Origin of the sequence: Ruania albidiflava DSM 18029 (assembly GCF_000421225.1) — a bacterium.
Classification (GTDB): domain Bacteria; phylum Actinomycetota; class Actinomycetes; order Actinomycetales; family Beutenbergiaceae; genus Ruania; species Ruania albidiflava.
This window is the reverse complement of record NZ_ATWL01000004.1, coordinates 56,133-113,217: the sequence shown is the minus strand read 5'-3', so window position 1 is coordinate 113,217 and position 57,085 is coordinate 56,133. Positions and strand designations below refer to the sequence as shown.

Sequence of the window (57,085 nt, the reverse complement as noted above, 5' to 3'; positions counted from 1 at the left end):
TCAGCAGTGACCTCTGGGGGCTCTTCCTTGAGGACATCAACTACTCGCTGGACGGCGGGCTCAATGCCGATCTGGTCCGCAATGGTGACTTTGAAGCCACGCCAGCCGATGGCGCAGGGCAAGAGCCGCTCACCGGCTGGAGCCTGGCCGATCCCGACCGGGTCCAGGTGCGATCCGATATGCCCCTGTCCGTGGCCAATCGGACCTACCTACGGTTGGACGGGACCGGAGGGCCGACGTCGATACGGAACGCCGGCTACGACGAGGCAGGCATGCTGGTGCACCCCGGCGTCTACCGAGCACGGTTGGCGGCGCGACCTGCTCAGGACGGCACCCGACTACGGGTGAGGCTCATCGGGGAGGCGACTTCGGCCGCCGAGGCCACAGTGCAGCTCGATGAGGAACCGGACACCTGGCGCTGGTACGAGTGTGACCTCAATGTTTCTGAGCCCGGGCGAACAGAGCTGGAGATCAGCCTCGAGTCGGGGACGGCCGACGTCGACCTGATCGAGCTGCGCCCGGTCGATCCGGAGACCGGAAAGCCGCTGCTGTTCCGCACCGATCTTGTCGATACCCTCGCACAACTACGCCCGGCGTTCGTGCGCTTCCCTGGCGGCTGTGTCGCCCATGGCTACGGACTGGACAACATCTACCACTGGAAACAGACCATCGGGCCACGTGAGGAACGCCGGGGGATGCCCAACACCTGGGGCTACCGGCAGTCGATGCGCATCGGCTACCACGAATACTTCCTGCTGTGCGAACGACTCGGCGCCAGTCCCATGCCGGTGGTCGCCGCCGGCGTCTGCTGCCAGAACGTTCCCGGCGGTCCGCAGGCCATCCCGCAGCAGCGCATGCCGCAGTACATCCAAGACGTCCTAGATCTGATCGAGTACGCGAATGGGCCTGCCGACAGCCGATGGGGAGCGGTTCGGGCTGCGGCTGGGCATCCGGAACCCTTCGGTCTGCGGTACCTCGGCCTGGGTAACGAAGACGTGATCAACGACCAGTTCGAAGACCGGTTCACGCAGATCTTCGAGACCGTTCAGAAGGCTCACCCGGAGGTCACCGTCATCGGAACCCTGGGGCCTAAGCCCTATGGCCCGGACTACGATAATGGCTGGCGACTCGCCCGTCAGCATGGGGTGCGGATGGTCGACGAGCACAGCTACCGCACACCTCGATGGCTGCTGCAGAATGTCGATCGGTTCGAGGCCTACGACCGCGCCGGACCGTCGGTGTACCTCGGTGAATGGGCCGGGCGGACCTCGACAGTGCGGTCTGCTGTTGCGGAGGCCGCGTACATGGTCGCTATCGAGCGCAACTCCGACATTGTCCCCTTGGCCTCCTATGCACCGCTGCTGGCTCGGGTGGGACATACGCAATGGGTTCCCGATCTCATCTACTTCTCCGACGAGGCGGTGTTGCCGAGCGCGAGCTACCACGTGGCGCGCATGCTGGCGGAGCATCGTGGGGAACAGGTGCTTGAGTGCCACATCAGCTCGGCACCCACGAGCGACCAGCCGCCGCCATCGCTGCATACGATCGAGTTACGCAGCCCCGGAGCCACCACCCACTTCAGCAACATCAGGATCAACGGCACGACTCGGGACGCTGTCACGGTCACCGACGACGGCTCCAGAGTGCGCATCAGCGGACAGTCGGGCTCCGGCCGGGACGGAGTCGCTGAGCTGACCCTCACTGCTCGGCGAAGCGCTGGTGAGGACGGTTTCGTCGTCGGTTTTGGCGACCCGGCAACTGGCACTATGCACGAGTGTCGGATCGGCGAGTGGCGCAACCGGGGCCTGACGCTGTGGCGACGCGATGACGACATCAGCGATGAGGTCGACGGACCGCACCCCTTCAGCGGCGTGCGCACCGATATGGAGACCACGCTCCGCGTGCGCCTGGAGGGGCCGCGAATTCAGGTCTGGCTCGATGATGAGCAGATCCACGACCATCGCGACGATCTGCGCCCCGCCCCCGCACTCGTCGCAGGTGCCACCCAGCGGGGGGAGCAGACGCTGGTCACACTAGTCTGCGCAGCTGACACCGCTCAGCAGGTCACCGTCGCGGGGCTGTCGGTGAGGCCGGGCGCCCTCATCCCTACAGTCACCTTCGCGGGCGTCGATCCGGCAGCCGGAAGGCCGGGTGAAGCATCGCCTGTCAAGCCCAGATCCGGTGAGATCGTCGCAGGGGAGGGCGCGCTGGACCTTGAGCTTCCGCCCTGGTCGGTCATGACCCTCACTGCCGATCCGCGCCGCTGACTGTCAATCGCTCCGGGGAGCGGAGGATGCCCGGACCACCAGGTGCGCCCCGGTGCGCATGGTGCGCGGTTCGTGTGCTTGACCGGCGAGGCGCTCCAGCAGCATCTGCACGGCCTCGCCGACCATCTCTTCCTGGTTCGGGTTCACCGAGGTCAACGAGGGGGAGGTGAACCTGCCCTCTTCGGTGTCATCGAATCCGGTGAGCGCGACATCCTCAGGCACCCTGCGCCCGGCGGTGCGCAGGGCGCGTAATGCTCCCACTGCGGTCGCGTCGTTGACACATACGACTCCGTCAAACGCGAGTCCAGTGCGCAGGAGCCCCACCATTGCCTCATAGCCCGAAGCCCGTCGATCCCAGTCAGAACCGGCGCCGAACAATGCCTCGTCCGGCCGCAGCTGTCGCTCCTCATGTGCGGCGAGGAAGCCCGCGAACCGGCCGCCCGAGGGCGCGCCTTCGCTGTTCTGGTTCCAGACCAGCGCGAGTCGTTCGCGGCCCGAGTCCAGCAGGTGTGCAGTCACCGCACGGAACCCCTCCCGCTCTCCCATCAGGACAGTGTCCATCAGCGGGTTAGGACTCCCACCCAGCTGCACCGTCGGACGGGTCGGACGCACGCCAGCAAGCATGTCGCCGATGAAGAAGTGCGGGCAGATGATCACCCCGTCCGCATCGGCCGTGGTCGCACCGGTAACAGCGTCCAGCTCCGCCTGGGCATCCCACGCTAGCCGCAGGGTGCTAGTCAACCCATGCTCCGCGAGCGCGAGGATCAGCCGTTCAGCTACCTCTGCGAAGTAGGGCTGGTACAACATCGGGACCACCACGGCGATGCGCCCGCTGCGGCCTGAGGCAAGGCTCCGCCCGGCGGGGTTCACCTGGTAGCCCACCGCTTCGATGGCAGCACGCACCCTGTCCTCGGTGGTCGCAGAAACGTAGCGACGACTAAGCAGCACATTAGAGACGGTCTTGGCTGAGACGCCGGCGACTGCAGCGACGTCGGCAAGGGTGGGTCGGCGCTCAGGGGCACTCATTGCTGATTCCCCCCGAGCGTGGACTCCCGGCGGACCAAGGCGACCGGACAGGTGACCGGCGGCTGTGGCGGGCCGCCAGCGAGCCGCGCGACGAGCAGGTCTGCGGCGGTGCGCGCCATCCGTTCCACGCCCAGGTCCACCGTGGTCAGGCTCGGCGTGGAGAACTGGCCATCGTCCAGGTTGCCGCATCCGATCACCGCGACTCGGTCCGGTACGGAGATCCCGGCGTGGGCCAGACCGGAGAGGGCCCCCATGGCGATCTCGTCATCAGCACACACCAGCGCATCGGTTGCGCCGCACTCGGCCAGCACGCGTTGTGCGGCCTGGTACCCGCCGCTGCGGGCATTAGCCGGATTGATGGGCACCATGGGTGCGTCTGGGTCGAGGCCGGCACCTCGCAGCCGCTGGCGCAGCACGTGCTCGGCTGCCCGCGGGTGTCCGATCAGCACGGGACGGTGCCGAGACATCACCGCGAGGTGCCTGGTAATCAGTGCGGCGATCTCCTCCAGGTCGCAAGAAACGCGATCGAACGCAGCCATCTCGTCGGTACCGCTTCCTTCCACCGAGACCCCCTCCCCCAGCGCCGCACCAGGCGAGCCGTCGACGACCACGAGAGCTACGTCGTCCGGCAATGGCACCGCCAGCTCAGGCGGACGCACCATTAGCACACCGTCGAAAGTGCGTCCGATCCGCGCGAGGATATCCTCGATCCGGGCGGGGTCGTCATGGGTGGGCTCGACCGCTGCATGCAGGCCGTGCCCATCGACCTCACGGACCAAGGCCTCGGTGATGAGTGCGAGCGCTGGCCGCCGCAGTTCGGTGACGGCAATCGCCACCACACCAGTGCGTCCGGTACGCAGCGTCCGTGCGGCTGCGTTCGGGACCCACGCCAACTCGGTGATGGCAGCATGCACGAGCTGCCTGGTTTCCGGGCGGATGTGGGGTTCGCCGTTCACCACGCGCGAGACCGTCTTCACCGACACGCCAGCTCGCCCGGCGACATCCCGCATAGTCACTCGCATGCAAAGAACCTTAGGCCGCGAACACTGCGGGGAGCGCCGTACGGATCAACAGATCCTCGTGCGACACCCGCCCGCGCGACATTCCCGGAAACTGGCGTGGCCACTCCCGAGCTTCAGCGGTGCGGCCCGATCAGCTCTCGAAGGCCCGCCGCACGTCCTCGACCTCACCCTGCACGAGGTTGCTCGCCACCAGGGTGGCGCTCTGGCCGCGGAAGCGCTCGGCGAGCCGGTCAAGGTCGCTGTCGGAGGAGACCACGAACAGCGCGGACGTTCCTGCCACCACCTGCTGGTCGATGGCATCCAGCTGATCCTGGGTGATGCCCACGTCCTGAACCCGCTTGCGCAGGATGCTCACCAGCGCACCGGCGGCCGCACCTAGCGTGGGCAGAAGCATCAGCGACCCGATGACCGCCCCGATCAGCGCGCCCCAGCCGGCCGCCCGCCACTCATCGCGGTTCTCGTACTTCACCTTCGGCTGGTCGGCACCGGTCGGCCACTCCACCACGGCGTAGTCCTCGACCTTCACCAGCCCCTCCCGCCAGGCCTGCTTGAGGGTATGGGAAGCACTCTCAGCGGCGTCGGCAGCGTCGAACTTCCAAGCGGTGAACGTGGTCATGATGGGTGTCCTCTCCGTGGTCAACAGATAGAGCCCATTCTGGTGCGCCACCTCTGCGAGCGTCTAGGGATTCGCGACCGCGCCCTCGAGGCGCGAGTCGGCGCCAGTGGCTACTCTTCGCCGAGCAGCATCAGGGCATCGAACGTGTTCACCAGTACCCGATGACCGGGAAGGGCCCGCACGTCAGAGACGCCCTCCGGCACCAGAGTGGTCGAGATGATCTCCCCGCTGTCCGCGTCCACCACAGTGACGTAGGCGGGGTGCTGGAGGAAGTCCCGCTCGCTCTCGTCCGCAAGCGGCGCCACCATGGGGTTGTGCTCTGCTGCCCGAGCCGCACTGATAATCACGGCCGTCTCGCTGTCACCGGTCACGGAACGCACCCGCACACCAGGCGACTCGAGCTGCCAGCGCCGCTGGAGAGTCAGGGCCTCGGACGCCGTCACATCGACGGTGCTGGACCGGAACACCAAGCCGCCGGCGGAGAAGTCCCAGACGTCAAGCGGGCGCTCGGACGCGCTCGCGCCGAAGTCCCGTGACGGCACCTCCTGAACGGTACCGTCGGCCACATCCATCGCAAGCAGCGCCTGCGGCTCGGTGCTCGCCTCCACCACCGCATACGCCAGTGCGTCGGTACCCGCCCGATGCGGCGGCAGCGGATAGACGTACTCCTCGCTCGAGCACAGCTCGTCGGCGCGCCACAGATGCTCGCCGTCAGTGATCCGGTAGCCGTCCAGCCGGCACTCGCTACCGCTGCCGCCCCCGGTGACCAGGACATCGCCGTAGACGTGCTGCTCACGAACGTGCTCCATCGGAAAACCACCGAGGACCTCACCGGACTCGGGATCGATCAGCAGGCCCCGCTCAGCCTGCGGCACGGTCACCACCGTGGGCAGCACCTCCCCTTCGGAGGCGAGGAAGTCCCAACGTTCCAGATGAGCAGTGTCGAGCTCTCGTTGCCATGCCTCCTGGCCGGAGGGATCGATGCCGACGAGGTGGCAGTCGGGCCTCTCCTCGGAGTCGCAGCTCGCGTAGACGACGTAACCGTCCCGTGCCGCAAACACACCGTCGAACTCGTCCTGACCACCTGGAAGGTCGAGCTGCCACTTCAGGTCGCCCTCGGCGGTGTAGCGGCTGAGCTCGTCCGAATCGACGGCGATCACACCCCCGTCCTGAGGGAGCCACGTTCCGCCCGAGAGCTCCCACGCGAGCGAACCATCGTCGACATCGACCGAACCCAAAGTCTCGTCTATCGCCTCGGCGGCATAGACGGTGCCGTCCACGACCATCAGCTGGCCGCGTATCCGGTCCGCTGTCCAGATCACTGCGCTGTCAGTCTCTGCTCGATGAGCCAGGTGCGGCGCCCCGATCAGCACTACGGCGAGCAGCACCGCCACCGCGCCACCCAGACCACCGGCGCGTAACCGAAGGCGCCACCCGGTCCGGCGAACACCCTGGGCACGTTCCGCTCGCCGGCACTGCGCTCGGTAGAGCTGTATCGCCAGACCAGCCGCTACCAGGACCACGCCCACGATATATTTCGCCGGCTGCGGTTCGACAACCGCCCAAGCCGCCATTCCCAGCCCTGTCACCAGGGCGACCAAGGACACGACAAACACAGGACCCCTCTTTCCCGGTTCAGCGAGCACCCGCGACCCCCCGCAGGCACTCCCATCGATCCTCCGCACAGTAGCAGCACGGAGTGGGCCAGCCGCCTCCCGGCGTGGTTGATGCCAAGATGGGCACATGCTGCGCCGTACACCCGTGCTGGTCACCGCTGCCGCTGTCGCCGTCGCGGGGACGCTGGCCTCGTGCGACGGCGACAGCGACGGCGACTCGCTCACCGACCTCGAGAGCGCCTTGGCGGCCGTGCCTGCGACGGACGAGAACCTCACCCTGATCGCCTGGACCAACATCTCTGCCGCCGTTGTGCTGGGTGCCTACGAGGAGTACCCGAACCCCTTCGCTACCGCGGGTCTCATCGGGTACGGAGGGCTTGCCACCGCCGTGCGACAGTTCGACCCCGCTCTCCTACCAGCCACCGACACGGACGGGTCCGCCGTAGTGTCGATGGGCCGGCCGCCCGATACCGCGTTCCGGATCGACGGTGTCGATGCGGCCGCGGTCGACGAGTTCTTCGCCGGCGCCGACGGCAACGAGAGCGAGCTGGCCGACGGGACCCTGCTGGTCCGGCGGGAGGACTACGCGATGGACCCGTCGGATGACCGCCTGCCCTCGACCGTGCTGGCACAGATGAACACGGTCTGGTTCGGCGATTCCACACTGATCGGCTCGTCGACGCAGCCCCACGCGACCAGCCTGGTGCAGGGCGAGGGGGAGAGCGCAGCGGACGCGGCTGTCTACGCTGGCATCACTGACTGCCTCGGCGAGGTTCTGGCCGCCGAGCTGCACTCCGGCGAGGCCTCGTCCATCGGAGTGGCCTACGGTCTCGGCTACGACGGCACAGCCGAGGACCCTGAGGTCCGTCTGTGCCTCCACGCCGACGACCCGGAGGACATGGCCGAGACGATCCGCGACTCCCTCTCCTCCGGCCTCGAGCCAAGCGTGCAACGCCCCTGGAGCGATGTGCTCGGACCTGCCGAGGTGGAGGTCAGCGGCGACTGGGTCCAGCTCCGCCTGACCGATCCTGAACCGGCGGACGCGCTGTACCAGGTCGTGCAGTCGCAGACGCTGTCCGCATTGCTCGGGGAGGACATCCCCACCCGCGGCTGATCCCACCGCCCCGCGGGTCCGCACCACTGAGGCACCATCCAGTGTCCGCGGCAGCTGACAGTGAGCTCCTGCGCCGGATCGCACCTCAGTTGGGGCGTGGGGGTGGTGGTCAGTGCGAGCCGAGCGCCTCCGCCTTTGCCTGCAGGGTGCGTGCCACCTGGGTGTTCGTGGCGGCCTCAGCGGCGGCGAGCAGCTCGCCACGAGCCTCGGCCCGGCGACCGAGGCGGCTGAGCAGCTCCCCACGCACGCTGGGCAGCAGGTGTGAGGTCGGCAGCGCTCCGGAGGCCGCGACCGCCTCCACCAGTGCCAGCGCATCGGCCGGGCGGCCGGCCATCGCCACCGCCACAGCCCGGTTCAGCTCCACCACCGGATTCGGCGCCAGACGGCTCAGGGCCTCATAGAGCACCACGACCTGCTCCCAGTCGGTCTCCGCCACACTCGGTGCCACCGCATGGCACTGAGCGATCGCGGCCTGCAGGGCATATCGGCCGCGTCCCTTGCCGAACCGGTCTGCCTGGGCCAACGCGGCCTGCCCGCGGCGGATCTGGCCGTGGTCCCAGCGGCGGCGGTCCTGGTCCTCCAGCAGCACTGCGGCTCCGGTCGCGTCGGTGCGCGCGGGGAAGCGCGCAGACTGCAGCTCCATCAGCGCCACCAACGCGTGCACCTCCGGCTCGTTGGGCACCAGACCGGCAAGCACTCGACCGAGCCGGAGCGCCTCTCGCGCGAGGTCAGGTCGGACGACCTGCTGCCCGGCAGTGGCCGCATACCCCTCGGTGAAGATCAGGTAGACGACTCCGAGCACACCGGCGAGCCGCTCGTTCCACTGTGCCGGTTCGGGCGTCTCGAACGGCACCCGTGCTGCTGTCAGCGTGCGCTTGGCGCGGGTGATCCGTGCTTGCACCGTGGGCACTGATGTCAGCAGCATCCGGGCGATCTCAGTGGTGCCGAGACCACCGACCACCCGGAGGGTCAACGCCACCTGCGCCGGCCGGGAGAGCACCGGGTGGCAGGCGATGAAGACCAACCGGAGCACGTCGTCGGGAATGGGTTCCCAGTCCGGTTCGGTCTCCGCGGGCAGCACAGCGGCAAGCTGGGCGTACCGCTCGCGACGGCGGTCCTCCCGTCTCCAGGTGTCGATCGCCCGCCGTTTCGCCACAGCGGTCAGCCACGCCCCAGGGTTGCGGGGCACACCCTCACCTGGCCACTGCTCGAGCGCGGCGAGCACCGCTGCGCTGGCGAGGTCCTCGGCGAGCGCCACGTCCCCGGTGACCCGGGTGAGCGTGGCGACCACCGAGGCGCCCTCGATCCGCCAGACGGCAGCGATCCGTTCAGTGACCTCCTCGCTCACTACGGTGCGGTCTGCGCGCGCCGCTGGGCCTGCTCGGCGCGCCAGCCCTTCTCCTTCTGCACGTACTCGTGGTCGGCGTAGTCCGCGAAGTCGGACTCCTCATGGATGCGCCGCACCTCGATGCGCGCGCCGCGACCAAGTGGCGCCCGCCGCGCCCACTCCACAGCCTCGGCCTTGCTCGGCACCTCGAGGATCCAGAATCCGTTGAACAGCTCGTGCACCTCACCGTAGGGGCCGTCGGTGACGACCGGGTCCTCGGTGTCGAAGTTCACCACCGCACCCTCGTCAGCATCGGAGAGGCCCTCGCCGCCCAGCATCACCCCGGCATTCATCATCTGCTCGTTGTACTTGCCCATCGCGGTGAGCACCTCGGCGAAGTCGGTGTTCTCGTGCTCGGCGACTGCGGCCGGGGTGCTGCGCATGATCAGCATGTACTTCATCTCATCCACTCCTGTGGTCCAGGAGGGCACCGGATGTGCCCTCTCACCATGACGTCGCCCGGGACAACCGCAGATCGACATCCGCACCGAAACTTCTCTCGCGACCCGCAGGTCAAGGCCGCGGCACCACCAGCACCGGATAGCCTGCCGTGCGCACCACCCGGGCTGACACCGAACCGAGGAACACCCGCCGCACGCGGCCGCGGCCCCGTGATCCGCAGACCAGCATGCTCGGCCGTTCCCCCGGCAGGTCGGCCAGCACCGCAGCCACGCTGCCCCGCAGCGGCAGCACCTCGCCAGTGGCGGGCACCGGCAGGTGGTCGGCCACGTCGCCCACGGCGAGCGCCTGCGTGGAGGGCAACGACCCGTCGGCGACCGAGACCACCCGCACCGTCCGGCCAAGCTGCTCGGCCAGCCGCGCCGCGTGCTGCACCGCCCCGTCCGACTCGGCGGAGCCGTCGTAGGCCACGGCGACCGGTCCGGCCAGCGACCCGTGTGCGGCGTAGCCCTTCGGGGTGACCACCACCGGGCAGGCCGCACCGTCCAGCACGCGTTCCACCGTGCTGCCCAGGGACACCCGTCCCAGCGTTGCGCTCGCACTGGCGCCGAGCACGACCACCCGCGGCGTCTGCGCCTCCAGGTGCTCGAGCAGCACCCGGGAGGCCCGCCCGGGCCCGAGGGCCAGCATGGTGGTCTCCACCCGGCCGCTGACCAGCTCACGCGCCACCTCCAGCTTCCGGTCCGCCTCCGCCCGGGCACTGTCGAGCCAGCCCACGTCCTGCGCAGCGGGCAGCATGCCCTCGGCGGCACCGGGGTAGGCCACCACGACCTGCACCGACTCGTGCAGGGCAGTCGCCAGCTCCAGGCCGAGGGCCAGGGCGTCCCGGCCCTGCTCGGTGTCGTCGAAACCCACAGTGAGCGTCATCAGTCAGACCATCCGATCGATTCAGGGCCGCGGTACCACGACCACGGGGTAGGCGGCCGAGCGGACCACCAGCACAGAGACCGAGCCGAGGAACACCTGCCGCACCGGCCCGTACCCGCGGGAGCCGCAGACCAGCATGCTGGGCCGTTCTCCTGGCAGGTCGGCCAGCACCGCGGCCACACTGCGCCGCACGGGCAGCACCTCACCGGTCGCGGGGACGTCCAGCTGGTCCGCCACGTCCACCACCTGGTCCTCCAGACCGGAGCGCATCCCGCCGTCAGCCACTGCCACCACCCGCACCGTCCGACCGGACCGGGCGGCCAGCCCGGCGGCGAACTGCACGGCATGCTCCGACTCCGGGGAGCCGTCGTAGGCGACCACGACCGGGCCGATCAGCTCGGTGCGACCGGCATACCCCTTCGGGGCGACCACCACCGGGCAGGCGACCCCGTGCAGCAGCCGCTCCACAGTGCTGCCTGGGGAGACCCGCCCGAAGGAGGCACGCGAGCTAGAGCCCAGCACGATCGCGCGCGGCTTCTCGGACTCGGCGTACTCGTACAGCATCCGCGCCGCCGACCCGGGGCCGAGGGTGATCGTGTCCATGTCGATGCGGCCGCCCACCAGGTCGCGTGCCACGTCCAGCTTCTGCTCGGCGACCGCCCGCACCTGGGCCACCCACTGGCTGTCCTGTGCGGCGTACAGCATGCCGCGGTCGTCCCCGGGGAAGACCGAGGCGACCGTCAGGGTGCGGTCGAACGCCTGCGCCAGCACCACGCCCAGGTCCAGCGCGTCCCGGCTCTGCGCGGTGTCGTCGAAACCGACTGTGAGTTCCATCAGCTGCACCATCCGATCGGTCGTCGCCAGGCCGGCACCGGCCCCTGCCTCAGGCACGATTCTCCCGGCCGGAGGGCCCGGTGTCCTGCCGATGACCGGCAAGCGTAGGCTCTGCGGGTGCACTGTGGGTACTACGACAGCCACCGCTGCCGTTCGTGCACCCTCATCGAGACCCGATATGCCGTCCAGCTGGCGGACAAGGACTCCCGCGCCCGAGCAGTGGTGGCGGCCGCAGCGGGTGCGGACCTGGACTGGGCTGCCCCGGTCGCCTCCGCCGAGTCCGGTTTCCGGAACAAGGCGAAGATGGTGGTCGGCGGTACTGTGGCGCACCCCACCCTCGGCATCCTTGGCCCCGGTCGGGCCGGAGTGGACCTGCGTGGGTGCAGCCTGCACGAGGAGCCGATCGTCGCGGCGCTCACGCGCCTCTCGGAGTTCATCACGACGGCGCAGCTCACCCCGTACCAGGTCTCCTCCCGCCGCGGAGAGCTCAAGTACGTGCTGGTGACGGCGTCCCCCACCGGGGAGCTGATGGTCCGGTTCGTGCTCCGCTCCACAGAGGCGCTGCCCCGGATCCGCAAGCACCTGCGGGCACTGCGTGCCGCACTGCCGCAGCTGGTGGTCGCCTCGGTGAACCTGCAGCCAGCGCCCGCGGCGGTGATCGAGGGGGAGCAGGAGATCCTGCTCACCGGGTCCTCCGCGCTACCGCTGGAGCTGAACGGGCTGTGCCTGCACCTGCGGCCGCAGAGCTTCTTCCAGACGAACACTGCTGTGGCGGCAGCGTTGTACCGGCAGGCGGTCTCCTGGACCCGCGCCCTCCCGGTGCGCACTGTGTGGGACCTGTACTGCGGTGTCGGTGGCTTTGCGCTGCACCTGGCCGGACCTGGCCGGCAGGTGACCGGGTTCGAGATCAGTGCACAGGCGGTCGCCAGCGCCCGGTGCAGCGCTGCCCAGGCGGGACTGGAGGGCCAGGTGAGCTTCGCCGTCGGCGATGCCACGCACCTGGCCACCCGATCGGGTGACGTGGCAGACCTGGTGGTGGTGAACCCGCCCCGCCGAGGGATCGGCGAGAAGCTCGCCAGCCACCTGGAGCAGTCCGGGGTGCAGCACGTGCTGTACTCCAGCTGCAACGTGGACTCCCTCGGCCGCGACCTGGCGCGGATGCGGTCCCTGCGCCCGGTGCGCGGACAGGTGCTGGACATGTTCCCGCAGACCGGGCACTTCGAGACTCTCGTGCTGCTGGAACGTCGCTGACCCTCGCTCCCCCGGTGGGCTGCCGGGCACAGGGCCACCGGGCAGTGGTCACCGGTGCCCTAGTTCTCCTGACCGCGCCCGCGAGAAGTCCTACAGTGGGAACGCACCGTGAGGGAGAGCGCGAAGGGGAGCAATGGGGGAGTCAGCGGCCACTGTCGACGTCACGATCTGGGACTGGCTCCCGCAGGCGGCACAAGAGGTGGAGCACTACCTCGAACGACTGCTCGCGGAGGCGGCGATCAGCGCGCACGCAGTCGATGCGCGCGCCAAGAAGATCGAGTCCTTCCAGGAGAAGTGCCGCCGCAAGCAGTACACCGACCCGCTCCAGGACGTCACGGACACTGTGGCGGTGCGGATCATCACCTACTCGCTGACCGATCGGGACCGCGCCGAGAGACTGCTGGTCGACCGGTTCCAGATCGCGGAGAACCACAATCCCGGTGCTGCCAAGCCCCAGAGCCGCCGGGGCTACGACTGCAGCCACCTGGTGGTGACCGGGGAGCGGGCAGGGGTCGAACCCGGATGGCTGATCGCCGGCGGCAGGCTCGCGCAGTACTTCGACACGTTCGGAGGGCTGGAGATCCAGCTCCGGACAGTAGCGGCGCACTCCTGGGCGGAGTTCGAGCACGCACGGCGGTACAAGGGCCAGCCATACCAGGCGATCAGCGACCACGACCGCGCGACCGTCGACCAGCTGTTCGGTGCGGCGTCTGACGCCCGTCGAGCGTTGGACGAGCTGTTCGTGGCGATCGACCGCGTGCTGGCCAACCCGACCGCGCCGTCCTCTCCTCCGGCGGCCCTCGAGGAGGCTGCGCCGCCCAGCGGCGATCCGGCCGGCCCGCCCACCGGGCGCCAGACCCCCGTGCAGCCGGCACCGCTGCGTACCTACCTCGCCGAGCGGTTCCCTGATGACGGCGAGGCCAGCGCGAAGGGCATGCAGTTCGCCTGCGAGCTCATCGACGCGTGCGGACTGTCCTCGATCGAGGCACTGGCTCGTGCGCTGGAGGGCGTCGACAGCGACCAGGTACGCCGCCTGATGGACACGGCCACAGCGGTGACCCGGGTGCGCCGGCTGGATGACACGTTGCTCGCCCGGTTCGGCGAGGAGTACATCGCGGCCACCGGTGCGCTCGGGAACGTCCCGCGACGCAGCCAGCAGCTGGAGTGGCGTTATGACCGACTCCGGGGCAAGCTCCCGGTGTCGAATGCCGGCAGGAAGCGCTGACCACACCGGTCGGAGAAGGTCACTGAGGATCGGGCACCGGTGCCCGGGTTCTATTGACTTTCGAGGATGGGGTGGCGGCAGTGGGGTCAGCGCAGCAGCCGCCGATCGAACAGTGGCACCAGACCGGCCGAGGCGAGGCTGAGCACGCCAAGCACCCAGAACACCGGCACCACCGAGTCGCCCACCCACGCGCCGACACCCAGCACCAGCACCGCCCCGATGCCGTTGGCCAGTCCGATCGCGATCCCTGAACCCATCGACGGGTTCTCGGCGAAGATCTCCTGCCCAAGCAGCACCGTGGTGGAGGCGGTGAGGAACATCATCACCCCGAGCAGCCCGGAGACCACCCACACACCGGGACCCGTCAGGTAGGCGGTCGGCACGATGAGCAGCCCGGTGCCGACCGCGGAGATCAGCAGCGTGGCACGGGTGCCGATCCGGTCGGTGAGGTAACCGCCGGACAGGTTTCCTACCACGCCCACGGTCATCATCGTGGTGATCAGCGACGCTCCGGTGACCAGCGAGTAGCCGCGCTGGTCCCACAGCACCGGCACAAATGTGGCGAACGCGTAGATCCCCACCATCCGCAGGCTCTGGTAGGCGATCAGCAGGCTCATCGGCCGGGCGTGCACGCTGAGCCGGATCGCCGGGCCCTGCTGCGGCTTCGGCGGCAGCGCGGGCAGCCAGCGGAGCAGGAACGGCAACGTCACCAGCCCCGGCACCGCCACCACCCACAGGTAGGTCAGGCCCAGGTGAGCCACGATCACGCTCGCGATCGTCGGCCACAGGCCGCGGCCCAGTTCCCCGCCGACCAGGAAGGCGGAGGTGAGCAGGCCCTGCCGCCCGCTGAACAGCTGCCGCACGCTGGCGATTGCCTGTGGGTGGAAGAACGCGTTGCCCACGCCGATCAGTACCAGCAACACGATCAGCAGCGCGGTGGAGCGCACCACTCCGATCAGCCCGCCGCCCACCGAGGCCAGCGCCAGACCGAGCACCACCAGGGCCTTGCCACCGAGCCGGTCGGCGATCCGTCCGGCGACCGGTTGCAGGGCCTGCCCGATCGTCAGCGCCGTCACCAGTACCGCCGCCATCTGCACCGGCTGACCGATCGTGACCAGCACCGCCGGGAGCACGCCGGGCAGGTAGTTGGAGGCGCCGTCGTTGAGGAAGTGTGCCCAGGTGAGTCCGCCGAGCCGTCGGTACTGTGCGGGCCGCTGCCCAGTGCTCCCACCGCTGCTCATCCAGCGATTCTGTCAGCCTCGGGGAGGTGGTCGCCCCGCGGCGCCCTGATCGCCAGCATCCACGCCTGCGCCACGAGCAGCGCCCGCCGGCTGCACAGTCGTTTTCGTCCTGTCCGCGGGCGCTGGCATACTCCGGACCATGGCCCCCGCCTCCTCGGCGCGCCGGCATGCGCGCAGGCTGGGGCGGAGAGACCGCCGTTCCCGCAGGCTACCGACGCCCCGCCCACCATTGCTCCAACGCGGACCTGAGCTGTCCCGGCGGCAGCGGCTCCGGGTGATGCTGCTGCTGGGCATCATGACCGGTCTCGGCCCGGCCACGGTCGACATGTACCTGCCTGCACTGCCGGCGTTGGCGGTGGAGTTCGATGCCTCCACCGCCGGGGTCCAGGCCACGCTCACCGGGTCGCTGCTGGGCATGGCCACCGGACAGCTGGTGATCGGCCCCCTCTCGGACACCCTGGGACGCCGACGGCCGGTGCTGGTGGGGGTGAGCGTGCACGTGCTGTCCTCACTGGCGATGATCGCCTCGCCCTCCATCGAGGTGCTGCTGGCGCTGCGCGTGCTGCAAGGATTCGGGGCGGCGGCGGGTGCGATCACGGCGATGGCGATCGTCCGAGACCTGTTCACCGGTCGGGGCGCCTCCACGATGTTCTCCCGGCTCATGCTGATCACCGGGATCGCCCCGGTGCTGGCGCCCGCCGTCGGCGGGTTCCTGATGTCGGTCACCGGCTGGCGGGGCATCTTCCTGGTGCTGGCCGGCACGTCGCTGACCGTGGTGAGCGCCTGCGCGTGGGCGCTGCCGGAGACCCTCGCCGTCGAGGCTCGTATCCCCGCACGGCCCCGGGTGATGCTCGGGACCGTCGGCAGGCTGCTGCGGGACCGCATCTACATGGGTGCGCTGCTCACCCAGGCGCTGATGTTCTCCGCGTCGTTCTCCTACGTGTCCGGGATGAGCTTCATCCTGCAGGACGGGTTCGGGCTGGCGCCCGGTGAGTTCGGGTTCCTCTTCTCCGCCGGCACGATCGGGATGATCGGGATGAGCCAGGTGAACCCAGTCCTGCTGCGCCGGCTGAGCACCGGTGGGGTCCTGGTGCTCGGTCTGGCCGGGGTGATCACCTGCGGCACGGTGATGACCGTGCTCACTGCCACGGGCACCGGCGGCATGTGGGGACTGCTGCTCCCGATCTGGGGCGCACTCGCCTGCCAGCAGCTGATCACCCCGAACAGCCAGTCCATCGCGCTGTCGCAGCACGGTGCGCGGGCCGGCACCGCCGCGGCGTTCCTCACGGCCAGCATGAGCCTGGCGGGGGCGCTGGCCGCCCCCTTGCTCGGTGTGGTCGGTGCGACGGCGGTGAGCCTCTCGGTCGTGATGCTCACCTTCTACGTGCTCTCCGGCACCGCCACGGCCACCCTGATCCGGCGCAGCGGGCTGCGGGCGAGCGACGACCGCCCGGGCCGGTGAGCTGTCCCGGTCAGCCTGGGGTTTCGGGCGCGCTGCGGTCGGTCTGCCGCCGGCGCCGGTTCCGCCAGAGCCGGCTGGTGAGGATGGTCAGCATCACTGCCATCGCCAGGCTCAGGACCTGCAGCACCAGGTGCTGCACATCCGGGCCGAGCCGCCCGTCCAGGGTAGGCAGCACACTCAGCGTGTCCGCGTAGCCGCTCCAGTGCTCGGCCGAACCGCCGAACAGGTACGGGATCCACCACGTGACGATCTGAAGGGCCAGCCACACGAACGCATAACCCGTCCAGAACAGCACGAGCCAGACGTTCGGGACGAACACGATCGTCAGGGCTGCCAAGCCGAACGGGATGAGGCCGGACAACGTGCTCGCGAGCTGGTCACCCTGCTGCGACAGGGCGTTCAACGGCTCCAGGTGCACATGGTTGGTGATGCCGAACCAAGCCCCTGGTCATTGCTGCTCACCTACCAGCATGCTCTCCCGCCGGTCGCGCCGGAGGGAGCGGCAATATGACGTTGGCGTCCTGAGCCACGGCACGGCACACTCCCGCCATGAGCGCAGAGCAGACCCGGCAGGCCTGGGCCCGAGCGTCCCGCAAGTACCTCGAGGAGTACGCCGAGACCTTGGCGCAGGCTCGGGAGGCCCGGCTGGAGCCGGTCGAGGAGCAGCTGCTCGCCGGACCGGTAGCAGGAGCGGTGGTGGCGCACCCGATGAGCGGTCACGGTGTGGACGACGCAGCGCTGGCTCGCCTCGGTGCTGCCGAGGTGATCGGACTGGACTACAGCCCGGCCGCGGTGACCTCTGCCCGACGCCGCGCCGAGGAGCTCGGCCTGCCGTGCCGCTACCTGACCGCCGAGCTGCCGGACAGCGGACTGGACACGGCCAGCGTCGACGTGGTCTACACCGGCAAGGGCGCACTGATCTGGGTGCCGGACCTGGCGGCGTTCCTTGCCGAGATGCGTCGCATCCTGCGCCCCGGCGGGGTGCTGTTCGTCTACGAGGCGCACCCGCTGGTGCCGTTGTGGACCTGGGAACCCGGCCAGGTCCGGGTGCGGGAGGACCGCAGCTACTTCGCGCGCAGCCATGTGAACGACACCTTCCCCGCCGGAGGCGCCACCGAGCACCAGCACACCTTGGCCGAGCTCGTCACCGCCGTGCTGGCCGCCGGTTTCACGCTCGAGCACCTCGCCGAGCATCCGGAGCCGTTCTGGAAGCCCGAGCACCTGGATGCGGTCGCTGCCTGGGACGGCCGGGTGCCGAACAGCTTCAGCCTGCTGGCCCGGCGGTCCTAGCAGCGCGCACCGGCGAAGGGGAGCAGCCTCGTCAGCCTTTTCGTCGACGGGCGATGACCAGGCGCTGCAGCAGCACGAAGACAAGCAGCATCCCGCCGGTGATGATGGTCGTCGACTCCGGTGGGATGCTCCCGTCGCGGATGATCAGCAGGTTCATCAGGGCGATCACCAGTGCGCCGATCAGCGAGCCGAGCACGTAGCCGGCACCACCGGTGAGCAGGGTCCCGCCGATCACCACCGCGGCGATCGCGTTCAGCTCCCACCCGATGCCGGTGACGTTCTGCGCACTGCCCAGCCTGGCCGTGTACGTCACGGCGGCCAACCCGGCGAGCGATCCACTGATCACGTAGACCAGGACCCTGGTGCGTGCCACCGGCAGACCCATCAGTCGGGCGGACTGCTCGGAGGCGCCCAGGGCATAGGCGGTGCGGCCCGTGCGGGTGCGGTGCAGGACGACGTAGGCCACCACCACGGTGAGGATCGCGATTATCACCGACGGCGGCACGACCAGGTCGTTCACGCCGGGACCGTCGTAGATGGTCAGGCGGGTGGCGATCCCGAGAATGGCTGAGTCCGCCTCCAACCGTTCCGGCGTGGTGCTGAGCATGGAGGCAAGACCGCGCGCCAGGAACATGGTGGCCAGGGTGGCGATGAAGGGCTGCACGTCGAACCGGTCCACCAGGACGCCGGCGAGGAGTCCCATCACCGTCCCGATCGCGATCATCACCAGGACAGCGATCCACGGGTTCACCCCGGCATTGGCCAGCATCACCCCGGCAACGCTGGACAACGCAACCACCGACCCGACGGACAGGTCGATCCCGCCAGTGAGGATCACGAAAGTCATCCCCACAGCCAGGATGATCAGATAGGCGTTGTTGATGAACAGGCTGGAGATCGTGCCAAGCTCCACGATCCCGCCGTACTGGACCTGACCGAAGGTGACCAGCACCACGAAGATCAGCAAAGCCGCCGCCGTCGGCATGGCCGCCGCGTTCAGTCGGAGCAGCCGGCTGCCGGAGACGAACGAGCGGATGGTGTCGGCCAGCGAGGTCAGGAGCCGGCGCTGCGGCTGCTGGGTCGTGGTGCTCACGCCACACGCTCCTTCATCCGGACGGGTCCACGTCGGTCACGGAACAGCGCCCGCACCCGGGACGACTGGGCGAGACAGATCACGATGATCACCACAGCCTTGAACGCCGGCGTGGCAGCCGAGGGCACGCCGAGGAACACCACGGTCTTGTCCAGCGTGGTGATCAGCAGCGCGCCCACCACCGCCCCGCCCAGGGAGAACTTCCCGCCGCTGAGCGCCGTCCCGCCGATCACCACCGCCAGGATGGCGTCCAGCTCGAGCAGGTAGCCGGTGTTCGACACGTCCACGGTCATCACCGTGGCGGTGGAGAAGACGCCAGCCACACCGGCGAGCAAGCCGGACAGCAGGTAGACCGTGATCAGCAGGCCGTGGGGCTTGATACCGGCCATCCGGCTCGCGGTCTCGTTGATGCCGATCGCCTCGATCATCATCCCCAGGGCACTGCGGCGCACCAGGTAGCCGATCAGGAGTGCCAGCGCGATCGCGATGATGACCACGACCGGGAAGCCCAGCACCCGGCCGTTCGCGATCCACGCCAGGCCATCGCTGCTGGCGCTGGTGTTCTGCCCGCCGGTGATCACCTTGGCCAGACCACGGCCGGCGAGCATGGTGATCAGGGTGGTGATGAACGGTTGCAGCCGCACGTAGGCCACCAGCACGCCGTTGACCAGCCCGAGCAGGCTGCTCACCGTCAGCGCCAGCAGCAGTGCCATGGCCGCGCTCATCGTGGACTGGGGAGCGCTCGCGGCCTGCAGGAACTCCATCGCGACCGCACCGGAGACCGCCATCACCGACCCGACGGACAGGTCGATGCCGCTGGTGGCCACCACCAGGCACATTCCCACCGAGATCATCACGATCGGTGCGCTCTCCCGCAGGATGTCCAGCAGGTTGCCTGCCAGGTAGCCGTTCGCGGGGTTCACGCTGATCTGCAGGTACCCGGGGTCCCGGGTGACGTTCACGATCAGGAGCGCCACGATCCCCAGGACGCCCCAGATGTACGGTTTGTGCGCGAGCGCACCAAGACCCGCGCGCAGCCGGCTGTAGGTCTGCGTCATGCCACTACCTCCGCGTTCTGGTCGTGGCCGGCGATCGTGGCCACGATCGTCTCGGCAGTCACGTCGGCACCGTTCTCGATCTCCGCGATCTTCTCCCGGTCCTTGAGCACCAGGATGCGTTCGCTCAACCGGACGACCTCCTCCAGCTCGGAGGAGATGAACACCAGCGCCATCCCCTCCCCGGCCAGCTCCAGGACGTGCTCCTGGATCTCGGCTTTGGCACCCACGTCGATCCCGCGAGTGGGCTCATCCAGGATCAGCACGTCGGGATTGGTCGCAAGCCAGCGGCCCAGCAGCACCTTCTGCTGGTTGCCACCGGAGAGGTTCTTGATCGGCCGGTCCGCATCCGCCGGACGGATGTTGAGGGTGGTGATGTATCGCTCTGCGAGCCGGTCCTGCTCCTTGCGCGGCACCGGCCGCAACCAGCCTCGTTGCGCCTGGATCGCCAGAATGATGTTCTCCCGCACGGAGAGGTCAGCGATGATTCCCTCGTCCCGCCGGTTCTCGGTGGAGTACGCCAAGCCGTGCCGCAGGCCGACCGCAGGTGAGGTGAGCGTGACGGGGCGGCCGTCGATCTCGACCGTGCCCCGGTCAGCCCTGTCCGCACCGTAGAGGAGCCGGGCGAGCTCGGTGCGCCCAGAACCCAGCAGGCCAGCGACCCCGACCACCTCGCCGGGCTGCAGCTCCAGGTCGGTCGGCGTGATCCCACCTGCTCGACCCAGTCCTCGGGCGCGCACCACCGGGCGCGCACCCTCCTCGTGCTCACGCTGGGCACGCTGGGCGTCCAGAGAGCGCAGCGTGGCCAGGTCTTTACCGATCATCGTGGAGATGAGCGTCGACCGGTCCAGCTCGGCGGTCAGGTGCTCACCTTGGAACTGGCCGTTGCGCAGGATGGTGATCCGGTCGCTGATCTCATAGACCTGGTCCAGGAAGTGGGACACGAACAGGATCGCCACCCCGCGGTCGCGCAGACCGCGGATCACCCCGAACAGCTGCTCCACCTCGTTGGCGTCCAGGCTCGAGGTCGGTTCGTCCAGGACGAGCACGGTCGGTTCGAAGACGGTGCCCCGGGTGATCGCGACCAGCTGCTGCACCGCCAACGACAACGAACCCAGCGGCCGGGTCGGGTCGAGGTCGGCCAGGCCCAACCGGGCCAGCGCTGCGGCTGCGGCCCGGTGGGTTGCCTTCCAGCTGATTCCCACCCGCCCGCGCACCTCCCTGCCGAGCATGACGTTCTCGCCGATGGTCAGGTTTGGGCACAGGTTGACTTCTTGGTACACCGTGGCGACACCGGCTTCCTGAGCGTCCCCGGTGCCCTGGAACTGGCGGCGCTGGCCGCCCACGACGATGCTGCCGGAGTCGATCTGGTAGACGCCGGTGAGGGCCTTGATCAGGGTGGATTTCCCGGCACCGTTCTCACCCATCAACGTGTGCACCTCGCCCGGGAACATCCGGAAGTCGACGCCGTCGAGTGCTTTGACGCCAGGGAACGAGATCGAGATGTCGTGCATCTCGACGATCGGCTCAGCTGCAGTCATGTGTCTTCCTCACTGGTGGGCAACGGGTGCGAACACCCGCTCACCGTCGCTCGCCGGCCGTCGGCCGGGCGGACCGGGGGCACCCGGCGACGACCGGGTGCCCCGCGGGTCGGCCGGCCTCAGCCGGCTACCGCACTCAGAACTGACGGTCCGGCAACGCCTCTTCCGCGGCCTCCGGCGAGTCGAACGTCTCGCTGGGCACGATGATGTACGGATCCACGGTCCCGCCGTCGAGGACGGTGTTGACGGTCTCCAGCGCTGTCTCGCCGAACATCGGGTTGTATTCGGCCACGAAGGTGAGCTGCCCGTCCGCGAGTGCCTCCAGGGCAGCCCGGGTGCCGTCGATGGTAGCGATCTTCACGTCCTCACCGGGTACCAGACCGGCCTCTTCGACCGCCTGGGCGGCACCAAGTCCCATCTCGTCGTTCTGCGCGAAGAGCAGGTCGATGTCGTTGTTGTTCGCCCGGAGCACGGTCTCGAACACACTGCGTCCCTCTTCCCGGGACCAGTTCGCCGTCTGGGCGCCGATCTTCTCGAACTCGGGGTGCTCGGACATCACCGCGTCCCAACCCTCGTTGCGCTCGTTGACCACAGACACGCCTGCTGGCCCTTCGAGCACGAAGTAGTTCGCGCCGTCGGGGAACTCTTCGAGCGCCCACTCCGCGACCGAGCTGGACACCTCCAGGTTGTCCGGGGCGATCCGGGTCACGTACAGGTCAGTGTTGTCCGGCTCGATCCCCCGGTCGATGAGGATGACCGGGATCTCTGCCTCCTGGGCCCGCTGCAGCGAGGACTCCCAGCCGGCACCGGCCGTGGCGGACAGCAGGATCACATCCACACCCTCGTCGATGAAGGAGCTGAAGGCCTGGATCTGCGAGGCCTGGTCCAAGTTAGCTGCCGGTGCGAACTTCAGCTCGAACCCGGCATCCTCGCTGAACGTGTCCTGGATGTTCTGCTCGTTCGCCTCCCGCCAGGCGCCCTCCGGCCCCACAGCGACGAATCCGACGGTGACCAGCTCATCGTCACCACCGGCGCCGCCACCTGCCGAGCCGTCGCCGTCGCCCCCCGGGCCACAAGCCGTGATTCCGAGCGCCAACGCGCCCATCCCGACGATCCCGATGGCCCGACCGAGCCATGTGCGCTTCGTCATGCGCTCTCCTCCTTGAGGTCTTCCCGACTGACGTCGTGACTGATGAACATGCGGCACCACTCAGTGCCAGTGTTGGAATGTTACCGGGAACATTTTGTGCTGGCAAGGACCTGTCGACGACCTGCCACCATGCTGCGGCTCGGGTCAGAACTCGTCCCGGTCGGCGGCGATCATCTCCACGATGGTGTCGACGCTCAGGCCGGGTCCGTTGCTGATCTCCCCGATCACCTCGCGGTCCTTCAGCACGACGATCCGGTCGCTGAGCCGCACCACCTCATCGAGCTCGGAGGAGATGAACACGACCGAGACACCCTCGCGCGCAAGGGCGGCCACCTGCGCCTGCACGTGCACCTTTGCCGCGACGTCCATGCTGCGGGTGGGTTCGTCCAGCACCAGGAGCCGCGGGCGGATGGCGAGCCAGCGTGCCAGCAGCACCTTCTGCTGGTTGCCACCGGAGAGCTCACCGACGGTGGCGTCTGCGGCTCCGGCGTCCAGGTCCAGCCGCTCGAGCAGGTGCCCCAGCAATGCGTCCACCTCCCCTCGCGCCACGGGGGTGCGCCAGCCGCGCATCGCCTGCAGCGCCAGCAGGACGTTCTGCCGGACGGTGAGCTCTTCGATCAGTCCTGCGTGACGGCGCCTCTCGCCGGCGAAGGCCAGCCGGTGCGCGAGACCGTGCGCAGGACTGTGCAGGCGGATCGCCTGACCACCGATCTCCACCGTGCCGGAGTCACTACGGCTGGCTCCGGACAGCAGCCGGCCCAACGTCGAGCGCCCGGAGCCTCGCAGCCCTGCGAGTCCGACCACCTCACCGCCGTAGATCTCCAGGTCCACCTCCTCGAGTGCACCCTGCTGCGCCACGGCGATCGCCCGGTACCACGGCTGGTCGCTGGGTTCGACCCGGTGGTCCCGCCGCTGCGAACCGATCTCCTGCAACGCCTGGAGACTGCTGCCCATCATCGTGGAGATCAGCTCGGCCCGCTCCACCTGCCGGGTGAGGAACTCCCCGACCACCCGACCGTCGCGCAGCACGGTCATCCGGTCGCTGATCGTGTACACCTGCTCCAGGAAGTGGGAGACGAAGACGATCGCCACACCCTGGGAGCGGAGCCGGTCCAGCACCTGGAACAGCCGCGCCGTCTCACCGGCCTCCAGGCTCGAGGTCGGTTCGTCCAGCACCAGCACCCGCGGCGCACTGACCATCGCACGCGCGATGGACACCAGCTGCTGGCTCGCCGGGGAGAGGCCGGACAGCGGCAGTCTCGGATCGAGGTCGTCGATGCCGAGCTCGGCCAGGACCGAACCGGCACGTTGTCGGGTCCGGACCCAGTCGATGCCGAGCAGGCCACGGATCTCGTGGCCGAGCATCACGTTCTCTCCGATGCTGAGGTTCGTGCACAGGAAGGTCTCCTGGTAGGCGGCGGTGACGCCCGCCGACTCAGCGTCCGCCGGCCCGGAGAAGGTGCGGGAGCGGCCATCGACCACGATCTGCCCGTCCGCAGCGGCGTGCACCCCGGTGAGCACCTTGATCAGGGTGGACTTGCCCGCGCCGTTCCCGCCCATCAGGGCGTGCACCTCGCCGGCGTGCAGGGTCAGGGAGACCTCATCGAGGGCCCGCCCCCCGGGGAAGTCCATGCAGATGCCGGTCATCTGCACCACTGGGCCGCTGCCCGCCCTGCCGGTCCCGGACCGGGACGTGGGCGAGGCAGCCCCGGTGCGCTTCCCGCGCCGACCGGACCAGATCTCGCGCAGCGACATGCTTCATGCCTCCCGGGGTGCGGCGGTGGACGCCCGGACCTTGAGCTCGACGCTGAGCCGGGTGCGTTGCGGGATCTCCTGACCCTCGGCGGCGGCGCTGAGGGCGTCGACGACGGCCCCACCGAGCGCATCGAAGTCCTGCCGGACAGTGGTCAGCGGGGGCAGGAAGTGTGGCGCCCCGGGGACGTCGTCAAATCCCACGATGGAGATGTCCTCAGGAACGCGGATGCCCCGCTCATACAGTCCGTGCACCAGACCGAGCGCCATGTCGTCGTTGCCGGCGAAGATCGCGGTATACGGGGGCAACGCCTCCAGCCGGCGGGCATAGTCGTAGCCGAAGTCGGCGGTCCAGTCGCCGACCACGATCGGACGCTGGCGCATCCGCCACTCCTTGGCGCGGACATGGAAGGCACGTTCCCGCGCCCGGGCGTCCAACCAGTCCAGGGGCCCAGCCACGTGCAGCACATCCCGGTGCCCGAGCGCAGCCAGGTGGTCCACCACCAGCTCCGCGCCGGCGTGCTGGTCCACGGACACGGTGAGGAAGGTGGGATCGGGGTCCGCCTTGACCACCAGGACCGGCACGTCGATCCGGATCCGCCGCAGCGCGGAGACCGATGAGGACCGCGGCGCGATCGCGCACAGTGCTTCCACCCCCTGGGCGGTCAGGTGCGCGATGGCGTCCTCCGGCGTCATCGTCTCGCTGCCCAGCAGAGCGATGGACGTCACGGAGAAGTCAGCGGCACGCGCGGCCTCCTCCACCGAACGCAGCGTGCTGAGCGGACCGTAGGCGCTACCGTTCTCGATCATCACCCCGATCCGTCGGGTCCGGCGGCTCGCGAGCGCCCGAGCAGCGCTGTTCGGCTGGAAGTTGAGCTCGTTGACGACCTCGAGCACCCGTTGCCGGGTGGACTCCTTGACGGTCGGCTGACCGCGCAGCACCCGGGAGACAGTCATGTGGGAGACCCCGGCGATCTGGGCGACCTGCCGGATATTCAGGCGCTCAGGGCTCCCGGCCGTCATGTCGCCCTCCTTGTCCTGCCTGCGGCGTCCCGGCCACCTCGATCCGTGCTGCTCAGCATATGCGGACCGGTACCCGCACTGCGCCGGCGGTGGCAGACCCGGTCGAGATCGACGTTACCGGGAACATGGTTCGAGAGGCTCACCGATCAGGGGGTCCGAGGCACCATCCCGCATCAGTGGCGGTCCGCGCCGACCAGCACCGACTCCCCGTGCACTTGGACGTACGCGCGACCCGGTTCGGGAACCACGACGTCACGCACGTCATCGTCGAACCGGGTAGCGGAGATCACCTCACCGCTGCCGGCATCGATCACAGTCACGTAGGCGGGCCACTCGCCCAGAGCGGCATCATCCGGTGGTGGCGGCTGGAGCGGGTTGTGACCGGGGTCGCGGTCGTAGCTGACCACGGCCACGGTCGAGTCGCCGCCGACGACGTTGCGCACCGCGGTACCGGGCACCTCCGCCTGCCAGCGCGTATCCACCTCGCCCGGTTCGGCCGCGGTGATGGTCGGACCGTTCCAACGGAAGACCAGGTCACCGGCCACGGCGTCCTCGATCGACCAGCGCTCCCCCTGCACGTTCATCCCCAGTCCGGCCAGCTCCTGCGGCGCGACCTCCTGCACCTGCCCGTCGGCCAGCGTGACCGCCAGCACGCTGGCGATCGAGTCCGAGCCGGCCGGCGCTACCTGCACATAGGCCATGGACGGATCTGCCGGGGCCGGCCGGGGTGCCACCGGATAGATCAGCTCCTCGTCCGTGCACACCTGGTCCAGGTGCCACAGGCGCGTGCCGTCGCCGAGCCGGTAACCGTCGAGCGTGCAGGCTCCGTCCCGGTCGTTGGCGACCACCAGCACCTGCCCGTACACGTGCTGCCGCAGCAGGTCGTCACCGGGATAGCGCGCCAGCTCCGCACCGGAGGTGGGGTCGATCAGCGAGGTGCGGTCGGCATCCTGGAGCCGAAGGTTCAGGGCCTCAGGCAGCGGGGCGCGGGCGCCGATAGCCTCCCGGCTGAACTCGTCATCGATGAACCCGTCGCTGATCATCAGGTCGCGGTCCCACTCCTGCTGCCCACCCGGTCCGATCCCGACGAACTGACAGCCCAGGACGACGGCGTCGGAGGGGTCCCTGCTGCACCGTCCCACCACGACAGTCCCCTCCCGGGCCGCGTACACCCCCGCAGTCCCGTCGTCCCCCGGGACCTCGGCCGTCCACTGCTGCTGCCCGTTGTGGTCGTAGTAGTGGATCGTGTCGGCCACCCGCGCGACGATGTCGCCCTCGGACGTGAGGTAGGCGTGCCCTGGGATGGACAGGCTGAGCGAACCATCGTCGAGATCCAGCCGGTTGAGCGAGGTCCCACCCGGGCCCTCCTCCGGGTAGTAGGTGGCGTAGAGCGCCCCGGCGTGCACCACCGGTCCGCCGTAGGAGTCCGCAGAGCGCCAGAGCACGCCCTGGTTCGTCGGCAGCCAGCGGGCCAGCAGCGGCACAGCGACCAGGGCAGCGACCACGACCACCCCTAGCCCAGCAGCCAGTGCCCCTGCCCTCCACCGCGCCCGGCGGGAGGCGGGCGTCTGGCCTTCCCGCTGCTCAGCGCGGGTACGCCGCCAGCGGACGAACAGGTCACCGCACGAGACGACGGTGACCAGCACGCCGAGCAGATAGATCACCGGCTGCGGACGGATGATCGCCCAGGTGATCAGGCCCAGACCTACCCCTGCCCCGAGCACCGAGGTCACGCGCAAGTCTGACTCCCTCTGTGTCGACGTAGAAGGCCGGCCGAACACCGAGGATCCAACTCTAGGCCCACGGCCGGCAGAGCACGATCACCGACGCGGGCGGCGCCGCTTGAAGTCCTCGGCGATGGTGTGGAAGTTCGCCCACTGCACGCCGTCGTGGCCGCTGATGTGCTCGATCAGCCGTTCCAGCATGAGCAGCACCTGCGGCCGGCCGGAGACGTCCGGGTGCACGGTCATGGTGAACGTGGCGTAGTCCATCTCCCGGTAGACCCAGTCGAACTGGTCCTGCCACATCTGCCCGATGTCCCGGGGGTTGACGAAACCGTGGCTGTTCGGGCTGGTCTTGATGAACAGCATCGGGGGCAGGTCGTCCAGGTACCAGCTCGCCGGGATCTCCACCAGGTCGGTCTCCTGGCCACGAACCAGCGGTTTCATCCACTCCTTGGCGGGCTTGTCGTAGTCGATCTTCGTCCAGCTGTCCCCCACCCGGACGTAGTACGGCTCGAAGTCCCGGTGCATCAACGAGTGGTCATAGCTGATGCCGCGTTCCAGGAGCAGCTCGTTGGTCACCGGGGAGAACTCCCACCACGGCGCCACGTACCCGGTGGGCCGCTGCCCGCTGCGGGTCTCGATCAGGTCGATGCAGTAGTCCAGGATGTCCGACTCCTGCTGACGGCTCATCGCGATCGGGTTCTCGTGGCTGTACCCGTGCACGCCGATCTCGTGCCCGGCGCCGACCACCAGCTCGAACTGCTCCGGGAAGGTCTCGATGGAGTGCCCTGGCCAGAACCAGGTAGCGGGAAGGTCGTACCTGGCCAGCAGGGTGTTCAACCTGGGCACGCCCACCTCACCGGCGAACATCCCCCGGGAGATGTCGTCCGGGGAGTCCTCACCGCCGTAGGACCCCAACCATCCGCCGACCGCGTCGACGTCGATCCCGAGCGCTACGAAGATCTCCTTGGCCATGTGCGATCATCCTCTCTTGCTACCAGCCCGCCGAAGGGTGGGTCCGTGCGTCACAGGTACGGGGCGAGCAGTACGTCGTCGACCTCCGCGCCGCTGGACAGCAGCGCAGCGAGCAGCATCCGGGCGTGGAACAACGGCACCGCCCCGAGGTTCAGCGCACCAGCGGCGACCAGGTCCACCGCGCCGCCGTTGCCGTAGATGGGCACCACCGGACCGTCCGGCACCCGGGTGGACAGCCCCACGACCGTGCCGGTGCGCACCGCCTCTTTCACCCAGGCGAGCATCGCGTGGTTGCCGTTGCCCGCTCCGGAACCGGCGAGCACCACCGCCTGCGCCCCGGCGGCTACAGCCGCCTCGGCGAGCGCTGCATCTGCGTTCGGGTACACCGGTACGACATCCACCCGCACGGAGTCGAACCGTTCGTCCAGGGGCGGCAGCGGGTCGGGACGCACGGGGCGTGTGGTGATCCGCACGCCCTCGGCGGAAACCCGCCCGATCGGTCCACCACCGGCGGTGGCGAACGGTTCCGGGGTGAGGGTGTGGAACTTGCGGGTGCGGGCCGCGGCGAAGACCTTCCCGGCGAAGGAGATCAGCACCCCGCACCCACGGGCCTGCGGCGAGGCGGCCACGGTGATCGCCTCACGCAGGTTCCTCGGCCCGTCGGTGTCTGCTGCGTCGCTGGAGCGCTGTGCCCCGGTGAGCACCACCGGTTTCTCCGACTCGTGCACCAGGTCGAGCAGGTAGCCGGTCTCCTCCATGGTGTCGGTGCCGTGCGTGACCACCACCCCGTGCACGTCCTCGCGGGCAACCTCAGCGGCCACGGCCGCGGCGATGGTGCGCATGTCCCGGTGGGTCATCAGGTAGGAACCGACCTTCATCAGGTCGTTGGCCTGCACGTCCACACCGGCGGGTCCGGCGGCCTTGAGCAGCTCTGCCGCGGTGCGCTGCGCCACTGCTCCCCCGCCGTCGGTGGCCGCTGAGGCGATCGTCCCGCCGGTCGCCAGCACAATCACCCGCGCGGCCCGCTCTCCGGCGTCACGCGCTGCCATGCCCTCGCCTCCTTCGACTGACGGTGGCGGCCCTCACCCCGGTGGGTCGGCTCCCGTCGGCTCGGCGCCGCACCGGTTCCACCGTGGCATGTCTGCTGCCGGTCCGCCCGTCGGGGCCTGGAGGGCAGGGGCGCATGGACCCTCGCACATGATCAGGTGTTGCGACACACCGAGGCATCCGCTGCGCTGTGACTCACGTCACGATTACCGTGTTCCCCCATGTGGAGACGCTGGAATCGGTCCTGGACGCGGCGAGCGCCTTCGTGTGGGGTCCGTGGCTGCTCATCCCACTGCTGCTCGGTGCGGGCATCTACCTGACCATCCGGCTGCAAGGACTGCAGCTGCGCAAGCTCGGCCGGTCCCTGAGGCTCGCGCTCATCGGCCGCAAGGACGAGAGTGCGAGCTCGCACGGGGACATCTCGCACTACCAGGCACTCACCACCGCCCTCGCCGCGACCGTCGGCGTGGGCAACATCGCCGGAGTGGCCACCGCCATCTACCTCGGTGGCCCCGGAGCCCTGTTCTGGATGTGGGTCACCGGACTGCTGGGGATGGCCACGAAGTACTCCGAGGCGTTCATGGGCGTGCGGTTCCGCACCAAGGACGCGCGCGGCAACATGTCCGGCGGGCCGCAGTACTACCTGGCACGGGCCATCCCGAACAGGTTTGGGCTGGTGCTGTCCATCCTGTTCGCGGTCTTTGCCGTGCTGGCCAGCTTCGCCATCGGAAACATGACCCAGGCGAACACGGTGGCCTCCTCGGTGCAGGACAGCTTCGGCGTCCCGGGCTGGGTCTCCGGGGTGGTGATGGCCGTGTTCGCGGCGGTAGTGCTGATCGGAGGGATCAAGACCATCGGCCGGGTCACCGCAGGGTTCGTGCCGTTGATGATCGTGCTCTACGTGGTCGGCGGTCTGCTGGTGCTGGTGCTGGACGTCGCCGACCTGCCGGCAGCGTTGGCCCTGGTCTTCACCGATGCGTTCACCGGCACGGCCGCGACCGGCGGGTTCATCGGTGCCGGAGTGGCTGCTGCGATCCAGTTCGGTGTGGCCCGGGGGATGTTCTCCAACGAGTCCGGCCTGGGCTCGGCCGCGATCGCCGCGGCTGCCGCACAGACCCGGCACCCGGTGCGACAGGGTCTGGTCTCGATGACCCAGACGTTCATCGACACCATCATCGTGGTGACCATGACCGGGCTGGTGATCGTGGTCAGCGGGTCCTGGACCAGCGGGCTGGAGGGTGCGGCGATGACGGCCGAGGCCTTCGACCGGGGGTTGGGCGAGTGGGGTCACTACATCGTCACCGTCTCGGTGGTCTTCTTCGCCTTCTCCACCGTGCTGGGCTGGGCCTACTACGGCGAGCGCTGCATCGAGCGGTTGATCGGCATCCGGGCGGTGACTCCGTACCGGATCGTGTTCTCCATCGTGGTGTTCATCGGGGCCACCACCGAGCTGTCCGTGGTGTGGACGTTCTCGGACGTGATGAACGGGCTGATGGCGCTGCCGAACCTGATCGGGCTGGTGATCTGCGCCGGCCTGATCGCCCGGGAGACGAAGGCGTACCTGCAGCGCGACCCGACCCTGCTGCACGAACCCGCCCAGTCCACGCTCGACGGCGTCGGCGTGCTGGACTCCCGCTGACCCGGCCAGCGCACCGACCAGCTGCTCACCCCTGCCGCAACGTGCGTACCTCCGCGGCCCGCAGCGGACTGCCCGCATCCGTACCGGTGGGCACCCCGCGCAGGTCGGTGACCTGCCAGCCCGACCCGGCAGATCCCTCGGACGCACCGGGTCCAGGGGACCCACCGGGCGCCGTCAGGCGCACCGGCTGCTCGGCTGCGCTCATGCTCACCAGACGGGCCTCGAGAAGGTTCGCTCCGCCGTCGTCCACGGACCGCAGGCTGCTCAGCACCGCCGGGCCGGTCAGCTCCGGTCCTGCGACCGGCCCCGGAAGGTCTCCCCCGACCGGCGCCTGCCCGCGGACCACCAGCGCCTCGTGCCGGAAGTGCTCGGCCCACCGGGCCACCTCAGCCTGCTCCCAACCACCGGCCGCGGGCAGCACCGCCAGCTCGGTGGTCACCTCGGTGCCCAGGTACTGCGCACCGGGTACCGGGATCTCCGACCCGGCCGGCTCGTCCCGCAGCGGGTGCACGTTCACGCTCATCATCCCCACCGCGCGCAGCAGGGTGAGCGCCAGCTCGTCCTGGTCGCCACCGTCGACCACCTCGTACTCGGTGAGCTTGCGCAGCAGCACGTGCGCGTTGCCGGCGGAGACAAACGAGGTCGCCGGGAACGTGGGCAGCGGGTACTCGCCCCACCCGCCCTCGGACGTGCGGCCGCGGCGGGTCACGTCGAACTGCCCGGCGCCGAAGGAGTGGTCCGCGCGCCCACCCACCGGCACGTGCAGCCGCAGCCGATGGTCGGCGACCGTGTTCACCAGCGACAGCCGCAGGCGCACGAACGGTTCGCCGGCACGGACCTCGGCCACCATCCGCACGGCCAGCTCCTCGGTCTTCTCCAGCCGCCGGTCCCGGTCCTCGGGGTCCACGCCCAGGGGCAGGTCGTAGCGGCGGGTGACCTCGACGGCGGCACGCACCGGTCCGTCGGCGACCACCTCGGCGTGCACCGACGTGGGCGCATCCAGCAGCGGAGCGTGCGCGAGCGGTCCGTAGTTGTAGGCATCGCCGCGGTCGCCGGAGTCCACGAGCCGGCCCACCCCGGTCAGCGTGGTGCCGTCCGCACCGGTCACCGTCAGCGTGCCGTCCTCGGCCACGACGGCGGAGGCTCGGTCTCCTGTGACGGTCAGCGGCGTAGCGCTCACCCGGGCCGCACCGGCCGCTCCGTGGGCACCGGCGCCAGGGCGCACGCTCACGTGCCCGAGCGCCGGCACCTCGGCAGCCACGATCACCCGGCGGCGCGGTTCGGCGGTGGTGGTGACCCGCCACTGCCGCTCTCCCTGCGGATCGGCGGCAGCCGCGGCGTCGATCTCTGCGGTGAGGGCCGCCAGGTCGAACGGCCCGTGCGCCACCTCCCCGACCGTGAAGGCCAGCGACCCCTCGCCCCAGGTGTAGCCATTGACCTGCTGGCCGAACAGCTCCCGGCCGTGGATGCGGCGCAAGATCTTCACCAGCTCCGGTGAGGTCATCGTCTCCTCCCCCAGCACCTCGGGCAGGGCGGCGACCAGCTGCCCCGGTGCGGTTTCGCCGTCACCGGGAACAACTATCTCGGCCTGAACGGTGCGGGCCCACGGCAGGGTGTTCGCGAGCAGGTAGGCATCGGCGGGGACCTCGGCGGCCAGGCCGGTGAGCACCCGCTCAGTCACCGCCCGCCCGATCTGTGCGGCGTTGTCCAGCCTGGCGGCGACCTGGTCTGCGGTCGCATCCACCCCACAGCCCGTGATCGAGTCGTGCGCGGTGCACTCCACCACCCGGTACCAGGCCAGGTCGAAGAACGACCGGTGGTCCTCACTCGAGTGCAGCGCGGCCAGGCGTTCAGCCTGGGTGAGGGTCAGCTCAGCGCGGGCCATCGCCGCCTTGAGGTTGGTGCGGATGGAGAACACTCCCGGCAGCAGGTTGCCCCGGGCGTGCGAGCGCAGCTCCCCGGTGACCACCGGCCCCACCCCCTCGGGTCGTCCTGTCAGAGGTGCGCTATGGCGCACTCCTGGCATGACGACCCGAGAAGAGGTGAGGTAGGTGGGCAGAGTGGCGACCTGGATCGTGGGCGCCCCTGTGGTTGCCGCCGCCTGGTTGTGGGCGCGGATCGTGTCCATCAGCTCGGGCGGCGGAGCCATGTGGTCGGTGCCGAACATGCCGAGCACCGGGTCGTCGCCGTACCAGGAGCGGGTGGCTTCCCGGTAGGCGGTGGCCAGCTCGGCCAGCCGGCCCGGCGCGAACAGGTCCAGGGCGGAGCCGTAGCCGTCGAAGAGGTACTCGGTGCGCACGGCCGAGCCGTCCGGGGACCGCCAGGTGAAGGCGTGCTCGGTGACCGCCGCCGGCACCCCGCGCCACAGGGCGGCGTGCTCGATGCCGAAGCCGCGCAGGATCTGCGGCATCTGCGCGGTGTGCCCGAACATGTCCGGCAGGTAGCCCACCCCCATCGCCCCGCCGAGCCGCTCGGCCCGCTCGATGCCGAGCTCCAGGTTGCGCACGATCGTCTCCCCGTCGCAGCAGAACTCGTCCAGCAGGATGAGGAACGGGCCGATCGCGAGCCGTCCGGCACGCACCAGGGCGGACACGCGCCCGCGCATCTCCGGGCGGATCTGCAGGTAGTCCTCGATCGCGGCGGTCTGCCCGTCCAGGGTGAAGCGGAACTCCGGGTCGGCCTCCAGGCGGGTGACCACGTCGTCGAGCACGTGCACCAGCCGGAGCCGGAACACCTCGTGCGGTTCGTACCACTCCCGGTCCCAGTGGGTGTGCGGGACGAGGATGATGCCCGGTCCATGCGCGGCCGGGCCGGTGGCGGTCAGGTCGTCGGCGGTCATAGCTCCTCCGTTCAGGCGCGCTCAGGCGGGCTCAGGCGATGGCTAGCACGCGGCGGTCGGCATCCTGCAGGTGCCACCGGCCGGTCCCCCAGGTGGCTGGGATGCGTTCGTGGTCACCGGTGATCCGGCGGCGCCGGCCCTCGGCGTCCACCAGCACAGTGCCGGCCCCGGCCACGGCGATCACATCGTCCTCCACCCGCAGCAGCACCGGGGTGTGCAGCGGCCGGGGCACCGCGTCCTCGCTCACGCCCACGCTGATCGCGGTCCGGCCCGCCTGCACGCCGGCGAGGATCGCCTCGGCGGAGTCATCTTCGGCGGCCACCCAGGTGGTCGGGGTGCCCACGGTCCACGGGTCGGCTCGGTCGTGGAAGTCGCTGCCGCCGAGGATCACCGCACCGGGGTCCCAGCGCTGGTGGAACGCCCATGGTGCGGTCGAGGTCAGGTCCCGGAACCAGGAGATGTGCCACAGCTCGAGCGCGGCCGGCAGCTCGCCCAGCGGGTGCTGCCAAGCGCAGTCGCCGTCGATGGCGTGGTTGATGCTGAGCACGCCGCCGCGGCGGGCCACCTCGCTCACCCACGTCTGGGCCGGCTCGCGGAAGTCGATCCAGCCGATGTCGCCGAAGGCGTTCGCGTGCCCGCGGGCGGTGGTGACCTCCTGCCCGGGCAGCAGCGTGATGCCCTGCATGGCACCGACTCGGGGCAGGTGGGGGTGGTGGCTGGTGGTGTTGTGGTCGGTGACGGCGAGGAAGTCCAGCCCGGCGCGCACCCCAGTGGCGGCGAGCTCGCTGATGCTCAGCGAGCCGTCGGAGTGCACGGTGTGGGCGTGGAAGTCGCCGGCGTACCAGCGCAGGCCCGCCGGGGCGGGCAGGTTCCGGTCGCTGCCGCGCACCCGCCGGGTCTGCGCGGGTACTTCGCGTTCGGTCTCCGGTTGTTCGACGGCGGGGGTGGAGATCCGCACGGTCACGTCCAGTCCCGCTGCAGGTACTTTGTGCAGCCCGAGGACCACGTACCAGGTGCCGGGCTCCGGCTCACCGGGCAGGTAGCCGGGGGTGGCGGCCGAGCCGGTGATGGTGAAGCGGTCCCGCGCCCCGCCGGACCAACCGCGCCAACCGGTGGCGCCCTCACAGCCCAGGTCGATCACCCCGGCGGAGGTGTCGTAGTCCAGCTGCACGCTCACCGACGGCGTGCTCGGGGTGATCTCGAACGGCACCCGGTAGTAGCGGTCGGCGATCTGGTCATCGAGGGTCAGGTGCAGGCGCTCGGTGCTGGTGCTCATTCAGTCGATCCGCTCCGTGGTCTCGGGGTCGAAGAGCAGGCTACGTCGGGCGGAGGCGACCACCCAGCCGGCATCGCCGGGACCGGGAGCGTCCTCCTCCGGGACGACCAGCTGGAGCTTCTCCTGCCCGGAGACGGCGGTGACCAGGGCGGAGGCGCCCAGGTTCTCGGTCACGCTCACCTCCGCAGGTACCCCGACCGGCACCTCCTCGGCCGACCAGCGCAGGTACTCCGGGCGCGCACCCCAGATCACCTCGCGCCCGTCCGCCTGGGTGAGGCCCTCCGGCAACGGGACCGTGCCCTGCCCGACCGGCACTGCGCCGTCGGCGATCGTGGTGGTGACCAGATTCATCGGCGAGGAGCCGATGAACGAGGCGACGAACGTGTTCGCCGGCCGGCCGAACACCTCCTGCGGGGTGCCCACCTGCTGCAGCCGGCCGGCCTTCATCACCGCGAGCCGGTCGGCGAGCGCCAGCGCCTCGGCCTGGTCGTGCGTGACGAACACGGTGGTCACGCCCAGGTCGCGCTGCAGCTCCTTGAGGAAGGTGCGGGCCTCCAGCCGGAGCCGGGCGTCCAGGTTGGACAGCGGCTCATCCAGCAGCAGCACCTCCGGTTCGGTGGCCACAGCGCGGGCCAGGGCCACCCGCTGCTGCTGGCCGCCAGAGAGCTGGCCGGGGCGGCGCAGGCTGAGCCCGTCCAGGGCGAGCCCGTCGGCCACGTCCACCGCCTTGGCGCGGCGCTCGCTCTTCTTCACCTTCTTGATCTTCAGCGGGTAGGCGATGTTGTCCGCCACGTCCATGTGCGGGAACAAGGCGTAGTCCTGGAACACCATCGCCACCCCGCGTTCGCCGGGTTCGGCCTGGGTGACGTCCACCTCGCCGATGTGCAGCGTGCCCTCAGTGATCGCCTCCAGGCCGGCGATGGAGCGCAGCAGCGTGGTCTTGCCGCAGCCAGACGGGCCGAGCAGGGCGAAGAACTCGCCGTCGGCGATGGTCACGTCCACGCCGTCGACCCCGCGGACACCGCCGGGGTACTCCTTGACCAGGGTGGTGGTGGCAATAGTAGCCATCAGGACTTGATCCCTCCATGGAAGCGGAAGCCATACCGGCGGTTGACGAGGAAGTACAACAGGATCACCGGGATGGAGAACACCAGGGAGAAGGCGGAGATCAGGCTCAGGTCGGCCTGCCCGGACTCGGTGTAGAAGGTGTACATGATCACCGCGGCAGGCTGGGACTCCGGGGAGCGGAGCAGGATGAACGGCAGCAGGAAGTTGCCCCACACCTGCACCAGTGCCCAGACCGCCACGAACGCCAGCCCGGGTCGGGCGATCGGGACCACCACGTGCCGCAGGATCTGGTGCGGCTTGGCGCCGTAGAGCCGTGCGGACTCCTCATAGGACTTCGGGATGGAGTCCATGAAGTCCTTGAGGATGAAGATCACCGTGGGCAGCACCCCGCCGGAGAGCGCGAGCACCACCCCGGTCTGGGTGTTGATCAGGCCGGTGGCGACCATCAGCTGGAACAGCGGCACCATCGCCGCGGTGCCGGTCACCACCGAGGAGAGCAGCAGCAACCCGTAGAGCAGGCCGTCCCGGCCCGGGATGCGCACCCGGGAGAGCGCGTAGGCGGCCAGCGAGCCGGTGGTGACCACCACGGCGATCGTGCCGAAGCCGAGGATGAGGGAGTTGCCGATGGAGGTGAGCGCGTACGGGTTCTCGGTGAGCACACGGAAGTTCTCCAGCGTCCAGTCCGGCCAGGACACGGTGAGCGTGGGCACCTTGCTGAACGGGGCGGTCACCAACCAGGCCAGCGGGAGGGCGAAGAAGAAGCCGACCACGACCATCGCCAGGACGAACAGGATCCGGGTGAGGAACTTGCGCGCGGTGCGGGCCGCCGTCGTGCTGGAGGTGGTGCCACCGGAGCGGGCGGCGGACGTGGCGGTCATGTCTTCTTCTCCCGACCGATGCGCATGTACACCAGGGCGATCACCAGGTTGATGAGCAGCATCAGCAGCGAGATCGCCGCACCCACACCGAGCTGCCCGCCGGGGATCGCGGTGCGGTAGATGTACACCGGGAGGATCTCCGACGCCCCGTTCGGTCCGCCGGCGGTGAGCAGGTACGGGGTGAAGGTGTTGAACGTCCAGAGCGTGATCAGCAGCGTGTTGGTCAGGATGTGCCCGCGGATGTTGGGGATCACCACGTCCCGCAGCTGCTGCCAGGTGCTGGCGCCGGCCATCCGGGAGCTCTCCAGCTGCGACGGCGGCACGGCCCCGAGCGCAGAGGAGAACAGCAGCATGGAGAACGCTGTGCCCACCCAGATGTTGAAGATGATGATGCTGGCCATCGGGTACTCGATCAGCCAGGCGGTGCCCGGAGTGTCCAGCAACCAGTTCAGGGTGCCCTCGTGCCGGTCCAGCAGGGCGAGCCAGAGGAAGGAGCCTACCGACGTGGGCACCACCCAGGCGGCCAGCACCAGGGTCTCGATGAGGCCCTTGGCCAGTCGCGGCAGCCGGCGCAACGACCAGGCCACGCAGAACCCGAGCAGGGTCTGGCCGAGCACCCCGGAGCCGAGCACGAAGATCAGGGTGAGCCGCAGCGAGCGCCAGAACTCGGCGTCGGCGAGGACCTGCCGATAGTTCTCCAGGCCGATGAACTGTGGGTCCGCTGCAGCCAGCCCGGTGAGCCGGTAATCGGTCATGCCCAGGTAGATCGTCCACAGCGCCGGGAAGATCAGGAACAGGCCGATCAGGGCCAACGCGGGCACCAGGAACGTACCGGCGCCGGTCCGGCCCAGGCCGGCGACGTCGTCCGGGCGGCGTCTGCTGCGCCGCCCGGACGAGCGCGCGTGGGCTGTTGCCACACTCACCTTCCTGGTCCGCCTCAGCCGTTGTTGACGTTCTCTTCGCCGACGATGCCTGCGACCGCCTGGGAGTAGCTGGCCAGGGCGTCGTCCACCGACGTGCCGGACACCACGGCGGCGGTGGCCTCCTGCAGCGCCACCGAGACCTCGGGGTAGGCGGCCAGGCCGGGGCGGTAGGCGGTGATGGGCAGGACCTCGTCGCTGACGAAGGTGAGCATCTCGTTGCCCTCGAGGAGCTCCTCGTTGACGTCGGTGCGCGGGCTGATGTTCAGGCCGCCGTACTCTGCGCGGGCGTCGAACGCCTCCTCGGAGTTCATGAACGCGAGCAGCTCCCAGGCGAGCTCGGGGTTGTCCGAGTTCGGGTTCAGCACCCGGCCGGTGCCGCCGGACATGGACACGAAGTCCTGCCCGTTGATGCCCGACCCGGGGGTCTCGGCGGGGATGAGGGTGTAGCCGACGACCTCGTCACGGTCGTCCATCGGGGCGGTGCCGTCGTTCGGGTCGATCACCGAACGCCAGAAGTAGTCGCCCTCGAGGAGGATGCCGATCTGCCCGTCGGCGAACTGCGCGAAGGAGCTGTCCCGGCCATCCGCCTCCTGCTGCAGGATCGGGTCGCCGAGCTGTTCGTCGACGTAGATCGTGCGGTACAGGTCGAGCACCTGGCGGAGCTGGTCGGTGGCGCCGATCCACTGCCCGTCGGTGTAGACTTCCGCACCGGTGCCCACCAGCATCGGCAGCAGCCCCTGCATCGTGGTGGCCTCCCCCATGGCGGTGCCCGCGTTCAGCTGGATCGGGATCACGCCGTCGATGCTCTGCAGCGCGTGCCCGGCGTCGAGGATGTCCTGCCAGCTGGCCGGGTGCCAGTCCTCGGGCAGCCCGGCCTGGGCGAACAGCTCCTTGTTGTAGTAGAGCACCCGGCCGTCGGCGCCCTGCGGCACACCGTAGAGCTGGTCCTCGAAGGACAGGCCGTTCTGCACGGCGTCCGGGATCTGCTCCCAGCCGTCCCAGTCGGTGACCGCGTCCCCGCCGACGTCGGCGAGCGGGGCGATGTAGCCGGCCTCGGCAAACTCACCCACCCAGATGCCGTCGATGCCGATGATGTCCGCACCACCACCGGACTGCAGGTCCAGGGCGATCTTGGTCTTGTAGTCCTCGTCGTCCACGCCCTGGGCCTCGAAGGTGACCGTGACGTCCTGGCCCTCGTCGGCCATCGCCTGCTCGAACTGCGGGATCACCCACTCGTTGATCCAGGTGGCCTCGGCCTCGTTCTTCCCGCCGGCGATCGCGTTGGCGACGATCGTCAGCGTGCCGCCGTCACCACCGCCGCCGTCTCCGTCACCACCGCTGCACGCTGCCAGGGTGAGGGATGCGATCGCCGCGCTGGCGACTGCGCCGAGCGCCTTCTTCCTGCTCATGGTCGTTCTCCATGATCGAAGTGATGGGTTGTAGGCAGACCGGCGTGCGGACGCGCCACGAGGGACGCACCGCGCAGCTGCCGCTGCCTGGACGTGCCGGCGCGGTCGGGCTGCTCAGCCGTGCGACGGCGCGTCTGGGGGTGTCGCGACGGGGACCAGTCGACCACACCCATGTTCGGTCGTCAAGAGTTAACGTCCTGTCAAAGCTGCGTCGAGAACGAGGTGCAGGGAAGGAGGCGGGGGCCACGCGCTTCTCCGGAGAAGCGTCGCTGACCTGGTGGAACGGTGCCGTCCGCGCTGGCGCCGTCCCGGGTGGACGGGCCCCGGCGACCCGCGTACTACCGCGACCATAATGTCGGGTTGTGCGGACATGTTGCCGAACGCTCGGCAGACACGTTCGTCTCGATCGGCGACGGTCTCGTGCGGCGCTGCCCATGACGCGGCCCGGCGTCCCGGTGTGATCAGCCCGACAGACCCACCGATTGAGATTATGTACGCACGTACATACTCTTGTAGGTGTGCTCTTCTTGATGTTCGTCCTGGCGATCGGCTCCGGTGCGTCCGGAACCGTCCTCACCCGTGCGTCGAACGGCTTCCGCCGCGTCGGGTACAGCCTGGGCGCAATCGCCGCCTACGGTGTCGCCACCGTGATGCTGGCCCTGCTGCTGCAACGGATGCCGGTCGGGATCGTCTACGCGGTCTGGACCGGCGCCGCCGCCGTCGTGCTGCTCGCCATCGATCGCGTCGCCTTCCAGGTGCGTACCAGCGGGCCGCAGCTGGTCGGCGTGGCCATCACCATCGTCGGTGTGGCCCTGCTGGGGACGGCGGTGCAGGCATGAGCCCGGCGAGGCTGCGCGGCTGGGTCTACCTGTCCCTGACGGTCGTGCTCGAAGTGCTGGCGACCCTCTCGCTGCGCGCCTCGGACGGCTTCACCGTGCTGCTCCCGTCCGTGGTCGCCCTCCTCGCGTACGCAGCCACCGTCGTCGCGCTCTCACGGGCGTTGCAGACGATCACGATGGGTCTGGCCTACGTGGTGTGGACTGCTGCGGGCACTACGGGTGTCGTCGTGCTCAGCATCCTCCTCTTCGGTGACCGGATGACCCCGCTAGCGTGGACCGGGATCGTACTGGTGATCATCGGGGTCGCGACCGTGAACGCATTCCCCGCTGAGCGACGCACCCGGAAGGCGGTACACCGTGGCTCGGACCAAGAACACGCCGAACGACCCTGACCGGCGCGCACGCATCCTCGCGGCAACGGTCGGTCTGCTCCAGGATGAGGGCCTCAGCGCGATCAGCGCCCGCGCCGTCGCAACCCGCGCTGGAGTTCCGGTCGGGTCGGTCTCCTACCACTTCGACTCCGTGCGGGCACTGCTGCTGGAAGCCGCTCGCAGCATCATCGAGCTACGGGAGGCGTCGTTGACGTCGTGGGGGCAGACGGTGACTGCGCCCACCATCCACGAACGGCTCGCCGAGCTCGTGCACACTCAGATCACTACCGGTCGGGCCATCACCGTGGTCGCCTACGAGCTGTACCTCCTCGGCCTGCGAGACGGTGACTTCCGGGCGCTGGGCAACGAGGCCACCAACGTCCTCTACCGGCAGCTCGCCTGCCACGTCCCGGAGGCGGACGCACACCATCTGGCCACGCTCGCCGACGGGCTCCAGCTGCACAGCCTCTTCCGCACGCCCGCACCGGGTCCCGAGGAGCTCGCTGCCGCGCTCCGACCGCCAGCCTCGCCCGGCTGACTGTCGGCGGCACGTCTGCCGGCAGCAAGCCTGCGGGCAGCCAGCCTGCCGGCGGCTGCGGCCACACCGGTCAGCAGGTGGCGCGCACACGAGCTGCCGTAGCGGTGTGCAGCCGCTCCAGCGCGCGCTCGTCGTAGTAGTGCCCGGCAAGCATGACGCCGGAGATGCTGCGGGTGTGTGCAATGTCCTCGAGCGGATCGGAGCTGAGCACGACGAGGTCGGCGACCCGGCCGGGCCGCACTGTGCCGAAGGTGTCGGTGACACCGAGGAATGTCGCGGGGCTGTACGTCGCGGTGGTCAGCGCCTCCCGTGGTTCGAGGCCGGCCATGACGAGCAGCTCGAGCTCGTCGTGCAGGCTGAACCCCGGCACGAACGTGTCGGTGCCGGCCAGCAGCCCCACACCGTGGTCGTGCAACCGCGCGACGGACGCCAGCTGGCTCTCGAACAGCGTGCGCTGCGCTTCGTGCTGCGCACGGGAGACCTCAGCGTTCAGCATCTGGTCCCAGATCGGGCGGAGGTGCGGTTCGACGTAGCCGAGCAGGCCAGCGAGCGGGAAGTCGGCCGTTCCGGCGGTCGCGGCGGCGTGCAGCACAGCGAGAGTCGGTGTGCTCCACACCCCGTGGGCGGCAAGGTCAGCACAGATCTCCTCGGCCCGGACGGTCTCCTGCTGCCCGGCAGCCTGGCTGATCCGGTGCTGAACTTGGTGCATCTCGGCGAGGGAGGCCACGGTCAGCCCGGCGATCTCCGCCTGCAGCCGGTCGGCATCGCGGGCTCCCGCCACGAGCAGCCCCTCGAGGTGCTCGATGCTGGCCTGCCCGTGGGCTGCTGCGTCGGCGAGCGTGGTGACCAGCGGGAGGTGTCCAGCGTAGGGAATCTGTTGCTGCCGGGCTTCGTCGACCAGCGCCCGGTACGCCTCTTCCGGGATGAGGTTGTAGATCTTCAGGAAGTCTGCGCCCGCAGCGTGGCTCTCAGCGACCGCGCGACGGGCACTCTCGGCGTCGTGGACGGCGATGGAACCGGGGCGTAGCGGTTGCGGACCGTCGATGATCGGACTCGCGAGCACCATCCGCGGACTGGTGAGCCGCCCGGCTCGCAGGTCGTCCCGCCACTGGTGGTGGGCGGGGATGCCGCCCATGTGCCGGATGCCGGTGACACCGTTGAGGAGATGGAACGGCAGATGGTCGGCATCGAACTGGTGCACGTGCATGTCCCACAAGCCGGGGATCACGAAGCGACCGCCGAGGTCGATGCTGGGTGCGTCTCTCGGCACGACCGGACGGTCACCGGTGGTGACGTCGACGATCGTGCCATCGGCGATGACGATCGTTGCGGGTTCTGGGCAGTCCGTGACCGCATCGACGATCGTCGCATCGCGCAGGACGATCGGCCCGAGCGCGGGCGGCACCTGCCCGGCCAGACCGTGCGCGGCGGCTGCGGTGATGCCTCGCCGGCGGTGGGTCGTGTGCGAGTCCTTCACCGGTCCGTCCCCTGCATGTGCGGTGCCGTGTCGAGCGCGCCGCGCTCCGGGGAGCCATATGCCCCGGCTTCCAGCCGCGTGAGGACGTGCTGCACCCATCGCTGCTCGGTTTCGATCTGCTGCCGGCGATGAGCGAAGAGGTCGCTGACGAGGTCGGAGACGCCGGGCGCGGAGCTGACCGGCTCGGTACGGGCCTGGGCCAGCTCGGACGCAAGGGTGGTAAGCGTCTTCGCGCGGATGCGCAGCAGGCGCAGCAGTTCTTCGCTCCCCAGCCGTGCGTCCGCGGTAGCGCAGAAGGAGAGGGCGAGATCGATGGGTTGGGGCGGAAACTGCGGTGTGGACAGTGCCGTGCGCATCGCTCGGGTGAGCTCGTCTGCGCCGGCAGGAGTGATCCGGTAGACCGTCCGCGCGGGCCGGTTGCCTACCTGTTCGGAGCCGACGACCTCGATGTGCTTCTCGCGGACGAGGCTGCGCAGCCGGCCGTAGATCGACCCGTAGCTGACTCCTGCCCACCGGTCGACCCGCCGCAGCTCCAGCTCCCGGCGGATCTCATAACCGTGCATGGGTCGGAAGGACAGCGCACCGAGGATCGCCATGCGGGTGGTGAGGCCGGATCCTGTCCCCGAAATAGTCACGCGTAAATAGTAACGAGTGCTGCAATACCTCTCAACACCTCCGAGAGACCACCACTGGTACGACACCCAGCGTCGTCATGGCCTCCCTCGGAGACGTGTCCCGGCTGGATGCCGGGAAGACGAGTGCGTCAGTGTCGGAGACCACCGATGGTCGCCAGACAGTTCTCGGTCACCGGATCCAGCAGCCGGCTCCGCAGCTCACCCGCTGCCTCGGGCTCACCGTCCAAGGCGGAAGACAGCGCGTCTGGGAGCTGTCGGGAGAGCTCGTCCACCCTGTCGATGAGCCGCGTTGCCGGGTAGCGGATCTCGGTGGCGAACCGTTCCCAGTGTCGTCGCTCGATCCGGCCGAACCGGCTCTCGCCGCCGATCTTCATCGCTGCCCGGCGTAGCCCGTGGAGCTCGTGCGCGTCGTAGGGGAAGCCTGAGGCGATGTCGTAGAGCGGCGCGAGTCCCACTCTCGGGCCGATGAGGAGCAGACTGTAGTTCTTGGTACTCAGCGTGGCGAGCCGCGTTCGACATCTCCCAGATCGCCGCCCAGCTCGGAGTGAAGTACAGGCTCGTGGGAGGTATCTCGGTCACGTTGCTGACCCACCACTATGGCGCCCATGTCCGCATCCGGCTGCTGGTCGGCACCATCGTCCCCAAGCCGCTGCCCGCCTGACCCAACCACCGTCGCCGACCGCACGCCAGGCTCGGTCACCACCCGCTGACCGGAGACCACCCACTCGCCCATCTCAACTCATCCTCTCCCCGATGCCCCTCGAGGCACCTCGTCGGCGGGCCCCATCGCCGACACGCCGGGATGTCGGCCAGCGCGCTTCTCAAGGTCAGGAGAGTCAGCCGGGAAACTGATGCATGAAACTATGCATGGAGCAAGAAAGAAGCCGCAGCATCCCTTCGAATTGTTGGGATCCTGCGGCTTCCTGCTGTGCGCGAGGGGGGAGTTGAACCCCCACGCCCTTGCGGGCACACGGACCTGAACCGTGCGCGTCTGCCTATTCCGCCACTCGCGCGTGGTTGGCGATGAACGCTGCCCAGGCAGTGCTGATCGCCGCATGCAGATTAGCACGCGCCGGCCGCGCGCTCGTCACCGTTGAGCGTGTGCTACCTCACCTGCTGCCCACATCCTCGCCTCCGCGAACGTGTGGTTGGTGTCGCTCGAGCGCCCGACGGACGGCAATAACCACACGTTCGCACGAAGGATAGACCTCGCGACCGGCACGCCTGAGGACACAGCCGCGCGATACGGCTTACGATTCCGTGAGAACCCGTGCAGCCAGGCGCGGGCTGACGGCCGTGGTCGGCCACGAGACCAGGAGAGGGAGGTGCGCTGTGGGAGTCCTCGATCGCTTCGAGAAGGGCGTCGAGCGGGTCGTGAACAACGCGTTCGCCAAGGCCTTCCGCTCCGACCTGAAGCCCGTGGAGATCGCCAGCGCCATCCGGCGGGACATGGACGAACGTACCGCCGCACTCTCCCGTGGCCGCACCGTGGTGCCGAACACGTTCACCGTCGAGCTCTCCGGCAAGGACTACGAGCAGGTGCGCGACTGGGGCGAGGAGGCGATGGCTGAAGAGATGATCACCGCCGCCACCGACCACGCCACCAGCCAGCAGTACGTGTTCGTGGGTCCGGTGGAGGTGGAGTTCGACCAGGCCGAAGACCTGGAGCCGGGGAGGTTCCGGGTGCGCTCCGCCTCTCGCCGCGGCGCTGTGGCGCCGGCCACCACCAACCGCGCCAGCAGCCGGCACCCGATCGTCGACATCGATGGGCAGCGCTACCTGCTCACCGGTTCGGTCACTGTGATCGGCCGCGGCAGCGAGGCAGACATCATCGTCGACGACACCGGCGTCTCCCGACGGCACCTGGAGATCCGCATCACCCCGGACGGGGTGATCGCCACCGACCTGGGCTCCACGAACGGCACCTACATCGAGGGCCACCACGTGGATGCCGCCACCCTGGTGGACGGCAACACGCTGACCATCGGCCGCACCCGCATCCTGTTCTGGTCCGGAGCCGACGATTCCGGCCGGCGGTGACCGGCGGCGATGAGCGACCTGATCGTCACCGTCATGAAGGTGGGCTACCTTGCCCTGCTCTGGTTGCTGGTGCTGACCGCTATCGGTGTGCTGCGCCGGGACGTGTTCGGCACCCGGGTGCTGGCGCACGGCAGCGTCGTACGCAAGTCCCGGCCCGACGGCGGTCCACGGCCCTCCCGTCGGGCCGCCCGGGGCGGACCTACTCGGCTGCGCGTGACCGCCGGTCCGCTGAACGGCACCACGCTGGCGCTCGGATCCTCGGCGATCCTCATCGGTCGGGCGCCCGGCTCCACCTTGGTGCTCGATGACGACTACTCCTCCAACCGGCACGCCCGGCTGTTCTTCCACGACGGCCGCTGGTGGCTGGAGGACCTCGGCTCGCGCAACGGCACCTACCTGGGCTCGGCGCAGGTGACCGACCCGGTCCCGGTGGAGACCGGCGTCCCGATCCGGCTCGGCCAGACCGTCCTCGAGCTGCAGCGGTAGCCGGCGTGTCCGTAGGGATGAACTACGCCGCCCGCTCCGATGTGGGCCTGGTGCGCAGCACGAACCAGGACTCGGGGTATGCCGGACCGCACCTGCTGGTGCTCGCCGACGGGATGGGTGGTGCGGCCGGTGGGGACATCGCCTCCTCGATCGCGGTGGCACACCTGGCCCCGCTGGACGGGGAGGCGCACGGCGGCGGCGACCTGCTGGACCAGCTGCGCCAGGCCGTGCTCGCCGCGCACCAGGACCTGGTCGCCTACGCCGAGGACCACCCCGAGGCCGGCGGGCTGGGCACCACGGTGATCGCCCTGCTGCGGTCCGGTAGCAAGCTCGGCATGGTGCACGTCGGCGACTCCCGCGCCTACCTGCTGCGGGACCGGACACTCGCCCAGGTGACCACGGACCACACCCTGGTCGCGCACCTGGTCGCCACCGGACAGATCACCGAAGAGGAGGCCGAGCACCATCCGCAGCGGTCGGTCATCCTGCGGGTGCTCGGCGACGACCCAGAGCCGCCAGAGCTGGACGAGTCGGTGCGGGAGGCGCGCGAGTCGGACCGGTGGCTGCTGTGCTCGGACGGGCTGAGCTCCTACGTCTCCGCCGAGACCATCACCGAGACGATGCTCGCCGAGGCCGACCCGGGCCGGTGCGCAGAACAGCTCATCGACCTCGCCCTGCGGGCCGGCGGCCCGGACAACATCACCGTGGTGGTCGCCGACGTGGTGAACACCACCGACCTGCCTGCCACCGCTCCGCAGGTCGTCGGCGCGGCCGCCACCGACCGCGCTCGCCCCACCCGCGGCGGATCCAGCCCGGCCGCCCGGGCCGCAGCCCTGACCCGCAGCCCGGACGAGGAGCTCGAGGAGCCGGAACCCGACCTGGAAGAACGCCCCCGGAAGGGACGGCGCGTGCTGCGCTGGATCACCTCGGTCATCGTGGCGCTCGCCCTGCTCGCCGGTGCCTGCGCGGTCGCCTACCGGTGGACGCAGAGCCAGTACTTCGTGGGCACCGACGGCAGCCACGTGGTCATCTACCAGGGTGTGCCAGCCACGCTCGGACCGCTGGAGCTGTCCCGCCAGCACGAGGTCACACCGGTCGAGCTCGCCGACCTGCCCCCGTTCGTGCAGTCCCGGGTCACCGCCACCATCAGCGCAAACGACCTCACCGATGCTGAGCAGATCGTCGCCCAGCTCACCGAGCAGGCCGCACCGGGCACCGACGACCCGAGCACGGGACCGGACGAGGGCGGCGACCCGAGCGCCAGTCCCAGCGACGACCGCACCCGCGAGGCTGGTCGTGACGAGCCCACCGGTGATGACCGGCGCACGAGCGAGACGGCCGGCTCCGGAGGTGGTACCTGATGGCCGCCACTGTCGCGCCGGTGCGGATCCGCACCGGCCGCGCCGCCGAGCTCTGGCTGTTCCTGCTCTCCCTGGTGCTCGGCATCGGCGCCTATGCGCTGGTCGGGCTGAACACAGCCGAGCAGCTGCCCGGCGACTTCGTCCGGTTCGCCGCGGTGCTCGTGGGCATGGCCGTGGTACTGCACCTGGTGGTGCGTTGGCGGGCGAAGTATGCCGACCCGCTGCTGCTGCCGCTGGTGATGGCACTGAACGGTATCGGGCTGGCGATGATCTACCGGATCGACATCGGCCTGGTCGCCCGCGGGCAGGAGGCCGGGTTCGGTCCCCGGCAACAGCTGTGGACGCTCCTCGGCGTGGCCGCCGCCTGCCTGGTGATCGTCCTGCTGCGGGACCACCGGCTGCTGCGCCGGTACACGTTCACCGCCATGGTGGCCGGCATCGTGCTGCTGCTGCTGCCGATGGTCCCCGGCCTGGGAGCGAACATCAACGGTGCCCAGCTGTGGATCCGGGTGGCCGGGATGAGCTTTCAGCCGGCGGAGATCGCGAAGATCCTGCTCGCCATCTTCTTCGCCGGCTACCTGGTGTCCACCCGCGACGTGCTCACCCTGGCCGGGCCGAAGTTCCTCGGCCTGCAGCTGCCCCGGTTGCGGGACCTGGGTCCGCTGGTGGTCGCTTGGGCGGGGGCGATCCTGGTGCTGGTGGTCGAGCGCGACCTGGGCACCTCGCTGATGTTCTTCGGCCTGTTCGTCGCGGTCGTCTACGTGGCTACCGAGCGGTTCAGCTGGATCCTCATCGGGCTGATCATGTTCGCCGTCGGGGCGGGCGTGGCGATCTGGGCGTTCCCGCACGTGGCCGACCGGTTCGACATCTGGCTGAACGCGCTGGATCCCGACGTGTACAACCGGCTCTACGGCGGATCTGGGCAGATCGTGCGCGGCTTGTTCGGTCTGGCCCTCGGTGGTCTGCTCGGCACCGGCTGGGGCGAGGGCTTCCCGCAGCTGGTGCCCTATGCCAACTCCGACTTCATCGTCGCCTCCCTCGGCGAGGAGCTGGGGCTGACCGGGCTGATGGCGATCCTGATGGTCTACCTGGTGCTCGCCCAGCGCGGCATGCGGATGGCGATCGGGGTACGCGACGGGTTCGGCAAGCTGCTCGCCTCCGGTCTGGCCTTCACGCTGGCGTTCCAGTGCTTCATCGTGGTCGGGGGGGTCACCCGGCTGATCCCGCTGACCGGGCTGACCATGCCGTTCATGGCGGCCGGTGGCTCCTCGCTGGTGGCGAACTGGATCATCGTCGGCCTGCTGGTGCGCATCTCCGACTCCTCCCGCCGACCCGCAGACGACGCCCGCGGTCTGGTCTCCACCGAGACCGCGCTGGAGATCATCGGCGGCGCGGAGCCGGCTGGTTCGCAGCCCGCCGACACCGCCCAGCCCGACCCGGCCCGCGACTGGGACGAGGACACCGCCCAGACCGAGGTGCACCGTCCACCGGCCAGCAACCACCAGGTCGCACACTACGGCGAGGACGAGGCCGGAAACGGCGATGAACCGACCCAGGTGGTGAGAGACGAATGAATGCACCGCTGCGCCGGCTGTCCGTGGTGATGATGCTGATGTTCTTCGCCCTGATGGGGGCGGCCACCTATGTGCAGTTCTTCCAGGCGGACTCCTTGAACGCCGACCCGCGCAACGTGCGCACCCTGTACAAGCAGTACGGCCAGGACCGCGGACCGATCGTGGTGGCCGGTGAGTCGATCGCCTATTCCGAGCCGGTCGACGACGCGTTCGGCTTCCAGCGGGTCTACACCGACGGGCCGCTGTACGCCCCGATCACCGGCTGGTACGGCATGTACCAGATGACCGGGCTCGAACGGGCCAGCAACAGCGTGCTGAACGGCACCGACGACTCCCTGCTGCTGGCCCGGCTCCGGGCGCTGTTCACCGGTGCGGAGAACGATGGCGGCAGTGTGGAGCTGACCATCGACCCCGCCGCCCAGCAGGCCGCCTGGGAGGCTCTGGACGGACGCAACGGCGCCGCGGTGGCCCTCGACCCGAGCACCGGGGCGATCCTGGCGATGGTCTCCAGCCCGAGCTTCGACCCGAACGACCTGGCCGGCCACTCCAGCACCGACGTGGACGCCGCCTACAGCGAGCTGCTCGAGGACCCGGACAACCCGCTGTACAACCGGGCGATCGGCGGTGACCTGTATGCCCCCGGGTCCTCGTTCAAGCTGATCGACCTGGCGATGCTGCTGGAGACCGGCGACTACCAGCCGGACACGGTCGTCGAGGCGCCGACCGAGTACCGGCTGCCCGGCACCCAGGACACCTACATCCGCAACCCCGGTGGTCTGGCCTGCGGCGACGGGGAGGTGCCGCTGGAGTATGCGCTGCAGGTCTCCTGCAACACCCCGTTCGCGATGCTGGCCGTCGAGCATGGCGAGGAGGCACTGGCCGAGCAGGCGGAGGCGTTCGGCTTCGGGCAGCGGCTGAACATCCCGCTGACGGTGACCCCGAGCGTGCTCGGCCAGGACCTGGACGACGCCCAGCTGGCGATGACTGCCATCGGCCAGTTCGACGTGCGCGTCACCCCGCTGCAGATGGCGATGGTCTCCGCGGCGGTGGCCAACGACGGCGAGCTGATGACCCCGCACCTGGTCGCCACCGAGCGGGGCCCGGACCTGCGGGTGACCCGCCGGGCGGACCCGAGCGTGCTCTCCGAGCCGATCTCCGCCGAGACCGCGGCCACGATGACCGACATGATGGTGAACGTCGTGGACAACGGCACCGGTCAGGCGGCCGGCATCTCTGGGGTGCAGGTGGCGGGCAAGACCGGCACCGCTGAGACCGGGGTGGAGGGGCCGGAGGGCACCGTGCAGCCGAACGCCTGGTTCACCGCCTTCGCCCCGGCCGACGACCCGCAGGTAGCGGTGGCGGTGGTGCTGGAGGGCACCGAGGAGCTGGGCGCCGCCGGTACCGGCGGTACGGTCGCGGCGCCGGTGGCCCGAGAGATCATGCAGGCGGTGCTGGACCAGTGAAGCCTGTCGCCGGCCTCGTCCTCGGTGAGCGCTACGAGCTCACCGAGCGGCTCGCGATCGGCGGGATGGGCGAGGTGTGGGTGGCCACAGACCTGAACCTGCGCCGGCACGTGGCCGCGAAGGTGCTGCGGGAGGAGTTCGCCGGCGACCAGCACTTCCTGGACCGGCTCCGGGCGGAGGCGGTGAACTCCGCGGCGCTGACCCACCAGAACATCGCCGCCATGTACGACTACGGGGAGCAGCGGGGTTCTGGCTACCTGATCATGGAGCTGGTGCACGGGGAGTCCCTGGAGGACCTGCTCCGCCGCGAGCGCAGCCTGGAGCCGGCCCAGGTGCTGCCGGTCCTCGCCCAGGCGGCCCGGGCGCTGCATGCGGCGCACATGGCCGGGGTGGTGCACCGGGACGTGAAACCCTCGAACATCCTCATCACCCTGGACGGGTATGTGAAGATCACCGACTTCGGCATCTCGCTGGGGTCGAACCAGGCGCCGATGACCGCCGCCGGCATGGTGATGGGCACGGCACAGTACCTGCCGCCGGAGCAGGCGATGGGCCGGGCTGCCACCGGCGCCGGGGACATCTACGCCCTCGGGGTGGTGGCGTACGAGTCGCTGGTGGGCAAGCGGCCGTTCACTGGCAGCACCCAGGTGGACATCGCGTTCGCGCACGTGAAGCAGCCGGTGCCGCCGCTGCCCGACAGCCTGGATGCGCGGGTGCGGGAGGTGGTGACCCAGATGCTCGCCAAGGACCCGGAGGCCCGGCCGCGGTCGGCCGCGTCCCTGGCGCGCATGCTGGAGGCGATCGCCGCCTCCCTCGAGGTGGAGATCGAGCCGGAACGGCCCGCCACCAGCGTCGGTGGCACCCCCGGCGGTGGGCTGCCCACCAGTGGGACAGCGACGGCGCAGCCCGGGTCGAGCGGATCAGCCACCGCTGCGCGTGGTCGCTCCCAGCCAGAGACGGCGCAGCCCGCCTCGAGCGGGTCGCTCCCCTCCCCCGGTACGCACCTGGATCAGCCGGCTGCTGCCGCAGCCGCGGCGCCCGTGCCGGAGCCCGAGGAGCACGGAGGGACCGAGGACGAGCTCGGGCCGCCGCGGTGGCGCCCGATGTCCGGTACCAGCCGCACCCGACGCCTGCCACAGGAGCTCGACGAGGAGGAGCTGCCCACCCGCCGGTCGCTGTCCCGGTCGTCTCGGTCACGTCACAGTGCCCGTCGTTCTGCGCGCCGCTATCGCCGCCATCATGAACCGAACAGCCTGGTAGCAGACTTGCCAGACGTTCTCCGGACAGGTGGGTGGTGGCCGCTGGCGCTGATCGTCATCGTGGCCGTCGGGGCGTTGGTGACGCTGTGGTTCACTAGGCTGGGCGCTGCGAATGCCGCGTGGGTGGCCAGCTCTGCCCTCGTCCTCGTCCCACCTTTGACCCAACGGGCACCATGCCCGCCGCAGAAAGTGAAGGAACGCTAAGTGGCCAACGACGTTCCCCGCGTGCTCTCCGGTCGCTACGAGATCGGCGAGCCGATCGGCCGTGGCGGGATGGCTGAGGTCTACATCGGTCGCGACAACCGGCTCGGGCGCACAGTGGCGGTCAAGATGCTGCGCTCCGACCTGGCCCGCGATCCCAGCTTCCACACCCGGTTCCGCCGCGAGGCGCAGTCCGCGGCGTCGCTGAACCATCCGGCGATCGTGTCCGTGTACGACACCGGCGAGGAGCTGACCACCGGTGTGGACGGGGCGCAGGTGGCGATCCCGTTCATCGTGATGGAGTACGTGGAGGGGCACACGGTCCGGGACCTGCTCAAGGACGGTGCCGCACTGCCGCTGGACGAGGCGGTAGAGATCACCCAGGGGGTGCTCGCTGCACTGGAGTACTCCCACCATGCGGGCATCGTGCACCGGGACATCAAACCGGCGAACGTGATGCTCACCCCGACCGGGGCGGTGAAGGTGATGGACTTCGGCATCGCGCGGGCGATGGCGGACTCCTCGGCGACGATGACCCAGACCCAGGCGGTGGTGGGCACTGCCCAGTACCTGTCCCCGGAGCAGGCCCGGGGCGAGGTGGTGGACACCCGCTCGGACCTGTACTCCACCGGTTGCCTGCTGTACGAGCTGCTCACCGGTCAGCCTCCGTTCAGCGGCGACTCCGCCGTCTCCGTGGCCTACCAGCACGTGAGCGAGCAGCCCAAGCCGCCCAGCGAGGTGGCCAGCGACGTGCCCGAGGCGCTCGACCGGATCGTGATGAAGGCACTGGCCAAGGACCGCGAAGCCCGGTATGCGACCGCTGCGGAGTTCCGCTCCGACCTGGACGCGGCCGTGACCGACGGGGTGGTGCGGGCCCCCTCGCTGGCCGCTGCCGCTGCTGCAGCACCGGCCACCCAGGTGCTCGGCGCCACCAGCCCCGCTCCGCCAGACCTGTTCCCCACCGGCACGCAGGCCCAGGCCGAGGCCGCCCCGGAGGAGGAACCGAAGCGGTCCAAGGCGCTGGTGTGGGTGCTGGCGGCGGTGGCGGTGCTCGCTGCCGTGGCGATCGCCCTGCTGCTGCTGAACCGGCCCGAGCCGCCACCACCGGTGCTGCAGGTGGAAGTGCCCGACCTGCAGGGCATGAACGAGGACGAGGCCCGCCTGGCGCTGCGCAACGCGGTCCCAGAGGGCGGGACAGAAGGATTGCAGCTGGTCGTCGGGGACGACGTCACCGACGACGCCATCCCCGAGGGGGATGCGGTCAGCTGGACCCCGGAGACCGGTGCGGTGGTCGACGAGGGCGCCTCGGTGACGGTGCAGTTCTCCTCCGGTCCCGGTGAGCTGGAGATCCCGGACGTGACCGGGATGAGCCAGGACCAGGCCCGCCAGACCCTGGAGGGCCGCGGCTTCAACCCGGCCAACTTCTCCGTGGACACGCGCAACGAGCCGGGTGCGGACAAGGACGAGGTGATCGCCACCGACCCGGAGGCGGGCACGATGGCCAACCCGGACGACCCGATCAGCATCATCATCGCCACCGGGAACGTCGAGCTGCCGGACCTGACCGACATGGACCTGGAGGAGGCGAACGGCATCCTCAGCGACCTCGGCCTGAGCAGCCAGGTCACCGAGCAGGAGGACGACGGCCCACCCGGTGTGGTGCTCCGGCAGGATCCCGGGGCGGGCACGGTGCAGAACGACACCAGGGTGGCACTGGTGGTCTCCACGCCGCCGCCGGAGCCGTCGGAGACCCCGACCGATGACGAGTCAGAGAGCCCGGACGGTGACGAGTCGGAGTCCCCGAGCGGCGACGAGTCGCAGTCGCCCACGGACGAGCCCACCGACGACACCGGTGGTGGTGGTCAAGATGGTGGCGGCAACGGCGACAACGGCGGGGGCGACACCGGTGGCGGCGACGAGGGCGGCGAGCAGCAGCCCTGACCCGGGGGCCGGCTCAGCCGGCCTCACCTGCTGAGCCCGTGACCAACGGAGCGAGGCCTACGCTCCGGGAGACTGCGCCGTCGTCCCCGGTAACGGCGAGCCAGTTCGCCAGCAGGCGGTGACCCCCTTCGGTGAGCACCGACTCGGGATGGAACTGCACCCCGTGCAGCGGAAGCGTGCGGTGCTGCAGACCCATGATGATGTCGCCGCTGGTGGTGGCGGTCACCTCGAGCACGTCCGGCACCGTGCCGGACAGCACCGCCAGGGAGTGGTACCGGGTGGCAGTCAGCGGTGAGGGCAGCCCGGCGAACACTCCGTCAGCGTGGTGCTCCACCTGGGAGGTCTTGCCGTGCATGAGCTCCGGGGAGTGGCCCACAGTGGCTCCGTAGTACTCCCCGAGCGCCTGGTGACCCAGGCACACACCGAGCAGCGGGGTGCTGCTCTGCTCGCACGCCGCGATCAGGTGCAGCGACTCCCCGGCCTCCTTCGGGGTACCCGGTCCCGGAGAGATGAGCACGCCGTCGTAACCGGTGAGCACCTGGGGGTCTCGTAGCGCAGGGTCGTCGTTGCGCAGCACGACCGTCTCGGCGCCGAGCTGCTGGAGGTAGCCGACGATCGTGTAGACGAAGCTGTCGTAGTTGTCGATCACCAGGATGCGGCTCATGAGGGTGCTCCCACGGTCTGGTCGTTGAACGGCACGTACGGGGCGATCGCGGGGAACACCCACAGGAACAGCGCGGCCACCACGGCCAGCACCAGCAGCAGCGCGAGCAGCAGCCGTACCAGCACAGGCCCGGGCAGGTGTCGCCAGATCCAGCCGTACATCACGGCGCTCCTTCCAGCTCGGCGGGGTATCCCTCGTCCAACGGCAGCCAGTAGTCCAGCTGGGCGTGCACGATGTAGCGCTCGGCGGTCGACCAGAGCGGGTGGCAGCTGGTCATGGTGAGCATCGCCTCTGTGGGATCTGCACCCGGGTCCCCCGGTACCGGGGCGATCACCTCGACCTGGTCCGGGCGGACGATCTCGTGCGAGGTGACCGTGTACACGTACCAGGCCTGCGCCGTCTGCACCACGACCGGGTCGCCCTCGTCGAGAGTGTCCACGGCATAGAACGGTTTGCCGTACGTCTGCCGGTGTCCGGCCATCGCGAAGTTGCCGACCTGACCAGGCATCGCGGTCTCCGGGTAGTGCCCGACCCGGCCGTCGTTGAGCACGGTGGCCAGGTCCACGCCCTCGGCGAGCGGCATCCGGTAGTCCGCACCCCAGTCGGGCACGTACAGGGTGCCGAACACCTCGCCCTCGCCAGGGGCGACCTCTTCTGGTGGTGGTCCCGTGCGCGGTTGCCCGACCGTGTCGGGGACCTCCGGGATGTCGGTCTCGAACTGCTCGATCGCCTGCTCAGCGGACCGTTCGCCCTCGACGTCGGTCCACCACAGCTGCCACACCACGAACAGCGCGAGCAGCACACCAGCAGTGATCAGCAGCTCCCCGAGGGCACCGGTGATCGCCGCACCCACCGAGCGGCGCGGTCGGCGGGCGTGCCGGCGGGGTGGTGGTTCACCGTGGGCGTCGTGGCGGAGGTCGGTCAGTGTGCTCATCAGCGTCCGTCCGGCAGGGAGTCCAGGGTGATCGGCTCGTCACCAGGTACACGGGCGTACTGCATGGACAGCCCGCCCTCGACCGCCGGCATCGTGATCATCTCCCGCTCCTCCAACGACCAGCCCAGGGAGACGGCGCCCACATAGGTGCGGTAGGCCTGCACGGCCGGCGAGGCGTCCAGGGCAGCCTCCAGCTCGTCCTGGTCGCCGATCGCGGCCAGCACGTACGGCGGGGAGTAGGTGTAGCCGTCGAGCAGCAGCACGTTGCCCACGCACCGGATGTCGGTCAGCGGGCCCACTCGGTGCCCTTGGACGCTCACGGCCTCGGCGCCACCGGTCCAGAGTGCATTCAGCACCGCCCACAGGTCCTGCTCGTGCACCAGCAGGTCGTCGGCGTGGAACCCCTCGGGGATGTCATGGATCAGCGGGGAGTCCCACAGCGAGACCACGATGCCCTCGCCCTCGGCACCGGTGCGCCCGGACGCGAAGCTCAGCTCGGGGCCGGCAGCCACGTCCGGGTTCGCCCGGGACTGCTCGGCAACCAGGCCATCCACCTGCTCCTGCAGCGCTCGCACGTCGCTGTTCGTCTCCTCGAGCCGCTCGCTCTCGGCACGAACCAGGTCCTGGAGGTTCATCGGCTGACGACCGTCGCCATCGGCGAACAGGGAGGCGTTCGTGGCGAACAGCAGACCCGCGAGCACACCGACGACCGCCACACCGAGGGACATGCCTGAACGGTGCGGCTGCTGCGGTGACTGGTCGGGTGGCTGACCCATGGCAGCAGCATACGGTGGCCCGCCTGGACCTGCGGAGCCGGGTGCTGCAAGGATGGGGTATGCACCGTGACCAGGCCTGGGCTGCCGTCGATGACTACTTCACCGCCGAGCTGGTCCAGGAGGACCAGGCGCTGCGCGACACCGCTGCCGGCGATGTGCGCTCCACCGCACCGGGGATCGCCGTCTCTGCGCCCCAAGGCAAGCTGCTCGCCCTGCTCGCGGAGATGATCGGCGCTCGTCGCGTCCTGGAGTTCGGCACGCTCGCCGGGTACTCCACGCTCTGGCTGGCGCGGGCCGTGGGGCCCACCGGGCAGGTGCTCTCCCTGGAGCTGCAGGAGCAGAACGCCGCAGTCGCCAGGCAGAGCTTGGCCGCGGCCGGTGTCGGCGACCGGGTGGAGATCCGTGTGGGTCCGGCGGTCGAGACGTCGGCAGCACTGGTCGCCGAGCGTCCGGACCCGTTCGACCTGGTGTTCATCGACGCGGACAAGCCGAACAACCCGACCTACCTGGAGGCGACCATGGCGCTCACCCGGCCGGGCAGCGTGATCGTGCTCGACAACGTCACCCGGCAGGGGCGGGTAGCCGATCCAGACTCCAGCGCACCGGATGCTGTCGGTGTGCGCACTGCGTTGCGGATGGTCGCCGAGGATCCGCGTCTGGACGCCACCGCTCTGCAGACCGTGGGGGTGAAGGGCTGGGACGGCTTCGCGCTGATCTACCGGCGGAGCTGATCTACCGGCGGAGCCGTCCGCGCAGCACCGGTGCCCGGGGTCGACGGAGGCGGTCGGTGCGCTGGAGACGTTCGCGCGTCCGTGGCAGACCCTAGGCACAAAGACCTCTAGGATGGGCCAGGATCGTCGCCTAGGAGAGATCGTCGCCATGCCCGAGTCAAAGCGCCGGAAGAAGCCGGCCTACACTCCCCCGCCGGCCTCGTCCGCACCCGAGCAGAACCCGCGCTGGTGGGCGCCGACCATGGTCACGCTGATGATCCTCGGCCTGGTGTGGGTGGTGGCGACCTACCTGGCCCAGTCCGCCTGGCCGATCCCGGGCATCGGCAACTGGAACCTCGCCATCGGCTTCGGGATCATGATGATCGGATTCGTCATGACCATGCGCTGGCGCTGACGCCCGCGACACTCCTCTCTCGACAGCCCGGCGGCCTCCGGCAGCCCGGCGGCACCATGGCCGCCCAGGCGCCGTACCGCTGCCGGCACCCGGCCCGGTCCGCGCCCGGCCGCTAGCCCCGTCTGCCCCCGGTCCGCACCGCAGCCGACCCTCGCGCGCGGTGCACCACCGCACGCTCTACCCACTCACGGCCCGCGCCGAAGCAGTTATCCACAGGATGATCCACACCTGGGGAGAATGACACCGATGTGATTTCCCCAGCTGGGGACAACGGTGTGGAGAACTACATGGTTGTCACCCGCCCATCAGGTCTGTCCACCACTCGTGGACAA

Annotated in this window: 51 protein-coding genes and 1 tRNA gene (1 of these 52 running past the window's edge); 19 read left to right on the top strand and 33 right to left on the bottom strand. The window is 69.6% G+C overall.

The window, feature by feature from the left end; all coding sequences use genetic code 11:
* Positions 1-2,267, top strand: partial view of an alpha-L-arabinofuranosidase C-terminal domain-containing protein gene (locus tag K338_RS20940; protein WP_022917401.1) — the 3' portion only. 49 nt of this gene lie to the left of the window's left edge; 2,267 of the gene's 2,316 nt are visible here — the last part of the coding sequence; the start codon falls outside the window, past its left edge; the stop codon is at positions 2,265-2,267.
* Positions 2,268-2,270: 3 nt separating this feature from the next.
* On the opposite strand, the gene K338_RS0106660 is transcribed toward K338_RS20940, so the two are convergent.
* The 4 genes from K338_RS0106660 to K338_RS0106645 form a co-directional block, all read right to left on the bottom strand.
* Positions 2,271-3,293 (bottom strand): LacI family DNA-binding transcriptional regulator, encoded by a 1,023-nt coding sequence (locus K338_RS0106660; RefSeq protein WP_022917400.1) that lies wholly within the window; start codon positions 3,291-3,293, stop codon positions 2,271-2,273.
* Positions 3,290-4,303: a LacI family DNA-binding transcriptional regulator gene (locus K338_RS0106655; RefSeq protein ID WP_022917399.1), complete on the bottom strand. Its 1,014-nt coding sequence runs from the start codon at positions 4,301-4,303 to the stop codon at positions 3,290-3,292. The genes K338_RS0106660 and K338_RS0106655 overlap by 4 nt, the downstream gene beginning before the upstream one ends.
* A gap of 142 nt (positions 4,304-4,445) precedes the next feature.
* Positions 4,446-4,931, bottom strand: a complete 486-nt coding sequence (locus K338_RS0106650; protein ID WP_022917398.1) for a DUF1269 domain-containing protein — start codon at positions 4,929-4,931, stop codon at positions 4,446-4,448.
* A gap of 110 nt (positions 4,932-5,041) precedes the next feature.
* Complete coding sequence (locus tag K338_RS0106645; protein WP_022917397.1) at positions 5,042-6,325, bottom strand: outer membrane protein assembly factor BamB family protein; 1,284 nt, start codon at positions 6,323-6,325, stop codon at positions 5,042-5,044.
* A gap of 349 nt (positions 6,326-6,674) precedes the next feature.
* Here K338_RS0106645 and K338_RS0106640 point away from each other — a divergent pair, with 349 nt between their 5' ends.
* Entirely contained in the window at positions 6,675-7,661 is a 987-nt protein-coding gene (locus K338_RS0106640) for a hypothetical protein (RefSeq protein ID WP_022917396.1), read from the top strand.
* A 109-nt stretch (positions 7,662-7,770) separates the two neighbouring features.
* Here K338_RS0106640 and K338_RS20935 read toward each other — a convergent pair whose 3' ends face one another.
* The 4 genes from K338_RS20935 to K338_RS0106620 form a co-directional block, all read right to left on the bottom strand.
* Positions 7,771-9,009, bottom strand: coding sequence for an RNA polymerase sigma factor (locus tag K338_RS20935; RefSeq protein WP_022917395.1), 1,239 nt, complete (start codon positions 9,007-9,009; stop codon positions 7,771-7,773).
* On the bottom strand, positions 9,009-9,449 hold the full coding sequence (locus K338_RS0106630) for a YciI family protein (protein ID WP_022917394.1): 441 nt from the start codon (positions 9,447-9,449) through the stop codon (positions 9,009-9,011). Before K338_RS0106630 ends, K338_RS20935 begins: the two co-directional genes overlap by 1 nt.
* Before the next feature lie 112 nt (positions 9,450-9,561).
* Entirely contained in the window at positions 9,562-10,374 is an 813-nt protein-coding gene (locus tag K338_RS0106625; protein WP_022917393.1) for a universal stress protein, read from the bottom strand.
* A 21-nt stretch (positions 10,375-10,395) separates the two neighbouring features.
* Entirely contained in the window at positions 10,396-11,208 is an 813-nt protein-coding gene (locus tag K338_RS0106620) for a universal stress protein (protein WP_169579526.1), read from the bottom strand.
* A gap of 117 nt (positions 11,209-11,325) precedes the next feature.
* Here K338_RS0106620 and rlmC point away from each other — a divergent pair, with 117 nt between their 5' ends.
* Together rlmC and K338_RS0106610 are read left to right on the top strand one after the other, a co-directional pair.
* Complete coding sequence (rlmC, locus tag K338_RS0106615) at positions 11,326-12,459, top strand: 23S rRNA (uracil(747)-C(5))-methyltransferase RlmC (RefSeq protein WP_022917391.1); 1,134 nt, start codon at positions 11,326-11,328, stop codon at positions 12,457-12,459.
* Positions 12,460-12,592: 133 nt separating this feature from the next.
* Positions 12,593-13,684 carry a GTP pyrophosphokinase gene (locus K338_RS0106610; protein ID WP_022917390.1) on the top strand — a complete coding sequence of 364 codons (1,092 nt, stop codon included), beginning with the start codon at positions 12,593-12,595 and terminating at the stop codon, positions 13,682-13,684.
* 86 nt (positions 13,685-13,770) lie between these two features.
* Here K338_RS0106610 and K338_RS0106605 read toward each other — a convergent pair whose 3' ends face one another.
* Positions 13,771-14,925 carry an MFS transporter gene (locus tag K338_RS0106605; RefSeq protein ID WP_022917389.1) on the bottom strand — a complete coding sequence of 385 codons (1,155 nt, stop codon included), beginning with the start codon at positions 14,923-14,925 and terminating at the stop codon, positions 13,771-13,773.
* Between the two features lie 139 nt (positions 14,926-15,064).
* Here K338_RS0106605 and K338_RS0106600 point away from each other — a divergent pair, with 139 nt between their 5' ends.
* Positions 15,065-16,387: a multidrug effflux MFS transporter gene (locus K338_RS0106600; protein ID WP_084480695.1), complete on the top strand. Its 1,323-nt coding sequence runs from the start codon at positions 15,065-15,067 to the stop codon at positions 16,385-16,387.
* A gap of 10 nt (positions 16,388-16,397) precedes the next feature.
* On the opposite strand, the gene K338_RS0106595 is transcribed toward K338_RS0106600, so the two are convergent.
* Entirely contained in the window at positions 16,398-16,805 is a 408-nt protein-coding gene (locus K338_RS0106595) for a hypothetical protein (RefSeq protein WP_022917387.1), read from the bottom strand.
* Positions 16,806-16,936: 131 nt separating this feature from the next.
* Here K338_RS0106595 and K338_RS0106590 point away from each other — a divergent pair, with 131 nt between their 5' ends.
* The gene (locus K338_RS0106590; RefSeq protein WP_022917386.1) at positions 16,937-17,677 is read left to right on the top strand and encodes a class I SAM-dependent methyltransferase; all 741 of its coding nucleotides are present in this window, start codon (positions 16,937-16,939) and stop codon (positions 17,675-17,677) included.
* A gap of 31 nt (positions 17,678-17,708) precedes the next feature.
* Here K338_RS0106590 and K338_RS0106585 read toward each other — a convergent pair whose 3' ends face one another.
* The 9 genes from K338_RS0106585 to K338_RS0106545 all read right to left on the bottom strand — a co-directional run bounded on the left by K338_RS0106585 (position 17,709) and on the right by K338_RS0106545 (position 29,039).
* Positions 17,709-18,770, bottom strand: a complete 1,062-nt coding sequence (locus K338_RS0106585) for an ABC transporter permease subunit (RefSeq protein ID WP_022917385.1) — start codon at positions 18,768-18,770, stop codon at positions 17,709-17,711.
* Positions 18,767-19,828 (bottom strand): ABC transporter permease, encoded by a 1,062-nt coding sequence (locus K338_RS0106580; RefSeq protein WP_022917384.1) that lies wholly within the window; start codon positions 19,826-19,828, stop codon positions 18,767-18,769. Before K338_RS0106580 ends, K338_RS0106585 begins: the two co-directional genes overlap by 4 nt.
* Entirely contained in the window at positions 19,825-21,366 is a 1,542-nt protein-coding gene (locus tag K338_RS0106575; protein ID WP_022917383.1) for a sugar ABC transporter ATP-binding protein, read from the bottom strand. Before K338_RS0106575 ends, K338_RS0106580 begins: the two co-directional genes overlap by 4 nt.
* A 136-nt stretch (positions 21,367-21,502) precedes the next feature.
* The gene (locus tag K338_RS0106570) at positions 21,503-22,516 is read right to left on the bottom strand and encodes an ABC transporter substrate-binding protein (RefSeq protein ID WP_022917382.1); all 1,014 of its coding nucleotides are present in this window, start codon (positions 22,514-22,516) and stop codon (positions 21,503-21,505) included.
* Positions 22,517-22,660: 144 nt separating this feature from the next.
* Positions 22,661-24,271, bottom strand: coding sequence for a sugar ABC transporter ATP-binding protein (locus K338_RS0106565; RefSeq protein WP_022917381.1), 1,611 nt, complete (start codon positions 24,269-24,271; stop codon positions 22,661-22,663).
* 3 nt (positions 24,272-24,274) lie between these two features.
* A complete protein-coding gene (locus tag K338_RS0106560) occupies positions 24,275-25,291 on the bottom strand; it encodes a LacI family DNA-binding transcriptional regulator (RefSeq protein WP_022917380.1) in 1,017 nt (338 codons plus the stop codon).
* Positions 25,292-25,464: 173 nt separating this feature from the next.
* A complete protein-coding gene (locus K338_RS0106555; protein ID WP_157612268.1) occupies positions 25,465-27,030 on the bottom strand; it encodes a hypothetical protein in 1,566 nt (521 codons plus the stop codon).
* Between the two features lie 81 nt (positions 27,031-27,111).
* The gene (locus K338_RS0106550) at positions 27,112-27,990 is read right to left on the bottom strand and encodes a polysaccharide deacetylase family protein (RefSeq protein ID WP_022917378.1); all 879 of its coding nucleotides are present in this window, start codon (positions 27,988-27,990) and stop codon (positions 27,112-27,114) included.
* A gap of 50 nt (positions 27,991-28,040) precedes the next feature.
* Positions 28,041-29,039 carry an asparaginase gene (locus tag K338_RS0106545; protein WP_022917377.1) on the bottom strand — a complete coding sequence of 333 codons (999 nt, stop codon included), beginning with the start codon at positions 29,037-29,039 and terminating at the stop codon, positions 28,041-28,043.
* 221 nt (positions 29,040-29,260) lie between these two features.
* Between K338_RS0106545 and K338_RS0106540 the strand changes: the two genes are divergently transcribed.
* Complete coding sequence (locus K338_RS0106540) at positions 29,261-30,676, top strand: alanine/glycine:cation symporter family protein (RefSeq protein ID WP_022917376.1); 1,416 nt, start codon at positions 29,261-29,263, stop codon at positions 30,674-30,676.
* A 25-nt stretch (positions 30,677-30,701) separates the two neighbouring features.
* On the opposite strand, the gene K338_RS20930 is transcribed toward K338_RS0106540, so the two are convergent.
* From K338_RS20930 to K338_RS0106510, 6 genes are read right to left on the bottom strand one after another with little or no spacing between them, the layout of a single operon-like run.
* Positions 30,702-33,515 (bottom strand): glycoside hydrolase family 38 N-terminal domain-containing protein, encoded by a 2,814-nt coding sequence (locus K338_RS20930; RefSeq protein ID WP_022917375.1) that lies wholly within the window; start codon positions 33,513-33,515, stop codon positions 30,702-30,704.
* Positions 33,516-33,546: 31 nt separating this feature from the next.
* Positions 33,547-34,791, bottom strand: a complete 1,245-nt coding sequence (locus K338_RS0106530) for a CehA/McbA family metallohydrolase (RefSeq protein ID WP_022917374.1) — start codon at positions 34,789-34,791, stop codon at positions 33,547-33,549.
* Entirely contained in the window at positions 34,792-35,859 is a 1,068-nt protein-coding gene (locus tag K338_RS0106525; RefSeq protein WP_022917373.1) for an ABC transporter ATP-binding protein, read from the bottom strand.
* Entirely contained in the window at positions 35,859-36,737 is an 879-nt protein-coding gene (locus K338_RS0106520) for a carbohydrate ABC transporter permease (RefSeq protein ID WP_022917372.1), read from the bottom strand. The genes K338_RS0106525 and K338_RS0106520 overlap by 1 nt, the downstream gene beginning before the upstream one ends.
* Positions 36,734-37,654, bottom strand: a complete 921-nt coding sequence (locus tag K338_RS0106515; protein ID WP_022917371.1) for a carbohydrate ABC transporter permease — start codon at positions 37,652-37,654, stop codon at positions 36,734-36,736. Before K338_RS0106515 ends, K338_RS0106520 begins: the two co-directional genes overlap by 4 nt.
* Positions 37,655-37,674: 20 nt before the next feature.
* A complete protein-coding gene (locus K338_RS0106510) occupies positions 37,675-39,069 on the bottom strand; it encodes an extracellular solute-binding protein (RefSeq protein ID WP_022917370.1) in 1,395 nt (464 codons plus the stop codon).
* Positions 39,070-39,587: 518 nt separating this feature from the next.
* Between K338_RS0106510 and K338_RS0106505 the strand changes: the two genes are divergently transcribed.
* Genes K338_RS0106505 through K338_RS24350 form a run of 3 tightly spaced genes read left to right on the top strand, consistent with a single transcriptional unit; the run spans position 39,588 to position 40,817 of the window.
* Positions 39,588-39,908, top strand: coding sequence for a DMT family transporter (locus K338_RS0106505; protein WP_022917369.1), 321 nt, complete (start codon positions 39,588-39,590; stop codon positions 39,906-39,908).
* A complete protein-coding gene (locus tag K338_RS20925; protein WP_022917368.1) occupies positions 39,905-40,300 on the top strand; it encodes a DMT family transporter in 396 nt (131 codons plus the stop codon). The genes K338_RS0106505 and K338_RS20925 overlap by 4 nt, the downstream gene beginning before the upstream one ends.
* Positions 40,266-40,817 (top strand): TetR/AcrR family transcriptional regulator, encoded by a 552-nt coding sequence (locus K338_RS24350; protein WP_022917367.1) that lies wholly within the window; start codon positions 40,266-40,268, stop codon positions 40,815-40,817. Before K338_RS20925 ends, K338_RS24350 begins: the two co-directional genes overlap by 35 nt.
* A 70-nt stretch (positions 40,818-40,887) precedes the next feature.
* On the opposite strand, the gene K338_RS20915 is transcribed toward K338_RS24350, so the two are convergent.
* The 4 genes from K338_RS20915 to K338_RS0106470 all read right to left on the bottom strand — a co-directional run bounded on the left by K338_RS20915 (position 40,888) and on the right by K338_RS0106470 (position 43,942).
* The gene (locus K338_RS20915) at positions 40,888-42,294 is read right to left on the bottom strand and encodes an amidohydrolase family protein (protein ID WP_022917366.1); all 1,407 of its coding nucleotides are present in this window, start codon (positions 42,292-42,294) and stop codon (positions 40,888-40,890) included.
* Positions 42,291-42,929, bottom strand: coding sequence for a PadR family transcriptional regulator (locus K338_RS24345; protein ID WP_022917365.1), 639 nt, complete (start codon positions 42,927-42,929; stop codon positions 42,291-42,293). The genes K338_RS20915 and K338_RS24345 overlap by 4 nt, the downstream gene beginning before the upstream one ends.
* A 128-nt stretch (positions 42,930-43,057) precedes the next feature.
* A complete protein-coding gene (locus K338_RS0106480) occupies positions 43,058-43,426 on the bottom strand; it encodes a HipA domain-containing protein (protein WP_084480689.1) in 369 nt (122 codons plus the stop codon).
* Between the two features lie 432 nt (positions 43,427-43,858).
* Positions 43,859-43,942: transfer RNA gene (locus K338_RS0106470), tRNA-Leu, on the bottom strand.
* A 319-nt stretch (positions 43,943-44,261) separates the two neighbouring features.
* On the opposite strand from K338_RS0106470, the gene K338_RS0106465 reads away from it, so the two are divergent.
* From K338_RS0106465 to pknB, 7 genes are read left to right on the top strand one after another with little or no spacing between them, the layout of a single operon-like run.
* A complete protein-coding gene (locus tag K338_RS0106465) occupies positions 44,262-44,969 on the top strand; it encodes an FHA domain-containing protein (protein ID WP_022917362.1) in 708 nt (235 codons plus the stop codon).
* A 9-nt stretch (positions 44,970-44,978) separates the two neighbouring features.
* A complete protein-coding gene (locus K338_RS0106460) occupies positions 44,979-45,455 on the top strand; it encodes an FHA domain-containing protein FhaB/FipA (RefSeq protein WP_022917361.1) in 477 nt (158 codons plus the stop codon).
* Between the two features lie 5 nt (positions 45,456-45,460).
* Positions 45,461-46,816: a PP2C family protein-serine/threonine phosphatase gene (locus K338_RS20905; RefSeq protein WP_022917360.1), complete on the top strand. Its 1,356-nt coding sequence runs from the start codon at positions 45,461-45,463 to the stop codon at positions 46,814-46,816.
* Positions 46,816-48,390 (top strand): FtsW/RodA/SpoVE family cell cycle protein, encoded by a 1,575-nt coding sequence (locus K338_RS20900; RefSeq protein ID WP_022917359.1) that lies wholly within the window; start codon positions 46,816-46,818, stop codon positions 48,388-48,390. Before K338_RS20905 ends, K338_RS20900 begins: the two co-directional genes overlap by 1 nt.
* Positions 48,387-49,853: a peptidoglycan D,D-transpeptidase FtsI family protein gene (locus K338_RS0106445; RefSeq protein ID WP_022917358.1), complete on the top strand. Its 1,467-nt coding sequence runs from the start codon at positions 48,387-48,389 to the stop codon at positions 49,851-49,853. The genes K338_RS20900 and K338_RS0106445 overlap by 4 nt, the downstream gene beginning before the upstream one ends.
* Complete coding sequence (locus K338_RS25490; RefSeq protein WP_022917357.1) at positions 49,850-51,316, top strand: serine/threonine-protein kinase; 1,467 nt, start codon at positions 49,850-49,852, stop codon at positions 51,314-51,316. The genes K338_RS0106445 and K338_RS25490 overlap by 4 nt, the downstream gene beginning before the upstream one ends.
* The gene (pknB, locus tag K338_RS0106435) at positions 51,317-53,254 is read left to right on the top strand and encodes a Stk1 family PASTA domain-containing Ser/Thr kinase (RefSeq protein WP_022917356.1); all 1,938 of its coding nucleotides are present in this window, start codon (positions 51,317-51,319) and stop codon (positions 53,252-53,254) included.
* A 13-nt stretch (positions 53,255-53,267) separates the two neighbouring features.
* Here pknB and K338_RS0106430 read toward each other — a convergent pair whose 3' ends face one another.
* From K338_RS0106430 to K338_RS20885, 4 genes are read right to left on the bottom strand one after another with little or no spacing between them, the layout of a single operon-like run.
* Positions 53,268-53,918 carry an aminodeoxychorismate/anthranilate synthase component II gene (locus K338_RS0106430; protein ID WP_022917355.1) on the bottom strand — a complete coding sequence of 217 codons (651 nt, stop codon included), beginning with the start codon at positions 53,916-53,918 and terminating at the stop codon, positions 53,268-53,270.
* The gene (locus tag K338_RS25805) at positions 53,915-54,079 is read right to left on the bottom strand and encodes a hypothetical protein (protein ID WP_022917354.1); all 165 of its coding nucleotides are present in this window, start codon (positions 54,077-54,079) and stop codon (positions 53,915-53,917) included. The genes K338_RS0106430 and K338_RS25805 overlap by 4 nt, the downstream gene beginning before the upstream one ends.
* Positions 54,079-54,852, bottom strand: a complete 774-nt coding sequence (locus tag K338_RS0106420) for a class E sortase (protein WP_022917353.1) — start codon at positions 54,850-54,852, stop codon at positions 54,079-54,081. Before K338_RS0106420 ends, K338_RS25805 begins: the two co-directional genes overlap by 1 nt.
* Entirely contained in the window at positions 54,852-55,628 is a 777-nt protein-coding gene (locus tag K338_RS20885) for a DUF881 domain-containing protein (RefSeq protein WP_084480685.1), read from the bottom strand. The genes K338_RS0106420 and K338_RS20885 overlap by 1 nt, the downstream gene beginning before the upstream one ends.
* A gap of 59 nt (positions 55,629-55,687) precedes the next feature.
* Between K338_RS20885 and K338_RS0106410 the strand changes: the two genes are divergently transcribed.
* Both K338_RS0106410 and K338_RS0106405 read left to right on the top strand, forming a co-directional pair.
* Positions 55,688-56,359 (top strand): O-methyltransferase, encoded by a 672-nt coding sequence (locus K338_RS0106410; RefSeq protein ID WP_022917351.1) that lies wholly within the window; start codon positions 55,688-55,690, stop codon positions 56,357-56,359.
* A gap of 148 nt (positions 56,360-56,507) precedes the next feature.
* Positions 56,508-56,753: a cell division protein CrgA gene (locus K338_RS0106405; RefSeq protein WP_022917350.1), complete on the top strand. Its 246-nt coding sequence runs from the start codon at positions 56,508-56,510 to the stop codon at positions 56,751-56,753.
* Positions 56,754-57,085: the final 332 nt, after the last annotated feature.

Bases quoted from the DNA above. Each gene is read 5' to 3' on its own strand.
- K338_RS0106600 (WP_084480695.1), top strand. From the start codon at position 15,065: ATGGCCCCCGCCTCCTCGGCGCGCCGGCATGCGCGCAGGCTGGGGCGG.
- K338_RS20885 (WP_084480685.1), bottom strand. From the start codon at position 55,628: ATGGGTCAGCCACCCGACCAGTCACCGCAGCAGCCGCACCGTTCAGGC.
- K338_RS0106610 (WP_022917390.1), top strand. From the start codon at position 12,593: ATGGGGGAGTCAGCGGCCACTGTCGACGTCACGATCTGGGACTGGCTC.
- K338_RS20900 (WP_022917359.1), top strand. From the start codon at position 46,816: ATGGCCGCCACTGTCGCGCCGGTGCGGATCCGCACCGGCCGCGCCGCC.
- K338_RS0106520 (WP_022917372.1), bottom strand. From the start codon at position 36,737: ATGACCGCCACGTCCGCCGCCCGCTCCGGTGGCACCACCTCCAGCACG.
- K338_RS0106605 (WP_022917389.1), bottom strand. From the start codon at position 14,925: ATGAGCAGCGGTGGGAGCACTGGGCAGCGGCCCGCACAGTACCGACGG.
- K338_RS0106460 (WP_022917361.1), top strand. From the start codon at position 44,979: ATGAGCGACCTGATCGTCACCGTCATGAAGGTGGGCTACCTTGCCCTG.
- K338_RS0106530 (WP_022917374.1), bottom strand. From the start codon at position 34,791: ATGAGCACCAGCACCGAGCGCCTGCACCTGACCCTCGATGACCAGATC.
- K338_RS0106570 (WP_022917382.1), bottom strand. From the start codon at position 22,516: ATGACGAAGCGCACATGGCTCGGTCGGGCCATCGGGATCGTCGGGATG.
- K338_RS0106445 (WP_022917358.1), top strand. From the start codon at position 48,387: ATGAATGCACCGCTGCGCCGGCTGTCCGTGGTGATGATGCTGATGTTC.
- K338_RS0106580 (WP_022917384.1), bottom strand. From the start codon at position 19,828: ATGACGCAGACCTACAGCCGGCTGCGCGCGGGTCTTGGTGCGCTCGCG.
- K338_RS0106575 (WP_022917383.1), bottom strand. From the start codon at position 21,366: ATGACTGCAGCTGAGCCGATCGTCGAGATGCACGACATCTCGATCTCG.
- K338_RS0106620 (WP_169579526.1), bottom strand. From the start codon at position 11,208: ATGGAACTCACAGTCGGTTTCGACGACACCGCGCAGAGCCGGGACGCG.
- K338_RS0106630 (WP_022917394.1), bottom strand. From the start codon at position 9,449: ATGAAGTACATGCTGATCATGCGCAGCACCCCGGCCGCAGTCGCCGAG.
- K338_RS25805 (WP_022917354.1), bottom strand. From the start codon at position 54,079: ATGTACGGCTGGATCTGGCGACACCTGCCCGGGCCTGTGCTGGTACGG.
- K338_RS0106640 (WP_022917396.1), top strand. From the start codon at position 6,675: ATGCTGCGCCGTACACCCGTGCTGGTCACCGCTGCCGCTGTCGCCGTC.
- K338_RS0106560 (WP_022917380.1), bottom strand. From the start codon at position 25,291: ATGACGGCCGGGAGCCCTGAGCGCCTGAATATCCGGCAGGTCGCCCAG.
- K338_RS0106625 (WP_022917393.1), bottom strand. From the start codon at position 10,374: ATGACGCTCACTGTGGGTTTCGACGACACCGAGCAGGGCCGGGACGCC.
- K338_RS0106510 (WP_022917370.1), bottom strand. From the start codon at position 39,069: ATGAGCAGGAAGAAGGCGCTCGGCGCAGTCGCCAGCGCGGCGATCGCA.
- K338_RS0106660 (WP_022917400.1), bottom strand. From the start codon at position 3,293: ATGAGTGCCCCTGAGCGCCGACCCACCCTTGCCGACGTCGCTGCAGTC.
- K338_RS0106405 (WP_022917350.1), top strand. From the start codon at position 56,508: ATGCCCGAGTCAAAGCGCCGGAAGAAGCCGGCCTACACTCCCCCGCCG.
- K338_RS0106545 (WP_022917377.1), bottom strand. From the start codon at position 29,039: ATGGCAGCGCGTGACGCCGGAGAGCGGGCCGCGCGGGTGATTGTGCTG.
- K338_RS0106650 (WP_022917398.1), bottom strand. From the start codon at position 4,931: ATGACCACGTTCACCGCTTGGAAGTTCGACGCTGCCGACGCCGCTGAG.
- K338_RS0106565 (WP_022917381.1), bottom strand. From the start codon at position 24,271: ATGTCGCTGCGCGAGATCTGGTCCGGTCGGCGCGGGAAGCGCACCGGG.
- K338_RS20925 (WP_022917368.1), top strand. From the start codon at position 39,905: ATGAGCCCGGCGAGGCTGCGCGGCTGGGTCTACCTGTCCCTGACGGTC.
- K338_RS0106550 (WP_022917378.1), bottom strand. From the start codon at position 27,990: ATGGCCAAGGAGATCTTCGTAGCGCTCGGGATCGACGTCGACGCGGTC.
- K338_RS0106410 (WP_022917351.1), top strand. From the start codon at position 55,688: ATGCACCGTGACCAGGCCTGGGCTGCCGTCGATGACTACTTCACCGCC.
- K338_RS20930 (WP_022917375.1), bottom strand. From the start codon at position 33,515: ATGACCGCCGACGACCTGACCGCCACCGGCCCGGCCGCGCATGGACCG.
- K338_RS0106655 (WP_022917399.1), bottom strand. From the start codon at position 4,303: ATGCGGGATGTCGCCGGGCGAGCTGGCGTGTCGGTGAAGACGGTCTCG.
- K338_RS0106430 (WP_022917355.1), bottom strand. From the start codon at position 53,918: ATGAGCCGCATCCTGGTGATCGACAACTACGACAGCTTCGTCTACACG.
- K338_RS0106420 (WP_022917353.1), bottom strand. From the start codon at position 54,852: ATGAGCACACTGACCGACCTCCGCCACGACGCCCACGGTGAACCACCA.
- K338_RS0106525 (WP_022917373.1), bottom strand. From the start codon at position 35,859: ATGGCTACTATTGCCACCACCACCCTGGTCAAGGAGTACCCCGGCGGT.
- K338_RS0106590 (WP_022917386.1), top strand. From the start codon at position 16,937: ATGAGCGCAGAGCAGACCCGGCAGGCCTGGGCCCGAGCGTCCCGCAAG.